We start from the raw sequence: 55,327 nt of genomic DNA on the forward strand, positions 1-55,327 counted from the left end.
GCGCGTGGGCCGACTCACCGGCACCGAGGTGGACTTCACCCGCCCGGACGTGCAGTTCCTCCTCGACATCGAGGCCGACACCGTCGAGGCGCAACTCAACTCCGCGTTCGTCTACGGGCGCTACCGGAAGCTCGCCCGCGACATCCCGCAGACCGAGTGGCCCTGCCGCGAGTGCGACGGCTCGGGCTATAAGGGCAAAGAGCCCTGCGACTACTGCGGCGGCTCCGGCTACCTCTACGAGGACAGCGTCGAGGGCTTCGTCGCCCCCGTCGTGACGGACGTGATGGACGGCGTCGACGCGAAGTTCCACGGCGCGGGCCGCGAGGACGTGGACGCGCTCATGCTCGGTACGGGCCGACCGTTCGTGGTCGAAATCATGGAGCCGCGTCGCCGCACCATCGACGTGGAACAGCTCGAAGGCGACATCAACGCGATGGCCGAGGGCGAAATCGAAGTCGAGGGGCTTCGACTCGCCACCTACGACATGGTCGAGCGCGTGAAGAAACTCGACGCGAGCAAGGAGTACCGCGCCGCCGTCGAGTTCGACGACGACGTGACCGACGAGGAACTGCGGGCCGCGCTGGACGAACTCACCGGCGCGACCATCGAGCAGTACACCCCCCACCGCGTCGACCACCGTCGCGCGAGCATCACCCGCACCCGACACGTCTACGACGCCACCGGCGACCTCGAAGACGCGCGCCACGCGACCGTCGAAGTCCACGGCGAGGGCGGCCTCTACATCAAGGAACTCGTCTCCGGCGACGAGGGCCGAACCAACCCGAGCCTCGCCGGCATCCTCGACACCGGCGCGGTCGTCACCGCGCTCGACGTCATCGCGGTCGAAGGCGAGGACGAACCGTTCGAGGACGACGAGTTCTTCAAGGGCTGAAGCGAGACGCCGGCGAGCGTCGACGGGCGTCGGCGCGGACCGCAACCTCTAATTTTCCACGCCAAGACCCGACCAGATATGCACATCGGCGTCGACGAGGCCGGAAAGGGACCCGTGTTGGGTCCGATGGTCGCCGCGGCGGTCCGGGGGGAGCCCGACGCCCTTCCGGACGGAATCGCCGACTCGAAGCGACTCGCTCCCGAGCGTCGCGAGGAACTCGCCGCGACACTCCGAGAGCGCGACGACATCGAAGTCGGCGTCGCGTTCGTCGAACCCGAGACCATCGACGACCCCGAGACGGACATGAACCGACTGACCGTCCGCGCGCAGGTCGACGCCGCCGCCGACGTCGCCGTCGACGACGACGAACTCGTCTGCGACGCGGGCGACGTGAGCGAGTCGCGGTTCGGCCGGCGCGTCCGCGAGGGGCTTGCCGAGGCGGGCGTCTCGGTCGAGGTCCGCGCCCAGCACCGCGCGGACGACGAACACGCCATCGTCGGCGCGGCGAGCATCGTGGCGAAAGTCGAACGGGACCGGCGGGTCGAGGCGCTCGCCGCGGCGTACGGCGAGGTGGGGAGCGGCTACCCGAGCGACGGGACGACCCGCGAGTTCCTGCGGGAGTACGTCCGCGAACACGGCATCCTGCCGGACTGCGCGCGGAAGTCGTGGTCGACCTGCGCCGACCTCATGGCCGCGCACGAACAGTCGTCGCTGGGGGATTTCTGAGGCGGCGGGGAACCGGCGTTCGAAACAGTGGAGAGTCGGTAGTTCGAAGGCGAATCTCGGAGACGATTACCGCATCTCGGCGAGCGCGACGTACCCGCCTTCCTGAGCGGAGAGCCACGTCGTCAGCAACTCGTCATCTGTGAGTCCTGCGGGGAAGATGGTGCACTCGTCAGGCGCGTCGTCGTAGGGGGCGACGATGGCGACAAGCTCGTCGTCCGCGGAGTCGGAGCGCCGCGGGGCGTCTGACCGGGTCGTCATCGCGTCCGTGTCGTCGTGTCGAAGTGGCGTATCGTCCATGAGTGGAGTGCGTGTACCGTGATTACCGACGGGCGGCGGTTGCTTGGTTGCCGCTTCGCTCAATATTTTATAGGCAGTATATATTATTCTGTCGGCAAGTACGTCCCGCTGGGGACGAATGAAACCGTCGCTGTCTGCCGATTCTGAAATGGAAAACGCTCTGGGAGTCGGGGTGCTATCAACTGCGAGAATCGAGCGAACGGGCCGGGGGGCGAGAGCACCGGTTCGTGAGACGCGAATTGGAGCGGCGAACGAAAAGAGAAAGCGCGTCGGCCGAACTGAGGTCGGCCTCAGCGGTCCTCGGTCAGGAGGAGTCGGAGGATGTCACCGTACGCCGGGCGGGTGACGAGCACGCCGACGATGACGCCGAGGATAGTGAAGATGGCGAAGCCCTGGAGGTCGCCGAGCGAGAGCACGGCGAGCGGGCTCATGGCGATGATGGTCGTCGCGGCGGCCGCGCCGATGACCCAGAAGGCCCGGCGGAACCGCGACTGGAAGACCTTCCGCGACGTCACGGAGCCTTCGGCCATCACCTCGTCGGCGATGATGATGAGGTCGTCCACCCCGGTCCCGATGACGGCGATGAAGCCGGCGATGACAGAGAGGTCGAGCGGGTAGCCGATGGCGGCGGCGAACCCGAGGAGGATGTACACCTCGGAGAGGCCGGTGACAATCATCGGCAGGGCGACCTGCGGTTTGCCGTAGCGGATGAAGACGACGCCGGCGACCGCGAGGACCGCGATGATACCCGTGATGAGCGAATCGAACTTGAAGCTCTCACCCTGACTCGGGGAGATGTACGAGGAGGTGCCGCTGTCCTCACCCGAGAGGTCGAGGCGGGCCGGGAGCGCGCCGGCGCGGAGGTTGATGGCGATGTCCTGTGCCTCGGAGGTGTTGCGCGTCTGGAGCTGGAAGCTCGGCGCGTCGGCCCACTCGCCCGCCCGCATGGTGTCTGCGAGCCCGCCGCTCATGCCGAAGGCGTTGACGACGTCGCCGTTGACGACGAGCAGGAGACAGCCCTCGGTCGTGTTCTCGCCGCCGTCTTCCATGTAGGTACACCGCGTCCCGCCGGGTTGGGCGAGGCCGGTGTCCTGAACCGCCGTCTGGAACTCCGACGCTGGCTCGTCGCGGACGGAGACGGGGACGAACGCCCCGCTCCCCGTCTGGGACTCCTGTGCGGTCCCGATGGAGGTGAAGTCGGCCTGCGTCAGGACGGCCTCGCGCGTCTCGTAGACCCGCGACCCGTTGTCCGTGCCGGTCGGGTGGTAGATGTCTATCTGGACCGTCCCGCGCTCACCGACGAGGTCGACGACGTCGGACTGGTCGCGGTTCGGGACCTCGACGAGGATGAAGTGCTCGCTCGTCGCCGTGGTCACCTGCTGGACCGTCCCGCCGGAGAGACCGGCCTCGTTAATCTTCGACTGGAGGACGCGGACCGTCTCCTCGCGGGTCGTCGCGGTGACGCCGTCTCTGACCTCGCCGTGGCCGTAGCCCGCGGCGTCGAGCGCGGCGCTCAGGTCGTCGGTCGTGACGTTCTCGATGGTCACTTCGACCGTGTTGGACTCCGCGCCCGTGCGGGCGATGACGTCCGCGGCGTCGGCGCCCGCTATCTGGGCGGCGACCTGCCGTTCGACGACGCGCTCGGAGTCGCCCTCGAACTCGACGTCTTCGGCGGTGACGCCGACGAGCGGCGCGCGGATACGCGTCCCGCCGTCGAGTTGGAGACCGAACTGGAGGTTCGTCGCGCTGTTGCCCTCACTTGCGGACTGGGCCCCCATCGTCGGCGAGAAGAGGGCGAACGTCGAAAGCAGGATGGCCACGACGAGGAAGATGACCCGCCAGTTGTCGCGGAGCGTGCTCATCGGGCCACCCCCTCGAACTTGTACCAGCGAAGGAGGGTCACGTTCAGCATGTAGGTGTTCATCAGGTCGGCGGTGAGGCCGAACACGAGGACCGTGCCGATGGCGGCGAGCAGTTGAATCCCGAACAGCGTCGCCGTGATGGTCATGACGATCATCGCCGCGATGGACGTGAGCGTCATGGTCACGCCGGTCCGCATGGCGCGCGCGGTCGACTCGTAGAAGTCACCGGAGCGCCGGAGGACGTGGTTGTTCAGGAGGATGTCCGAGTCCACCGAGTACCCGATGAGCATCAGGAGGGCCGCGACGGTCCCCAGCGACAGTTCGATGCCGAAGAGGTTCATCAGCGCCACCGGGATGACGATGTCGGAGAACGCCGAGAGGACGACCGCGATGGAGGGGACGAACGAGCGGAACATGGCGAACACGAGGACGCTCATGCCCGCGAAGGCGACCGCGAGGCCGCCGAGAGCGAGCAGTTGTGTCTCGCCGCCGAAGTTGGCCGACACGGCGTCGATAGACCTGACTTCGAAGCCGGCGTCTTCGGCCTGCGTCTGGAGTTCGCTCGACGTCGCGCTCCCCGACTGGAACGTCACGACGTACGTCCCGTCGGCCGCGACGGAGCGAATCGACTCGGGCTGGCTATCGAAGGCCGCGGTGACCTCGCTTTGCGGGGCATCCGTTGCGATGCGGAGTTCGGTACCGCCGGTGAAGTCGACGCCCGGATTCACCGGCGCACCAGTCGCGACGTACCACCCTCCGATGACCAGTAAGGCCACCGCGAGGACCGCGAGGGGGACGGCCGCGAGTTGGCGATTCGTGTACCGGGTGTAGTCTACCTCCGGTACCGTAAACTCAACCATGGGTTGCGGTCCTGAGCGGTGCGGAATAAGGTTTCTTATCCGCGGACGGTCTCGGTCGCCGAGCGGTCTGACGAGCGCCCGACGAACCCGCGACAGGCCCATAGTCGTTGGCCGACAATCGTGAACGATGACGACCGACCAGACGGCGACCCGCGTGGTCGTCTCCTTCCCCGACCAACTCAGCGCGTGGGGCCGCGACCAACTGACCGCCGACCGCTTCGTGAACTACCTGCGACGAGTCCACGAGGACGCCGAGCCGGGCGACGAATGGGAGGAGTTCCTCGACGTGGGCTGTTGCGGCGACTCGCTGACACTGACGCTCCGCGTGGAGGAACTCGAGCCGGCGGACGCGACCCGCATCGGCGAGGAGACGACAGTCGAGTTCGTCGAGCGCGAGGGGAGCGTCCACGGCGGGTGGTGCGTCCAGAGCGCGGACGGGCCCGTCTCCTCGACCGGGAAACAGCGGTAGGACGCGACACGAAAACGCGGATAAAAAGCGCCCTGTCAGGGCATGTAGCGGACAGCAACGACGCCCGGTTGCGAGCGGATTTCGACGCGGTTCACGTCGAGTCTGGCGGCCCGCGAGAGCAGTCCCTCGCGGTCCGAGAGGATGTCGTCGACGGCCTGTTCGGTCGTGTCGTCGGGGACCGACAGGACGTGAATCTCGCCGGTCCCGGCGCGTTCCTCGCGGACGAGTTCGCCGTCGGGGTTGTCGGCGGCGATATCGCGGGAGTTTGTCGTCGGCGACTCGGTGGAGCGCTCGACGGAGACGGTCCAGCGCGACTCGACTTCGACGAGTTGCCACGAGACGTTCATCGGCGGGTCGGGCGCGACGGTCCCGCGGACGGCTTCGTCCTCGGAGACGCCGGGGTTCGACGAGAGCGCGTGAACCTGCCCGGAGTGAACGTCCTTCAGGACGGCCGACTCCTCGTCGGCGGCGGTGACGAGAAAGGTTCCCGTTCGCTCGGACTCGGACTCAGTCTCAGTCTCGGACTCGGACTCGGTCATCACCCGCTGTAAGCAACCGGGCCTTTTCCCCGTTTCGGGCGCTCACGACGGCGTGTGCCACCGACACCCACGGCGACGGTGGGCTTTTCTCGCGGCGCGCCGACGCGACTGACGATGCCCGCGCTCTGGCGGTTGACCCGGACCGAGACGGCCCGCCGCGTCTACGACGCGCTCAAGGCCCGCGGCCTCACGGCGACGCAGATGGACGAGTACGTCGCGGACGCCGACGCGGCGGACGCCGGCCGCGACCCCCCGCCGGGAGTCGAGATTCGCGCGCTCGACCCCGCGGAGGCGAGGCGGTTCGAAGCTCGCGACGACGCGTTCGCCGAACTCCGGGACGACGAGACGGCGGTGTGCGCGTTCGACGGCGGGAGCGGTGAGAGGGACGGCGAGGGTAGTGAGAACGGTGAAGCCGCGGACGCCGACCCCGTCGGCTACCTGTTTCTCGGCGACCCCGGCCTGACGTACCACATCCACCCGCTGGAGGCCGACGTGACCCTCCCCGGCGGCTACGTCCGCCGGGTGTTCGTCGCGCCCGAGGCGCGGAACCGCGGCATCGCCACCGCGCTCGTCTCGCGGGCCGTCGCCGTCGCCGACGACCGGGGGGCCGAGACGGTTCACGCGCTCGTCGCCCGCGACAACCGGCCCTCGCAGTGGACCTTCGAGAGCGTCGGCTTCCGCGTCGCCCGCACCCGGGCGTACTACCGGGTCGGCCCGTGGCGACGCCGGCGCGTCAAACCGCGTTCATAGCGGTACAGAGCGCTCAGTTTCGTCCCGAGCGCTCCGTTCGGGAACAAAGGTATATAGATATTTGTTTTATATATACTATAGCGGTTAAATTTATACTCAATCAGCCGAGTGTGTCGGACAGACAGGCATGACGGACGAACTCAGGTCAGCACTTCGCGGGAGGCTGGACGCGGTCGACGCGCGGGCGAGCGAGGTCGTGCGCTCATCGACGGGGGAGAACATGATTTCGCGGCTCGGGACCGCGGACTGGTTGAGTCTGGGCGCGCTCTTCTGGGCGTGGGTCGGCGCGATACTGTTCGTGTCGGGCGAGCCGAACTGGGCCATCGTGGCCGTCCTCGCCGGCTTCGTCTTCGACAAGGCCGACGGCTACTACGCCCGCGAGACCGGGACCGCCTCGGCGTTCGGCCGACAGATAGACTCCTTCATCGACATCTTCGCGTACCTCGTGTCGGCGGCGCTTCTGTACCACGTCGCGCTCGCGCCCAACCCGGTCGTGAGCGCCGTCGTCGGCTTCGTCGTCCTCACCTTCGGCGGCCTGCGACTCATCCGCCACAACAGCGAGGGGTTCGGCGACGACTCGGGAACCTCGTACTACCACGGGACGACGGTCGTCCACACGCATCTCGTCGTGCTGGCGAACTACTTCCTCCTCCAGTTCGTCCCGCTGTGGAACGGCTGGGTCGCGGGCGCGACCATCGTGGCGGTCTGCCCGCTCATGACCTCCGACTACAAGGCGTACAAAACCGACGCGGGACACGTCCTCGTCGGCGTCGCCGGCGTCCTGACGGTCGTCGGCTGTCTCGCGCTCGAGTTCGGCGTGGTATGAGCGGTCGGACCCGGAGCTCGCGGGGGCCGCGAACGCTCGCGGTCGACCTCCACGTCCACACCGACGCCTCCTACGACTGCGAGATGTCGGTCGAAGCGGTGTTGGCCCGCGCGGCGGCGGTCGGCCTCGACGCGGTCGCCATCACCGACCACGACTCGGTCGGGTCGCTCTCGCGGGCGTTCGACATCGCCCACGAGTACGGCGTCCGGGTCGTCCCCGGCGTCGAGGTCTCGACGGCCGACGGCCATCTCCTCGCGCTCGGCGTCGACGACCCGCCGGCGACGGGGCAACCACTCTCGGAGACGGCGCGGGCGGTCCGCGAGTCGGGCGGGCTCGCGGTCGTGCCGCACCCGTTTCAGACGTTCCGTCACGGCGCGTCCCGACGGGCGATTCGGGACGTGGACGCCGTCGAGGTGTACAACGCGCACACGCTCACCGGGTTCAGAAACGGGCAGGCGCGGCGCTACGCCCGCCGGCGGGGACTTCCGGGCACGGGCGGGAGCGACGCGCACCGACCCGCGCTGGTCGGACAGGCGTCCACGGCCATCTCGGTCGGGGCTGACGGCGGCGTCACGACCGACGCCATCTTGGAGGGGATTCGAGCCGGGCGAACCGTCGCCCGGGGGACGCGAACGACCGCCCGCCAGTACCTGCGGAAGTACGCGCTGAACGCCCGGCTCAAGACCGCCTCGTTCCTGTGACCGGTCGGCTGTTCGACTCGACCGACGCGCGGAACGCGGCGCTCGTCAGGCTCGGCGTCGTCGCCGGGAGCGGCATCGTCTTCCTGCTCGCCCGGCGCTTCGGCCGGCCCGCGGTTGAGCGCCTCGTCGCCGACGACGCCCTCGCCGAGTTCGACGGCTTCGCCGACCGCCGGGGCGTCGCCGGGCTGTTCGTCCTGTTTCTCCTGCCGGCGTTCCCGGACGACGCGCTCTGTGCGCTCGCCGGGCTCTCGCCGCTTCGACTGCGGACGCTCGTCGTCCTCGTCGCCGTCGGTCGCCTGCCGACGTTCGCCCTCGCCGCGGCCGCCGGGCAGAACGCGGGCGCGGCGAACTACGAGGCGGTTGCGCTCCTCGTCGGCGTCGGCGTCGGCGCCTCGGCGGTCGTCTACCGCTACCGCGACGAGCTGGCGGCGCGAGTCGGGTGAGGCCGAGTCCGAAAAAACGAGTCGGGGGGTTACCGGAGCAGTCGGTGAAGCCCGTAGATGCCTACCCCGCACGCGACCGGCGGAACGAGGCCGTAGACCGCGGGCAGGTCGTAGAGCAGTTGAACGACCGGGACGAGCGCCAAGACGGTCGTTTGACCAACCGTGAACGGCTCGGCCGGCGTCTGTAACTCCGGCGGCACCGACGTGAGAAGTCCCACGTACACCGAGGCCATGAACACGAAGCCCGCGAGCGCGAGGCTCAGGTCGTACCGCGGTTTCGACCCGGTGCGGCGGTGCCGGCGGGCGACGAACAGTACCGGGGCGACGAGCGGCGCGACGACGAACAGCCCCACGAGGACGTAGAACGACCGCGAGAGGGTGAGCGACCCGCCGGGGACGCCGGCGGTCGCGCCGATGAGGACCACGAGTCCGAAGGCGACGAACAACGAGACGACACCCGTCGCCAGCGCACCGACGAGCACGTAACATTTGAACAGCCACGACTCGCTGTGCCGGAAGGCGTACGGGAACGCGCCGATGACGCCGCCGTAGTCGTCTGCCATCGGTCGCCCTTGGGAGCGGCCGCGATTAAAGCGACCGGTGTCGTTTTGACGCCGGGCGACGCGGCATCCTGTATGCAGGTAGACCTCGGGAACGTCCTCGACACGTCGTCGGCCCACGGCGTCTCGCGCGCGACGCTCGACCGACTCGACGACCGCGTCGCGGCCGCCCACGACCGCATCGAACGCGGCCGAGAGGCCGGCGAGCACGGCTACGAATCGCTGAACCTCCCCCACAGCACCGACCCCGTGGCGATTCGCGACGCGGTGAGTCGGTTCGGCGACCCCTCGGCGGTCGTCACCGTCGGCATCGGCGGGAGCGCCCTCGGCGCGGCCACCCTCACGGACGCGCTCGAAAGCGACGTGGACGCCTACTACCTCGACAACGTCGACCCGGAGGCCGTCGAGCGCCTCCTCGACTCGCTGGACCTCGCGTCGACCGTCGTCAACGTCGTCTCGCGGTCCGGCACGACCGCCGAGACGCTGGCGAACTTCCTCGTCGTCCGGGAGGCGATGGCCGACGCGGGCGTCGATTGGGCCGACCGAACCTTCGTCACGACCGGCGAGGAGGGCAACCTCCGCGACCTCGCCGACAAGCACGACCTCCCGTCGCTCCCCGTCCCGGACGGCGTCCCCGGCCGCTTTTCGGTGCTCTCGACGGTCGGCCTCGCCGCCGCGGCCCTCTGCGGTCACGACATCGAGGCGGTGCTGAAGGGCGCGGCCGCACAGGAGGCGCGCCTGTCGGACTCGCTTTTCGACTCGCCGGCGTACGCCTACGGCGCGGTCTCCTACGCGCTCGCCGAGCGCGGCATGCACCAGAACGCGATGATGCCCTACGCCGAGTCGCTCGAAACGTTCTCCGAGTGGTTCGCCCAGCTGTGGGCCGAGTCGCTCGGGAAGGACGGCCTCGGGCAGACGCCCCTGCGGGCGCTCGGCGCGACCGACCAGCACTCCCAGCTCCAGCTGTACCGCGCCGGCCCGCGCGACAAGCTCGTGACCCTCGTCCGCGCCACGGAGCGCGAGGACGTGGCCATTCCCGAGACGGACCTCGACGGCCTCGCGTACCTCGGCGGCTCGTCGCTCGGCGACCTGCTCGACGCCGAGTTCGAGGCGACCGAGGCGAGCCTCGCCGCGGCTGGCCGCCCGAGCGTCCGCATCGAACTCGACCGCGTCGACGAGTACGGTCTCGGCGAACTGCTCTACGCGATGGAGGCCGCCTGCGTCCTCTACGGCGAACTCGCCAGCGTGGACGCGTTCGTCCAGCCGGCGGTCGAGTGGGGCAAGCGCGCCGCCCGCGGCCTGCTCGGCGGCGGCGACTTCGAAGAGGCCGACGCGGTCGCCGACAAAGAGAGACTGGTCGTCGAGTAGACCCGGTCGCTCTGCGGGCGCGGGGTTTTTGCGACCCCCGCTAGCGACGACTACCGAACAGTCCACGGGGTGGGACTGAAAGGGGCCGCCGCGAGGGCGAACCCCGGGGCGGTGAGGACCGCAGGCCGGAGGCCGAGGACCGCGGCGGCCCGCGGGAGCCGTCGCGGCGGGGGCTTTCGAGGGGGTCCCACAGTCCGGTCCTCCGCCCGAAACAAACGACGCAGACTCACGTGACTCCACAGGCTCACGAGCATCGACCCGAATCGGTTATCCGACCCCGTTCCGAAGAGGAGGGCAATGGCACACGACACCGCCCGCGCGTCTGCGAGTCCCGCAGACCACCTCCAAGCGTACGGTGGCATCATCATCGTCGTCGCCCTCTCGCTCCTCGTCGGCGCGACGCTCGGCTCGGTCGCCGGCGGCCTCGCTCGCGGCGTGTTCCCGGATGACTCCGCGCTCGTCGGCGCGATACAGAGCGCCGGACAGTTCGTCGGCTTCGGCGTCGTCGGCGCGGGCTACCTCTCCCTGCGCGACGACTGGGAGCTGATTCGGTTCGAGCGGCCGACCGCGCGCGACGCCCTGTGGATTGCCGGCGGGTTCGTCGCCGTGATGGGGGTCTACCTCGGCGCGTCGGCGCTGATGTCCGCGCTCGGCATCCAGAGCGGCGACAGCGTCATCGCCCAGCAGGGCCGCGAGAACCCGGTGTACTTCCTGTATCTCACCGTCGTCACCATCGTCCTCGTCGGCCCGGCAGAAGAGCTCATCTTCCGTGGCGTCGCCTTCGGCGAACTCCGGCGACTGTGGGGGCCCGCCCCGGCGGTCGTCCTGTCGAGTCTGGTGTTCGCGTCGATTCACCTCTGGTCGTTCTCCGGCGAGGGGCTGTACGTCTCGCTGGGGATGGTGTTCGTCCTCGGGAGCGTCCTCGCGGTCGTCTACGAGCAAAGCGGGAACCTGCTCGTCGCCGCGCTGGTCCACGGGCTGTACAACGCGGTCCAGTTCCTCGTGAGCTACGCGCAGGCGACCGGCATGGTCTGAAAAAGAAACGACGAGTGGGTCGGTTCGACCGGCTTACGCCGGATTCTTCCGCGACAGCTCCATCCCGCAGATGGGACAGCGCTCTTTGTTCTCGTCGAACTCGCGGCCACAGCCCTGACATTGGAACGTCCAGCTTCGCTGTTCTGCGATGCCGTCTTGAGCGATGACTTCGACGCCGACGTTGAGCCGTTCGGCGACGTTCTGCATCGCGTAGTCGTCGGTGACGAGCGTCGCGTCGAGTTCGAAGGCGGCGGCGATGAGGCGCGTGTCCGTCTCCGAGAGCACGTCGCGGTCGCCGGTCTCGCCCGCGGCGCGGAGCACCTTGTCCACAGTTCCCTGTCCGGGAATGTGGACGTACATGCCCGCGCCTTCGAGGGCGTCGAAGCGGAAGGCGTGCTCGCCCGTGAGTTCTTCCTTGACGAGGGGAATCGAGGCCGTCTCGTCGTCGGTGTGGTACTCGTGGATGAACGCAGAAGCGTCGAGAATCCGCATTGGGAATCTATCCTGAGTCTACCGTTGGACGACGATGTAATCTTTGACCGCCTGCACGCGGTTCACCGGGACTCGGAACCGTCCGCGGTCGTCCCGGTCGAACGAGACGCGTCCGGGGGATATCTGCTCGTTCGGTTGGACGAGCAGGTCGTGAAGCTCGCCCGACTTCAGGTCCATCGTGATGTTGTACAGCATCCCGAGCTCCGTCCCGTCGGACCCCATAACGGCCTTTCCGGAGAGGTTCTCGGCGAGTATGTCGGCCATACACACCCCTTCCTCGTCGGTTCACATAAACGGCACGGGCACGTCTGACGGGCGGCCGACGGACGCCCGGGGTCGCCCGCGGGGCGCGAGAACAGTCGACACAGTGGCTCGCGGACTCGTGGGCGCGGGCGTGACGATGGACTTAACTTGAGTCACCGACTCGATTCCGGTAAGAGCTTTCTCCGGGGCGATTCTCCATGTCCGACACTGATTCGACGTCACAATCCGATACGCTTCGCACACCCATCGTGGCCGTCCTCGGCCACGTGGACCACGGGAAGACGAGTCTTCTCGACAAGATTCGCGGGTCCGCCGTCAGCGAGGGTGAGGCCGGTGCCATCACCCAGCACATCGGCGCGACCGCGGTCCCCTTAGACACCGTCTCGCAGATGGCCGGCAGTCTGGTCAAACCCGAGGACTTCGACCTCCCGGGGCTGTTGTTCATCGACACGCCGGGACACCACTCGTTCAGCACGCTCCGCTCGCGCGGCGGGGCGCTCGCCGACATCGCCATCCTCGTCGTCGACGTGAACGACAGCTTCCAGCCGCAGACCGAGGAGGCCATCGACATCCTCAAGCGGACGGGGACGCCGTTCATCGTAGCCGCGAACAAGATAGACACCACACCGGGCTGGAACCCCCAAGAGGGGGCCCCCATCCAGAAGACCTACGAGGAGCAGTCTCAGCGCGCTCGCTCGAAACTCGACGAGAAACTGTACGAGATTATCGGCGAGCTCTCCGACCGGGGCTTTTCCTCTGACTTCTACTGGCGCGTCCAGAACTTCCAGTCCAACATCGGCGTCGTCCCCGTCTCCGCGCTGACCGGCGAGGGCATCCCCGACCTGCTGGGCGTCCTGATGGGGCTGTCCCAGCGCTACATGAAAGACGAGATGGCCATCGACGTGGCCGGACCCGGCTCCGGGACGGTCCTCGAAGTCAAAGAGGAACGCGGCTTCGGCGCGACCGTCGACGTGGTCCTCTACGACGGGACGATTCGCGCGGGCGACACCGTCGTCGTCGGCGGCGCGAACGACCCCATCGTCACCGAGGTCCGCGCGCTCCTCCAGCCCCGCCCGAACGCGGAGATTCGCACCGAAAAGCGGTTCGACAAGGTCGAGGAAGTCCGCGCCGCCGCCGGCGTGAAAATCGCCGCGCCCGACCTCGAAGACGCGATGGCCGGCGCGCCGGTCCGCGTCGTCGGCGACCGCGACCTCGACGAGGTCGTCCGCGAGGTCGAAGCGGAACTCGCGGACATCGAGGTCACCACAGAAGAGGAGGGCGTCGTCGTCAAGGCCGACACGCTCGGCAGTCTCGAAGCCATGGCGAACGCCTTACAGGAGGCCGACGTGCCCATCCTCCGCGCCGAGGTCGGCGACGTCGCCCCGCGCGACGTGGCCGTCGCCTCGACCGCCCGCGAGCCCGAGCACAAGGTCATCCTCGGGTTCAACGTGGACGTGCTCTCGAACGCCGAGGCCGAACTCGAAAAGAACGACGTGAAACTGTTCGAAGACGACGTCATCTATCAGCTCGTCGAGGAGTACGAAGAGCACGTCGACGAGATGAAACGCGCCCAGCAGGAGACGATTCTCGACAAAATCGTCCGCCCGTGTCGGTTCCGCATCCTCCAAGACCACGTCTTCCGGCAGAACAACCCCGCCGTCGTCGGCGTCGAGGTCATGTCCGGGACCATCAAGAACAACATGAACGTCGTGAAGTGGGAAGACGGCGAGCCGAACCGCGTCGGCCAGCTCTCGGGCATCCAGGAGAACGGCGAGGACGTGTCGAGCGCCCGCGCCGGCTCGCGCGTCAGCGTCGCCATCGACGGCCCGACCGTCGGCCGCCAGATAGAGGAAGGCGACGAACTCTGGATAGAACTCCCCGAGAAGCACGCGAAGATTCTCGAACAGGAGCTCCGCGACGACATCCCCACCGACGAACTGGAGGCGCTGTCGGGCTATCTCGAAAAGCACCGCCGCCGCGACCCCTTCTGGGGGAAGTAGGCGACTCGCCGCGTCCTGATTGTCCCGTATTCTCACCGCGCTCGTGAGCCGCACAGCTGGCCCGTCGGGCGAGTCGGGCGCGTCCGCCGAGACCGACGCGCCACTCGGCGTGTCACTTCTCGCGTCAGCGACGACACCGGTCGAAGCCGCCGTCGCGGGAGCGTCTGAGTGAGGTCGCTCGCTCGCCTTGCGCTCAGGGGCGGTTCCACTCCCAGAACCAGTACGCCGCGCCGAACAGCATCAACCCCGCACCGAACGCCGAGGTCGCCGGTTCGGGGAAGACGAACAGCAGGAAGCCCACGATGATGAGCGTCGTCGGGCCGATCTCGTCCGCGTAGTCGAAAATCGAAGCCATACCTCCCTTTCGACCGCCTCCGTGAAGTGTATTGTTCTCGTTCTGAACCGCCGAGAGCGCGGCGCTGAAACGCAGGGCGAGGCGACGGAGCGACGAGGAGAAATCGGTCGGCAGGTCGCAACCGCGCGTCAGTCGCCACTCGGACCCGACGGCGACGGGGGTCGTTCGGGGTTACCGCGCGGCGGGGGTGAGGTCGTCGCCGACGGCGCTCATGACCTGAAACGCCGCGGTGGCGGCGAGTCCGCGGGCGACCTCGTTGCGGTCTTCGTCGGTGAGTCCGGCGTCGAGTTCGTCGGCGTCCGGCGAGAAGCCGGCGCTGACGGGGTGGCCGACCGGCGGGTGGACGGCCACGGTGGCGAGCGGCCCGGTCGAGCCGGTCGAGAGCTCCGACCCGACGGCGAAGCCCTCGGGGAGGTACGACTCCGTCCGCGAGACGATACCGGCGACCGCCCGCCGGAGCGCGTCCATCTGATCGACGGTCAGTTCTCGGTTGGCCGACGCCTGGCCGGCCCCAGTCACGCCGGGAGCGCCCGCATATGGGTTGTTCCCGTTCATCAGTCGTCTGCGATACGGGAAGGACGTGTAAAAAGCCGTCGTCGGTCCGCGGCGCGGCGGGCGAATCAAAACTGGGCGACGGCGCGGCGGCGGCGAGGGGACTCGGAGTGACGACCCGGTGACGCCGCCGTCAGGCCGGTCGCGGGAGCGAGACGGTGACGACGGTCCCGTGGGCCTTCGGCGTCGAGATATCGAGCGACCCACCGGAGGCGTCGACGATGGCGCGGACCAGCCAGAGGCCGACGCCGCTGGTGTGCGAAAGCGGCGTCTCCGCGCCCGAAAGCAGGGCCTCGCGCTCGGCGTCCGGGATGCCGGGACCGTTGTCGGCGACGGTCACGCCGACGACCTCGCCGAGTTGCCAGACGGCGACGTGAATCTTCGGCTCGTCGCAGTCGGCGTGGACGACGGCGTTGTCGAGCAGTTCGGTGATGCTTCGCGGGAGCGCCGGGTGCGCTCGCACGGTGAGCGTCTCCGGCGAGGTGACCGAAACCCGAACCGGCGAGTGCTCGATTTCGAGGTCCTCGACGGCGTCGGCGACCGCAGACGAGAGGTCGACGTCGACCTCGTTCCCCTCCGCGAGTTCGACGGTCCTGAGGAGCGCGACCTCGTCGCTCACTTCGACCAGCCGGTTCGCTCGCTCTCGAATCGCCTCGACAGGGTCGGTGTTCGCGTCCGGGTCGTCCCGCGACTCGACCAGTTCGGCGTAGCCGAGGATGGCGGTGCAGGCGTTCCTGATGTCGTGTCTGAGGATTCGATGCAGGACGCTCGTGTGGGCGAGCGTCGACTCCAGTTGCTCGGAGGTCCGGTCCAGTTCGGTCTGGCTTCGGTCGACGAGAACGTACACCAACAGCGCCGACAGGACGACGAACAGCCATCCCTTCGCCGTCTGGATGAGCTCGTGGCTCGGAAGCCCCTCCACGAGGCTGTCGCTCGTCGCGACCCAGAGGAAGCCGAAGGCGGCGTAGATGAGCGCCACTCGCCTCGGGGACAGGTCGAACGGCGCGTCACCACTCATGTCGGAGCAATGCTTACAAACGTTCATGAGTCCGTCGGTCAGCGCGTCCTCTCAGAAGACGGACTCGCTTTGCCCGTAGGCCGCGACCGTGACGGCGGTGGTGTAGCCGTCGCCCTCGTGGGTGCCGGTGGTGAGCGCGACCTCCTCGTCGTCGAAGGACCACTCGCGGAGGTCTCGGCCCGCGGCGAGCCCGTCGAGGACGGCCGCGCGGACACCGTCTTCGTCGGTGCCGGACGCCTCGTAGAACAGACCGGGCCCGGAGCCGGTCGCCCAGCCGAGACCGGCGACCACCGTCTCGCCGGGCGTCGAAGTCGTCTCGCGGGCCTGCACCACAGTCAGACGGTTGCCCGCCGGACCGAGGTCGGGTGCCACGTCGACCGTCTCGACGGTCGCGTCGGCGGGGACGACCGACGAGACGGCGACGAGGTTGTAGTTGTGGACGTTGGCGGCGGCGAGCGCGGCGTCGTACGACGCCATCTCCGTGGGGGCGGTGCCGACCCCGCGGACGACGCGAATCGTGTGCATGTCCGAACTCTCGCGGCGGCGGAAAAGGGGGTTACGAATAGCGGCGCTCGAAAGCCGGGGGTCGGCGACCGCCTCCGGCGGCGGTCCCCAGCCGCCGACCTCAGTACTGGTAGTCCGTGAAGCCCGAGATGGGGCCGGTGCCGGACTCTTCGACCTTCGAGAGCTTCTCGTGGGCGGCGTCGAAGTCCGCGCCCGTCACCTCGGTCCGGCCGTCGCGAATGGCGAACATGCCGGCCTCGGTGGTGAGCGACGCGATGTCCGCGCCGGAGTAGTCGTCGAGCTCCTCGGCGAGCGCGTCGAGGTCCACGTCGTCGGCGACGTTCATGTCGCGGGTGTGGATGTCGAGGATGCGGCGACGGCCCTCGACGGCGGGCTTGGGCACCTCGATGAGGCGGTCGAACCGGCCGGGGCGGAGGATGGCCTCGTCGAGCATGTCGAAGCGGTTGGTCGCCGCGATGATGCGGATGTCGCCGCGGTCGTCGAAGCCGTCCATCTCCGAGAGGAGTTGCATCATCGTGCGCTGGACCTCGGCGTCGCCGGAGGTCTTCGAGTCCGTGCGCTTCGAGGCGACGGCGTCTATCTCGTCGATGAAGATGACCACCGGTTCGCGCTCGGCGGCGAGCTTGAACAGGTCGCGGACCAGCCGCGCGCCCTCGCCGATGAACTTCTGGACGAGTTCGGAGCCGGCCATCTTGATGAACGAGGCGTTGGTCTCGTTGGCGACGGCCTTGGCGAGCATCGTCTTGCCGGTGCCCGGCGGGCCGTACAGGAGCACGCCCGACGGCGGGTCGATGCCGACTTCCGCGAACATCTCGGGGTTTTCGAGGGGCTGTTCGACCGCCTCGCGGACCTCGCGGACCTGCTCGTCGATGCCGCCGATGTCGTCGTAGGTGACCGTCGGCGACTCGACGACCTCCATCGCCTGCGCCCGCGCGTCCGTCTCGTCGTCGAGGACGGTCTGGACGGCGAACGAGTCGTTGATGGCGACGCGGTCGCCGGGCTCGATGTCGTCGATGTTCAGGTTCGGTGCGAACTCGGTCAGGACCTCTTGATTGTTGCCGTGCTGTTTGATGATGACGCCGTCGTCGGTCAACTCCTCGACCGTGGCGATGTAGTACGAGGCCGTCTTCAGGGCCTCGTTGCGCGCTTTCATCTGGTCGACTTCGTCGACCAACTCGGCGTGGCGGTCATCGGCGTTCTGGAGCCGCTGGTCGAGTTCGCGGTTGACGTCGACCATGCGTTCGAAGTGCTGGCGGAGTGCAGACAGCCGCTCTGCATCCGACATCTCGGGGTCCAGATCGAGATGAGGACGTTCCGGGAGAGATGGACTCCGTGACATCAGTGATTGGCCACACTTAGGCATGCGCGTAAATGTGCCTTTGGGTCAGAGAACCCGACTGCCGCGCTCGAAGCGGCTTTAGGTGACGGCGGTCCCGCGGCACCCGACCGCGGCGGCGAATCGGACGCCGACAGAGCGACGCCGCGACTCACGGGTGCGGGCTGTGCGCAGGGAACGCGCGAAGCGACGAAGACGAAGATGTGGAAGGAGGAAGTTGCGGAGGTTCAGTGTGTACAGGTCGCCCCTCGTTTCGGCCCGACGTGCCCTCCGCGAGAGCAGATACGACGCCCACCGACTTGAAAGGAATTCGTCATCGCCGAGAACGTCCCGTAAATCGGGATATCGGTATTCATCCGGTAGTATCGGATGGTCGGCCTGTCTCCGATAGCCGACCTGTCTCGGAGGGGAAGGAGCCGATTCAGAGGGCGTCAGCGAGTGCGCTCGCCCTGATAGCTCCCGTCGTAGGTCTCGTCGTGGGTCGCGTCCGCGAGGACGATTTGGGCGACCCGCGCGCCGCGTTCGAGTTCGACCGGGTGGTGGACCTGCAGGAGACCCTCGCCTTTCCCCTCGTAGCCGGCGTCCCAGACGGCCGTGTTCAGCATACAGGAGTTCCGCATGAGCGACGACCGCGGGTAGATGAAGCCGACGTGGTCCTCGGGGATGCGGACCGTCTCGGCGTACTGGAGGACGTAGCCGCCGGGATCGAGTCGGTACGTCTCGGTCTCCGGGTCGGCGAACTCGAGGGCGCGGCGCTCCCCGACGGTCTTCCCCTCGCGACCGAGGCGGCCCGGTTCGACCTGTTCGAGGACCGCGTCGAGCGTCAGGTCGACGCCGTTGGGTTGGACCTGTTCGACCGTGACCGGCGAGATGTGCTGTGCGACGAACGAGCCAGCGCGGTGCATATCCGAACCGCGTTCAGCGGGCGCAAAACTGTGCCGAACCTCGGTCCGCGGCGACTCGAAAGCAGTACCGCGGTCGAGACCGTGAGGGGGTTCGAACCACCCCCGATTTCGAGGCGGAAACGGGGGCAAATCACCCCGTGTTTGGGTCGGTGACGACCCCCGCGGTGACCAGTCACATGGGAGAACCAACAAGGAGTTTAATGGCCCTTAGACGCTAGAAATCCCGAGACGGCGCTATCGTTCACGTTCGAAGATAGGGAAGTACGCGGGATTTATATCCGAGGGCAATCGACGTTCGGGTGTTATGGGACAGACGCTCACGGAAAAGATTCTCTCGGACCACCTCGTCGAGGGTGACCTCACCCCCGGAGAGGAGATCGGAATCGAAATCGACCAAGTCCTGATGCAGGACACGACCGGGACGATGGTCTGGCTCCAGTTCGAGGCGCTCGACCTCGACGAGGCACAGACCGAACTCGCCGCCCAGTACTGCGACCACCAGACCTACCAGTTCGACTTCAAGAACACGGACGACCATCGCTTCCTCCGTTCCGCGGCCGGGACATATGGTGCCCACTTCTCCCGCCCCGGGAACGGTATCTGCCACAACGTCCACAAGGAGAACTTCGCCGCGCCCGGCAAGACGCTCCTCGGCTCGGACTCCCACACGCCGACCCCCGGCGGTCTCGGCCAGCTCGCCATCGGTGCCGGCGGTCTCGACATCGCCGTCGCCATGGGCGGCGGCGCGTACTACGTCGAGATGCCGGAGGTCGTGAACGTCCGCCTCGAAGGCGAACTCCCCGAGTGGTCCTCCGCGAAGGACGTCATCCTCGAGATGCTCCGCCGCGAGACCGTCAAGGGCGGCGTCGGCAAGGTGTTCGAGTACACCGGCCCCGGTGCTGAATCGCTCACCGTGCCCGAGCGAACCACCATCACCAACATGGGGACCGAACTCGGTGCCACCTCGTCGCTGTTCGAGACCGACGAGAAGACCAAAGACTACCTCGAACGTCAGGGTCGTGGCGACGAGTACGTCGAGCTGACGGCCGACGACGACGCCGAATACGCCGACGAAATCGTCATCGACCTCGGCGACCTCGAACCGCTCATCGCCTGCCCGTCGATGCCCGACAACGTGGTGCCGGTCCGCGAAGTCGCCGGCGAGAAGGTCGAGCAGGTCCTCGTCGGTTCCTGTACCAACGGCGGCTACGAGGACGTCCTCCCGGCCGCGAAGATGGTCAAGGACCAGGAAGTCGCAAAGCACCTCGAGATGATCGTCGCGCCCGGTTCGAAGCAGGCCGGCGAGATGCTCGCCCGCGAGGGCTGGACGGCCGAGATGATGGCGGCCGGCGTCAACGTCTCCGAGGCGACCTGTGGCCCATGTATCGGTATCGGCCACGTTCCCGCCTCCGACTCCGTCTCGCTGCGCACCTTCAACCGCAACTTCGAGGGCCGCTCGGGCATCGAAGACGACAACGTCTACCTCTGTTCGCCGCAGGTCGCCGCCGCCGCGGCGCTCAAGGGCGAAATCGTCGACCCGCGCGACTTCGCCGACGAAGTCGGTCTCGACGCCCCCGGCGTCGAACTCCCCGACAAGTACGACGGCTCGAAGACGGACCTCATCTACGCCGACGACGCCATCGACGACGAGCTCATCAAGGGCCCGAACATCGGCGAAGTTCCCCTGCAGGAGCCCCTCGGCTCGCACATCTCGGGTGAGACCCTCCTGAAGATGGAGGACAACATCACGACCGACCACATCATCCCGGCGACGTCCGACATCCTCAAGTTCCGCTCGAACATCGAGCGCCTCTCGGACTTCACGCTCTCGCGCGTCGACGAGACGTTCGCCCAGCGCGCCAAGGAAGCCGGCACCGGCGTCCTCGTCGCGGGCGAGAACTACGGGCAGGGCTCCTCCCGCGAACACGCCGCGATGTGTCCGATGTACCTCGGCATCGAGACCGTCCTCGCGCAGTCGTTCGCTCGCATCCACAAGGCGAACCTGTTCAACTTCGGTATCGTCCCCCTCGCCATCGACGAGGAGACCTACGAGAAGATCGAACAGGGCGACGACGTCGAAATCGTCGACGACGTCGCCGACGCCGTCAAATCCGGCCAGGAAGAGTTCACCATCCGCGTGAACGACGACTGGGAAGCGACGGCGGACCTGCACGCCTCCGAGCGCGAGCGTCGTATCCTCACCGCCGGCGGCAAGCTCCCCCTCACGAAACAGCAGGCCGAGGGCGGCGCCGCCCCCGCGGACGACTGAGCGCGACCGACACCGCCTTCTCACTTTTTCGCCCGGCGAGCGGCGGCTATCGGGCGGCCCGAGGGTCGCGCCGACCGCTCGCGTGAGCGTCCGCTCCGGGCCAACCGCCTCGATGCGTCCGTCCCGACCGCCGCCCGGGCCCGTGCCGTCGGGCTTTTGCGTGCCAACCACGTAGCGCCGGGCGTGACGGCGTTCGACGACGCGCTCGCCGACGATGTGGTCGTCCGGCGGGTCGACCGAGCGGACCTCCTCGACGTGCTCCGCATCGAGCGGACCTGTTTCTCCGAGCCGTGGCCGTACTCCGCGTTCGAGATGTTCGTCGACGAGCCGGCGTTCCTCGTCGCCGTCCGCGGGGGCGAGGTGCTCGGCTACGTCGTCGCCGACGTGATGCCGAACCACGGCAACGACATCGGGCACGTGAAGGACCTCGCGGTCCGTCCGGCGGCCCGAGGGAACGGCCTCGGCCGGCGGTTACTCGTCCAGTCGCTGACGGCGATGGCCATCGCGGGCGCGGCGGTCGTAAAACTCGAAGTCCGCGTCTCGAACGACCCCGCCATCGGGCTCTACCGGAGCCTCGGCTTCGACCCCGCCCGCCGGGTGCCGAGCTACTACGGCGACGACGAGGACGCCTACATCATGGTCCTCGACGTGGCCGAGTGGCAGAACGCCTGACAGGACCGCACGCGGCCGAACGAGTGCTTATCAGGGCGAGCCGCGTACACGGGTTGTGTTATCGTCCCCCACTGTGCTCTGTGTGAGTGACGACGAGTTCGCGACGGCCCTCGACTCGTCGCTGTCGTCGCTCGGCGGAGCGACGGCCATCCGCCACGTCCGCACCCCCGCCGCGGCGCGCGCGGAACTCGTCTCCGCCTCGGCCGCCGTCGCTTGTGTCGTTCTCACCGCGCCCACGGTGACCGGCGACGAGGAGGCGTTCGTCCGCGACGTCTACGCGCAGGGACTCGACGTTCCCGTCGTCGTCGCGGCCGCCGACCGCGAGGTCGCGGCGCGCGCGGTCGACGCCGGCGCGACGGACTACGTCGTCTGTGGCGACGACCCCGGGACGATGTCGTGGGTGGCCGCCCGCGTCGAGCGGGCGCTCGGCGAGTACACCCTCGCACGCGACCACAGAGACCGAATCGAGCAACAGCGCGTCGTCTCCGAGGTGGGCACTCGGGCGCTGACTGCCGTCGACCTCGACTCGACGCTCGACCACGCCGCACACCGGGTCCGTGACGTGCTCGGGGCGGACTCGGTCACGGTGTTCGAGGGCCTCGACGACGGCGCGTTTCGCGTCGCCGCCGCCGCGGGCTGGTCGGCGAGTCGAGGTCGCGGACCCACTGCGACCGAGGGGACGCAGGCGGCCGAGACGTACCGGACCGGGCGCTCGGCGCTCGTCGACGACGCCGACGCCGACGAGCGCTTCGAGCCCGCAGACGACGCGGGGGTGTCGGGGCCGAAAAGCGGGATGAGCGCGGCCATCGGCGGGGACGGAACTCGGTGGGGAGTCATCACCGCCCACGCCGTCGCACGCGGGCGGTTCTCCGACGACGACGTGCTGTTCTTGGAGAACATCGCGGCCGTCGTCGGCGCGGCGACCGAGCGTCACGAGCTCAAAAGCGCGCTCTCGGAGGTCTTAGAGCGGATGGACGAGGCGGTGATGGGCTTCGACGCGGACTGGCGCGTCACCTACGTCAACTCGACGGCCGAACACGGGCTCGAGATGTCCGCCGCGGCGGTGCTGGGGACGCGCATCTGGGACTCGGTCCCCGAGGCCGCCGTCTTCCGCGAGGGGTTCGAGCGCGCGATGGAGCGACAGGAGCCCGCGGCGTTCGAGACCTACTACGACCGCCTCGAAACGTGGTACGCGGTTCGGGCGTACCCCTCCGAGACGGGGCTTTCGGTCTACTTCACCGACATCACAGAGCAGTTGGAACGCGAGGCGGAAGTCGAGCAGTACGGGCGGATGGTCGAGGCCGTCGCCGACGCGGTGTACGCGCTGGACGACGAGGAGCGGTTCGCGGCGGTCAACCCGGCGTTCGAGCGGCTCACTGGCCTCGACCGCGACCGCGTCATCGGCTCGCCGACGAGCCTGCTCGCCGAGAACGCGACCGCGACCGACGGGAGCGACGAGGCGTTCGCGGCCGCGTCGCGGGGCATCGTCGAGCTCGACCTCCGAACGCCCGACGGCGAGGTGCTCCGGGTCGAGAACCACCGGACGCCGCTGGTCGTCGGCGGCGAGGAAATCGGCTCCGTCGGCGTCCTCCGCGACGTGACGAAGCGACACCGCTACGAGCGCCTGCTCGCGACCCTCCACGACCGGACCCGCGAGATGATGGGTGCGACCGACAGACAGGCGGTCCTCCGGGCGACCGTCGACGCCTGCGACGAGGTGCTCGGCGACGCCCGGACGGAGCTGTACGTCTTCGACGAGTCGGACACGAGCCTCGTCCGCGTGGGCGCGGCCGGGACCGGGCTCGGCGACAAGCCGTTCGAGGGCGGCCTCGACCGCGGCGGCGTCTGGGACGCGTTCGTCTCCGGCGACGTCCGCGTGGTCGAACTCTTGCCCGACGGGGGGGTCGTCGACGGCGTCGAGCGCGTCATCGCCGCGCCGCTCGGTCGCCACGGCGTGCTCGTCACCGGCCACCCCGGGACCGCCGCGCCGACCGAAGTCGACGTGGAGCTCGTGAATCTGCTGTCGGCGACCGTCGAGGAGTTGCTCGACCGAATCGACGCCGAGGCGGAGCTACGCGAGCGCGACCGCCGGCTCGAAGCCCAAAACGAGGCGCTCACGCGACTCGACCGAATCAACGCGACCATCCGGAACATCAACCGGTCGCTCATCCGCGCGCCGACCCGCGGCGAGGCGCTGTCGGCCGTCGCCGAACACCTCGTCGACGCCGACGGCGTGGCCGTCGTCTGGCACGCCGAGGCCAGCGACGTAGACGAGACGTACCGCCCGCCGAGCGACGCGGTCCACGGCGCGGACACCGCCTACGCCGACCGACTGGGGGAGGTGGCGACCGCGGAGCCGCTGTTTTCGCTCCTCGAAGCCGCCATCGAGAGCCGAGAGATACGGGTGATAGCGGACGTGCTCGACGACTCCGCGTGGGCAGACCACCGCGGCGACGCGCTCAGCTACGGGTTCCGCGCCATCGCGGTCATCCCTGCGGTCGCCGACGACCGGGTGGAAGCGCTGTTCGTCGTCCACGCGACCGGGTCGGACGTCGTCGACAACAACGACGGCTTGCTCACTGAACTGGGGGAGGCGGTCGGCTACGCGCTCGCGGCCACGGGGCGCGCCGACGCCATGCTGACAGAGCGCCGGGCGGACGTGCAGATACGGCTCGGCGGCGACCGACTGTCGCTGTCGCGACTCGCCCGGCGGGTCGGCGACGCGGTGAGTCTCGGCGGCGTTATCCCGCAGTCCGACGGCTCGGTCATCGCGTTCGTCGCCACCGACGCGGGGCCCGAGGACGTCGTCGCCGCGGGGCGGGACATCGCGACGCGCGTGCGCCACGTCTCGACCGACGACTCGGGGTCGCTGTTCGAACTCCGCCTCCCGCGGGAGTCGCTGTTCGAGACGCTGTACGCCTCGGAGGCGACCCTACGGGCGCTCGACGCGACGCCGACCGGGACCACCCTCACCGCCGAGGTCCCCGAGCGAATCCGGGTCCGGTCGTTCGTCGACGCGCTCGACGCGAACTACCCCGGGACGAGTCTGCTCGCGCGGCGGACCGCCGCCGGTGCCGAGTCACCGCAGACGTTCGCCGCCGAGATGCGGGAGGCGTGGACGAGTCGGCAACACGAGTCGGTTCGGGCGGCCCACCTCGCCGGCTTCTACGAGTGGCCGCGCCGCAGTACCGCCGAGACGCTCGCCGAGACGTTCGACATCAGCGCGCCGACCTACCAGTACCACCTGCGCGCGGCCGAGCGAAAGCTGGTCGAACGCGTCTTCGAGTGAGGGGGTACCACGTGCAGACCATCGATACCAACTGATGTTCAGTTGAGAATCTAGCCACCTAGTGGTGGCGCGCGCGCCACCACTAGGTGGATAGCAACGACCGATATATCCCCGAGCGTCGTCGGCACGGATGTCGGCGAGGCGCCGACGCGAACCGAACCATGGACGAAACTCGCGTGTTACCGGGCAACGATGTGGGATGGAACACGGGGACGACCGACGAGGTCGTCGCCCGACACGATTGGGGCGGAAGAGACACCCTCGCGGTGACCGTCGTCACCGCGACCGCCCAACTGAGAGGCGTGGACGCCATCGACCTCCCACCGCTGTCCGAGGCTATCGACCCCGACGCGCTGTGTCAACTGTTCGCTCCGCTGGCGCGGACACCGGCGACGGACGGCGGCACTCGCGGGTCGGGAGCGCCCTCGCGCGGTCGAATCAGGTTCCGGTACGCCGTCTGCGACGTGACCGTCTGGGCCGACGGAACGGTCATCGTCACGTCCGCCTGACGCATCGACACACGAACGAATCGGTATCACCACACCACCACCACACCACCACCACACCACCACAGGACGCGGTGCCCGAACGCGGCGCCGTGACGGCCGCTCGCCTGCGACCCACCAACTACCATCACCACGCGGGCGACGCGGGCACATTTCTTCGACGGCCGATGACGCCGACGCGACGCGAGAGTGCGACGGGTTTTGGTACACAGAGCCGCTACCGACGGGTATGGGATACGCCTGTCCGGTCTGCGACGCGCCGCAACGCGACGAGACGCACCTCGCGAACCACCTCGCGTTACAGGCCATCGTCCACGGCGACGACCACGAGACGTGGCTGGACGAACACGCCCCCGAGTGGGCCGACCTGAACGCCGACTCGCTCGGCCCGCTCGTCTCGGACCTCGCCGAGGAACGCGAGTTCGACGAGGTGTTCGAGGACACGGTCGACCGCACCGGCGGCCGCGGCCATAGTCACGCGCACGGACAGGAACACGACCACGACATTCCCGACCGAGAGCCGCAACCGTTCGGTGGCTCCGGCGGGTCGCAGTCGCTGTCGGGCGACGCGGCGCAGATTTTCGAGGAGGCGCGGTCGCTCACCCGCGAGATGGTCGCGGACGACGGCGAGGACGGCGACACCGAAGCCGCGTCGCGGGAGGGCGACGCCGACGGCGACACCAACGACCGCGACGAGGGCACCGAAGACGACACCGACAGGAAAGAGTCGTAAGTCCGGACCCCCAACCGACTGGCGATGGAAACCCACGGGACGATTGCGCCGGCGTCGCTCGACGAGGCCGAGGCCGCCTTCGACCGCGTCGGACCGACCGCACAGGTGGTCGTCCGCGAGACGGCCAAGGCGATGGAGTTCGACCGCGAGGAGTACAGCGAACGCGTGACGGGCGACGTAATCGAGACCGTCCGAAACGCGCTGTTCGCCGAGTCGCTTTCGGTCACGGTCGGCACCCGCGCCGAGTTCGACGACTGGCGCGCGGCCCACGAGGGCTACGAGGTCGTCGAACTCGGCAACCCCGACGTCGAGCGCGTCGCGTGGCACGCGGTCCCCTTCGCCGAGACGGTGCTGGCGACGACGTTCCAAAACGAGGAGGACGCCGCCGTCAGCACCCTCCGACGCAACGCCTTCGGCCGCGTCTACCGCGACGCGCTCCTCGGTGAGGAATCCGAGGGCGATGACGACGAGTCGGCCGGAGTCGACGACGATACCGCGACCGACGCCCCCGAGACCGACGGCGACGCGACCGGAGCGGACCGATGACCGACGACGGCCGCCGACACGAGCGCCTGCCCGACCCCGAGTGGCGCGTGCTGGCGTCCGAAACCGAGTACGACACCGGCTGGTTCACCGGAGGCTACGACCTCGTCGAACAGCCCAACGGGACCACGAAGCGCTACTACTGGGCCGAGTTGGCGACCGCGGTCGTCGTCGTCGCGGTCGCGGACGACCACGTCGTCTTCGTCGAGCAGTACCGGCCGAACATCCGCCAGACCCAACTCGAACTCCCCGCGGGCGTCGTCGAGAGGGGCGAGTCCTTCACCGACGCCGGGGTGCGCGAACTCCGCGAGGAGACCGGTTTCGCCGCCGACTCGGCGTCGGTCATCGGCGACGTGTGGTGTTCGACGGGCGTCCTCCGGCACCGCCGCGGCTTCGTCTTCGCCGAGGGCCTCACACCCGTCGAGCGCGACCTCGACGACAACGAGTTCCTCTCGGTCCGCGCCGTCCCCGTCGAGGAGGCCATCGAGCGGGCGACCGAACCGCCGACGAACGACGCGACCGTCGAGGGCGTGCTCCTCGCCCGCGACGAGGGCCTGCTGTAGGATGGTCGACGAACTCTCTCCCGAGGCGGTCGCGGAACTCCTCGACGGCGAGGACCCGCCGCTGGTCGTGGACGTGAGCACGGAGGCGGAGTTCGCGCTCGGGCACGTGCCGGGGAGCATCAACGTCCCGCTTTCGAACCTCGTCTCGCACCTCGACCGCGTCGCGGACGCGGAGCGCATCGTCACCGTCTGCCCGCGGGGCGAGGCGAGCGTGCAGGCCGTCCGCCTGCTTTCTGCCTACGAGGGGACCGAAGACGCCCGCATCGAGAGCATGGCCGGCGGGCTCGCGGCGTGGGACGGCCCGCTCGAAGAAGGCATCGACGAGGGCGAACGCGACGGCGAACGTCGCTGAGCGGCGGCGTCGCTGGACGGTGACGCGACTGGAGACGCGAACGGTCGGGCAATTGGCAGACTAACGGCTCGCGCGCGCTGACTCGCTCGGAGAAATCTCGACGGCGGGCTAACTCAGAGGTCGGTCACGCGATGTTGAACCCCTTTTCGCGGAGGAAGTCCTCCACGCGGCCGCGGTGGTTCCCTTGGAGTTCGATGGAATCGTCTTCGACGGTTCCACCGCAAGCGAACTTCGACTTCAGGTCCGACGACAGGCTGTCCATGTCGACGTCCTTCGGGTCGAATCCCTCGATGACTGTAACCTCTTTTCCGTAGCGGCGCTCGTCGATGCGGATGACTATCTCCTGAGACTCTTTCGCCACGTCCTCGCAGACGCAGAGCTCTTCAGGGAGCCCGCACGTCGAGCAGACTTCCGACATTACAGTGTGGGTCTACAAGATGGGGATATTAAACAGTATCGGGAGGCGGGGTCGCCGTCCCCGCCCTCAAGCGCCCGAGTCACCCGTGGAGGACGTTTCCGAGTCGTCGTCCGTCGTCACGTCGTCGGTCGTGTCGGTGCCGTCGGCGTCCATCGCGCGCTTGTCGTTGCCGGGCGGCGTCTCCGGGGCGTTGCCGCGGTCGGCGGCGTCCGAGGCGCGCTCGGACGCGTCGCCGGTCGCGTCAGTCTCGTCTCCGTCGGTCGCGTTTCCGTCGGTCGCGTCGTCAGTTGCGTTTCCGTCGGTCGCGTCGTCAGTTGCGTTTCCGTCGGTCACGTTGCCGTTTGGCGCGTTGCCGGCGTCGGCGCGAACGTCATCGGCGCGGTCGCTCGCCTCGGAACGCGAGTTGCCCGGGCCATCGCCCCGCCCCGCGTCGTCCGGTCGCCCGCCGTTATCGGTTTTCGACTCGTTTGCGGCGCGCTCGCGGCCGATACCCCTCCCGGGGTTCCCCGCGAGTTCGCCGGCGATTGCGGCCACTTCGGGACCGGTGAGTTCGCTCGCGTTCGTTCGAAGCCTGTCGAGTTCGGCCGTCTCGACGCCGCGCGCCGAGAGGTCCTCTGCGGGGACCGTCGAGGCGGCGTCAGCCGTCTGATTCACCATGCTCCGGGTGCGCTCGATGTCGGCGACCGTCTGGGCCAGTCGCGCGCGATACTGTCCCTCAGAGAGCGTCCCGTTGGCGCGCTGGGCTTCGAGGCGGTCCCTGCGCTGTTCGAGTTCGGTGAGGCGCTCGCGAACCGTGTCGACCTGCGTGGCAACGACCGCGGCCTTCGAGGCGTTCGAGTTCGCCTTGGCGAAGCGCGCCTCGAAGGTGCGGCGTTCGAGTTCACCGTCGGTCTCGGAGCCCTGCACGCCGATGACGGCGGACAGGCGCTGACCGGGGAGCGTCTCAGACGACGCGGCGCTGTCGGCCGCCGTGTCGTTGGTCGCGCTGTCGTTCACGGTCGTCTGTGCGACGGGCGCGGCGACCGAGTCATCGGTGGCCACGGCCGCCGTTCCCGTCGGTCCGGCCGGGGCGGCGAGAGCGAGCGGTGCGCCCACCGTCGCCAGCACCGCGGCGGCGACGACGGCGAGCACGGCGGTTCGTCGACTCATCACGCTCGTTTTGGGACTCCCTTCCGATATAAACGTGCGGTCGTACCCCCGAATCAACCCCAGTCAACGGCAGTTTGAGAGCCGCGTTCGGGGCGACGCTGTCTATCGATTAGGGACCGACGACTGACCGAAACGGTCGTAAGAAATTTATACACCTTCCGCGTCGCCGCCGTCCGCGTCCGCGCCCTCGTCGTCTTCCGGCAGTCGGAGGACGTTCTCGCGGCCGAGGCGGAAACCCTCGATGGTCCCCTCGTCGCGCATCCCGCGGACGACCTTGCTCGTCTTCGCGTCGGTCCAGTCGAGCGCGCCGGCGACCTCCTGTTGCTTGATGCGGCCCCCGCGGGACTCGATGAGCCGGAGGACGCGCTCTTCGTTGCTGAGGAGTTCCGGCGGCGGGGTCGGCTCGTCGCCGCCGTCACCCGCGTCGGGGGCGGCGTCGGACGCGCCCGCACCGACTCCGGCTCCGGCGCTCGCCGTGTCCGCGTCGGTGGCGGCGTCGGCCGCCGACTCCGAGTCGGCTTCGCCCCCGCTCGCGGCGGTCGCCTCGGGGGGCGCTCCAGCGTCCGTCCCGCCGGCCGCACCGGCCGCGTCTGCACCGCCGTCGCCGCCGCCGAGCGCGCCCCGCGAGCGGAGATAGAGCGCGCCACCGCCGACGAGGACGACGAGGACGACGAGTGCGAGCGCGGTCGTCGTCGGGAACGGGTCGTCGCCCGTCGCGGGCGTCTCGGAGTCGACCGGAGTCGGCGACGCCATCGCCGTCGTTCCGGGGCCGCCAGCGCCGCGTTCGAGGACGACGTTCGGTTCGCCCGAGACGAACTCGGTCTGAGAGCCGCGCCAGATGACCGCGTGCTCGCGCGTCTCGTCACCCGCGGGCTCGACGGTCGTCGCGCCGTAGTCGTCGGGCCACGAGAGGATGAGCCGGGAGCGACTGTCGAGGAAGAAGCCCTCGATGGCGTCGCCGACGACGAGGCGGTCGCCGTCGACCGCCGCGAAGTTGGACCACTCGAAGGAGTAGGAGACGACCCCGAAGCTGTCGGGGAGCGACCGCGTCTCCGCCGAGACCGAGACGTTCGTCGCGGCCATCTCCCGGCCGGTGGCGTTCTCCGCCGCCCCGACGGTCGAGGCGATGCGCTCCGCGAACGCAGAGGTGTAGTCGTCGGGGGTGGCCCGCACGTCGTCCCGGAGCGACTGGAAGGCCTCGGTGGTGTTCTCGTCGTCGAGCCGGGTCCAGTACTGAATCTCCCAGCTGGCGTCGCCGCTCTCGGAGACGTCGACGACGATTCGCGTGCTGTCCGGTTCGACGCCCTGCTGGACGAGCGGTTCGACGCCCGGACCGCTCGCGGGGGCCTCCTGTGCGACCGCGGTCGGCGCGACCACGGCGAGCACGCAGAGGGCGGCACAGAGGACTGCGAAGACAGCGTCTCGTGTCGCCATTGCCCGTTCGTGCGAGCGCACGCAGAAAAAGTGACGCGGTTCTTCGCGCCGCTCAGTCCGTCCAGCGTCTGACGAGCGGCAGACGGGCGCGGACGACGGCGTTCGCCGCGGCCACGGCCTCGTCGGCGTCGGCCCGGGTGACGCCGTCGCCGTACTTCGCGCGCTCGTAGAGTCGCCCGACCTGTCGGGTTCGCTCGTCGACGCCGACGCGGGAGAGCGAGTCGAGGTAGGCTCTGACCGTCTCGCCGGGGCGACGCGGCCGGTACGCGCGTTCGAGGGCGAGTTCGAGGCGGTCGTACGCCCGGAACACGTCGTCCGCCGGCGAGTCGGTGCGTCGCTGATACGCCGCGGTCGCAAAGCGGAGGTGCGCCGGGAGCCGCGTTCGCCTGACGCCGGCCACGACGCCGAGGAGGCCGACGAGACCGACGAAAATCGTCTCCCGCGACGGCATCTCGGGGACGAGGCCGCCGCCCTCGTCGTCTTCGGCCGCGCCGTCGCCCGCCGGTGTGACGCCGAGGCGCTCGTCGATGTTGGGGCCCGGCGCGTTGCTGTCGACGGGCGTCGCGTTCGTCTCGTTCTCGGTCGGCGTTTCGGTGTCGTTCGCGGTCGTCGGGGGCTGTTCTGTCTCGGGGGACTCGACGTTCGTCTCGTTGGTGTCGACGCCCGTCTGGCCCTCGTTGCGGGCGTCGGCGAGGGTGGTCGACTCCGCGTCCTCTCGGGGGGCGGCGGGCGTCGGGTCGAAGCGCACCCAGCCGGTGTCCTCGAAGTAGACCTCGACCCACGCGTGGGAGTCGAGGCCGCGGACGACGTAGCGGTCGTCGCCGACGCGCTCGCCGGTCGTGTAGCCGGTGACGAACCGCGCCGGGACGCCCTCCGAGCGGAGGAGCACCACCATCGTCGAGGCGTAGTAGGTGCAGTAGCCGGCGTCCATCTCGAAGAGGAACGACTCGGCGATGTCGCCGTCGGGGCGGGACACCCGGAGCGAGTACTCCTTGTTGGCTTCCAGCCACTCCTCAACCGCGACGGCCTTGTCGTAGGGCGTCTCCGCGTCGCCCGTTATCTCGGCGGCTCGGTCGCGGACGCGGTCGGACGTGCTGTCGGGGAGCGCGAGATACCGCTCGCGAATCTCGTCGGGGTAGTCGGTGCCGGTCCGCCGGAGCGACGCCGCGGTGTACTGCGGGACGACGCTCGTGACGGTGTAGGTCTCGCCGATTTCGACCGCCCGGTCGGGGCGGAGATTCCCCTGCTGGGTGACGAGCGTCTCGTTTTCGATGTCGCCGGAGACGGCGACGGGCCGCCACGCCGCGGGCATCGAATCGAGCGGCGTCGCCGGCGTGACGGTCTGGCGGACCAGCCGCGAGGGGCCATCGGGACCGGCCAACCGGCCGCCCTCGTAGTCGCGGGTGTCGCCGGTCCTGACCCAGCCGTCGCCGGTGTAGCGGTCGAACGTCGCCGTCTGCCAGTAGTCCGGTGACGTGCTCTGGACCTCGAAGCGGACCCGCGGCGAGAGGCTGATGCTCCCGACGACGGAGATGCGGTCGTTCGCGCTCACGAGGCTGGCCTCGACGGTCGGCTGTTCGGCCACGCCGCCGTCGGCGATGACCGGCGACCCGCCCGCACCGGGGAGGACTGTGACGGTGGCCGACAGCACGACCATCGCCGCGAGGACGACCGTCAGCACGTCGAGTTGGCCGCCGGCGCTCCCGAAGCGGTCGATGCCGTCGAAGCCGACCGCGGCCATGCCCGCGCCGACGCCGAGGAGCGTGAGCGTCCCCGTGGCGTCGGTGGTGAGGACGAACAGACCGAGCCCGCTCCCGGCGACCGCGACGGCCGGCGCGATTCGCCCGCGGACCGCGAGGTACCACGCGAGGAACACCGGGCCGGGCGTCACCGCGAGCGCCCACACGTCGGCCGACAGGAGCCGGAGCGCCGAGAGCCCGGTGAGGAGCGCGAACGTGTCGGCCAGCAGGCGCTCCGGCGAGAGCAACGCGATCTGGCTCTCGGGGAGCGCGAGGAAGTACGCCGCGAAGCCGCCGCCAGCGATGAGGACCGCGAGGCCGAACGCGTATCTGGGCCGGAGCGTCCACCCCACGACGGTGGCGAGGCCGAGCGTCCCCGCGGCGAGGAGGACGAACTGGTCGCGACGGCCCACGACGTTCGTGATGTCGTAGACGACCGCGAGGAACGCGCCGATGAGGACCAGCGAGGCCGCCGCCGCGAGGAGGCCCGCGGGGACGCCGAAGACGGTGTTCGTCGAGCCGGCTGAAGCAGACGACGACTCGCCGGCGACCGTCACGCCGACACCCCCGAGTCGGCACCGCGGCCCCCGGTGGGACTCGCCGGGTTCGGGGTCGAGCCACCCACCGCGTCGCCGTCGGCGCGCAGACGGTCGAACGTGGTCTCGCGGCCGCCGAGCGCGACGCGCGTCTCCCCGGCGTCGCCGTTGACGACGATTTCGGCAGTCTCGTCGGGGACCGACCCCGAGCGGAGCCGCGAGAGGTGGCCGAGGACGCGCCGTCGGTCGCCGGGCGTCGCCTCGACGACCCCCGCGGACGAGGTGAGGTGGACCGGAACACCAGCGTCGAGGAGCGCACAGCAGAGCGTCGCGGCCGCCTCGGCCGCGTCGTCCTCGTGGCCGTCGGTCGCGCCGACCGAGACGCGCACCGCGTCGGCCGTGACCCGGTCGTCGTAGGCCTTCACCACGAGGTCGCCGGATTTGGCGGTCGACTTCCAGTGGATGTCGCGGAGCGGGTCGCCGGGGACGTACTCGCGGAGGCGGTCGAACTCGGCGCGCTCGTCGGTGCGGCCCGCGTCCGCGAGCGCCGAGAGGTCGCGGCGGGCGGCCGCGCCGAGCGACCGGACCCGCGGGAAGACGACCACCTCGGTCGTCCCGCCGGCGGTGAACGACTTCGAGAACAGGCCGAGAATGTCGCGGGCGACGACGGTCGCCGGGCCGAGCGTCGCCGGCCCGCGTGCGCGGTAGGTCACCTCGTAGTCGACGCGGCCGTCGCCGACGACCGAATCGACCGCCGCGTCGCCGTCGAGGCCGGGTGAGAGCGCGTCGGTCGTGGTCGCCGGAAACGACCTGTCGGCGTCGATATCGAGCGAGACGGTGCGCGTCTCGCCGGGGAAACCGTCGTCGGGCGCGACGCGTTCGACGCGGGGCGGCGAGGCGCGCCAGACCTGCACCGCGCCGACGACGAGGCCGACGGCGACCGGGACGACGACGGCGTTGAGCGCCCGCGGGCCGTAGGCGACGGCGTTGGCGACGCCGACGACCACGACCGCGACGGCGACCCGGCCGCGGAGCGTGAGCCGCATCGGTATCACTCGACTGGGACGGTGTCGAGCGCCCGCTCGACCACGTCGCGGCCGGAGCGCTCGTCGGTCGTCCGGACTCGGTGGACCCAGACGCTCCGCACCTCGCGCTGGACGTCGTCGGGGACGACGTAGTCGCGGGCGTCGAGGGCGGCGCGGGCCTGCGCGGCGCGGACGAGCGCGATGGAGCCACGGGGGCTCACGCCGAGGTCGGCGCGCGCTCTGGTGTCGGCGGCGAGCCGAGAGACGTAACGGCGGACCGGCTCGCTCACCGTCACGTCGAGGATGCGCTCGCGGGCGTCGCGCACGTCGCCGGCCGACGCAACCGGTTCGAGCGACTCGATGGGGTGGTGGCCCGAGACGCGGCCGAGCAGTTCCGTCTCCTCGGACTCGTTCGGGTAGCCGAGGTGAATCTTCTTCATGAACCGGTCGAGTTCGGCCAGCGGGAGGTCGTACGTTCGGTCGGGTTCCACGTCGTTCTGCGTCGCGATGACGGTGAAGGGGTCGGGGACGCGGCGGGTGACGCCGTCGACCGTGACCTGTAGCTCCTCCATGACTTCGAGGAGCGCGGCCTGCGTCTTCGGCGGCGCGCGGTTTATCTCGTCCCCGAGGACGACGTTCCCGAAGACCGGTCCCTCGCGGAACTCGAACTCGCTGGTCTGTTGGTTGAACACGTTCACCCCCGTCACGTCCGACGGGAGGAGGTCGGGCGTGAACTGGATGCGCTCGAACGACCCCTCTATCGAGGTGGCGATGGCGCGGGCGAGCATCGTCTTGCCGACGCCCGGCACGTCCTCCAACAAGAGGTGCCCGCGGGCGAACAGCGCCACGATGATGTCTTCGATGGCGTCGTGGTGGCCGACGATGACCCGTTCGACGTTCTCGGAGATTCGTGTCGCGAGGTCCGACACCGCCTCGACCGAGGGCGCGGGGTCGAAGTCGGCGTCTGCATGTGCATCAGTCATTGATATCCCGGATGCCCCGCCGACTGTCTGCACCGCCGACGGGTCTCTGCGTGTTAGTATTGCCTCGGTCTACCTAACCTTGCTGGGTGTCCACACTGGTCTCACTGGGTATCGACACTCCTCAGCCGCGGCCGGTGGTTCGGACGGACGGCGGCGACCGGGCCGTTCCCGGGCGTTTTTATCGCTCGGCGACCCGGGTGTGAGTATGAACGCGGACGCCCAGCGGGAGGCGGTGTACGGCGCGCCGCCGGAGATGCTGGCAGTGCGGGACGACCTGACGCCGATGCTCTCGCAGTACGCCGACCTCTGCGAGGAACACGACGACGCCGTCGTGCTGTTTCAGGTCGGCGACTTCTACGAGGCGTTCTGCGGCGCGGCGGAGGCCGTCGCCCGCACCTGCGAGGTGGCGCTGACCCAGCGCGAGGACTCCACCGGGACGTGGCCGATGGCGGGCATCCCCATCGACAACGCCGCGGGCTACCTCGACCGCCTGCTCGACGCCGGCTACCGGGTCGCCCTTGCGGAGCAGGTCGAGGACGCCGAGGAGGCGTCCGGCCTCGTCGACCGCGCGGTCACCCAGCTCATCACGCCCGGTACCGTCGTCGACGAGGAACTGCTCGACGCCGGGCGAGCGACCTATCTCGGCGCGGTCGCTCGGGGCGGGGGCGAGGGAGAGAACGGAAGCGACACTCAGAGCGACAGCTACGGCCTCGCCGTCGTGGACGTGTCGACCGGCGAGTGCCTCGTCACCGGAGCCGACCGCGCGCTGGCGCTCGAAGAACTGGAGCGCCTCGCCCCCGCCGAACTCGTCGTCGGCCCCGACTGCGACCTCCCGGACCTCTCGTTCGACCCGATGGAGACGCCCTTCGAACCGGCGGCGTTCGACGCCGACTCGGCCCGCGAGACGCTGTCGGCCTACGCGCCCCGACCGGACGCCGTGGTCGAATCGGAGGCCGAACTCCGGGCGGTCGGCGCGGCGCTCGCCTACGCCGAGTACGCCCAGGGCGACGCGAAACTTGAGTACGTCACCCGCATCACGCGGTTCGACCCCCGCGAGTTCCTCCAGCTCGACGCGACGGCCATCCGGAGTCTCGAACTGTTCGAGTCGCGGAGCGCCCGCGCCGGAAGCACGCTGTTTTCGGTCCTCGACGAGACGGCCTGCGCGCTCGGCCGCCGCCGACTGGAGGCGTGGCTCCGCCGCCCGCTCGTCGACCGCGACGAAATCGAGGCCCGATTGGACGCCGTGGCGGCCCTCTGCGACGACGCGCTCGCCCGCACCGACCTCCGAGAACACCTCTCGTCGGTGTACGACCTCGAACGACTGGTCGCCCGCGTCTCCCGCGAGCGCGCCGACGCCCGCGACCTGCGCTCGCTGAAGACGACGCTCGACCGGGTCCCTGAGGTCCGCGAGGCGCTCGCCGGAACCGATTCCGACCTGCTCTCGGACCTGCGCGACTCGCTGGACGAACTCGAGGACGTTCGCGACCTCGTCGGCGACGCCGTCGTCTCCGACCCGCCCCAAGAGATTACCGAGGGGGGCGTCATCGCCGAGGGTTTCGACGCCGAGTTGGACGACATCCGCGGGACCGCCGAGGCGGGCCGCGAGTGGGTGTCGAACCTCGAAGCCCGCGAGCAGGAGCGCACCGGCATCGACTCGCTGGAGGTCGGCTACACTCAGGTCCACGGCTACTACATCGAGGTGACGAACCCGAACCTCGACCGCGTCCCCGACGACTACCAGCGCCGCCAGACGCTGAAGAACTCGGAGCGGTTCTACACGCCCGAACTGAAGGAGCGCGAGGACGAGATTCTCCGCGCCTCGGACCGCGCCGACGCCCTCGAATACGACCTGTTCTGCGAGGTCCGCGCCGACGTCGCGACCGAGTCGGCCCGGATTCAGGCCGTCGCCGACGCCCTCGCCGACCTCGACGTGCTCCGAACCCTCGCGGACGTGGCGATGGCGAACGACTACGCCCGCCCCGAGTTCCACGCGGGCGGCGAGACCGGTGGCATCCGCATCGACGCCGGCAGGCACCCCGTCGTCGAGCGCGCACAGGACGAGTTCGTCCCGAACCCCGCCGCTCTCCCGCGGGGGAGCGTCGCGCTCGTCACCGGCCCCAACATGTCCGGGAAATCGACGTACATGCGGCAGGTGGCGCTCGTCTGCGTCCTCGCGCAGGTCGGGGGCTTCGTCCCCGCGAAGTCGGCGCAGTTGCCGGTGCTCGACCGCGTGTTCACCCGCATCGGCGCGTCCGACGACATCGCGGGCGGCCAGTCGACGTTCATGCGCGAGATGAGCGAACTGACCGAAATCCTCCACAACGCAACCGGCGACTCGCTCGTCCTCCTCGACGAGGTCGGCCGCGGCACCTCAACCGCCGACGGCCTCGCCATCGCCCGCGCGGCCACCGAGTTCCTCCACGACGAGGTCGGCGCGACGACGCTGTTTGCGACCCACTACCACGACCTCACCGACGCGGCCGAGGACCGCGAGGGCGTGTTCAACCTCCACTTCACCGCCGCGCGGCGCGACGGCGAGGTCACGTTTCTCCACAGCGTCGCCGACGGCCCCTCGTCGTCGTCCTACGGGGTCGAAGTGGCGCAGTTGGCCGGCGTGCCCGCGAGCGTGGTCGAGCGGGCGCGGGACCTCGTGGACGACGCCGACGCCGGAACCCCGAACGACTCCGACGCAGACGGCGTCGCCGCCGCCACGAACGGCGAGGTCGACGAAACCGCCGAAGACGGCACGCTCGCGGCCTACGTCGACGGGCTTGAGAACGGCCACGGCGAGAGCGAACACCAGAAGCAGGGGAGCGCGGCAACTGCGACGACCGCAACGACCGCGACGGCCGAACTGGCCCCCGAACTCGAAGCCGTCGCCGAGGCGCTCCGCGAGGCCGACCTCGCGGACACCACGCCGCTGGAGGCGCTGAACCTCCTATCGGAGCTCAAAGGAAAACTCGAATGATTCGCCGACTCGACCCGGAGACGCGCTCGAAAATCGCCGCCGGCGAGGTCGTCGCCCGCCCCGCGAGCGTCGTGGTCGAACTGGTGGAAAACGCCCTCGACGCCGATGCTGAGACCGTCGAAATCGAGGTCGATGGCGACGGCACCGGGCGAATCCGCGTCGCCGACGACGGCCGCGGGATGGCGGAGTCGGACGCCGCGCTCGCGGTCGAGCGACACGCGACGAGCAAGCTCTCGGCGGCCGACGACCTCGATACGGTCGAGACGCTCGGCTTCCGGGGCGAGGCGCTCCCGAGCATCGCCGCGGCCGCCGCCCGCCTCGAACTGACGACGAACGACGGCGGCCCGCGGGGGACCCGGGTCGCGGTCGACGGTGATGGGCAGACCACGGACGGCGAGCGCGACAAGACCGTCTCGCCCGCGGGTCGGGCGCGCGGGACGACCGTCGAGGTGACCGACCTGTTTGCCGACCGCCCGGCGCGGAAGAAGTCGCTCGCGTCGCCGAAAGCCGAGTTCGCCCGCGTCTCGGCGGTCGTCACGCGCTACGCGCTCACGCGGCCGGACGTGCGGTTCGTCCTGCGACACGACGGCCGCGAAACGCTCGCGACTCCCGGCACCGACCGCTTCTCGGACGCGCTCTTGGCGGTGTACGGCCGCGACGCCGCGAGCCACGCCTCGACGTTCGACGCGGCGCGGGAGGTCTCCGCGGCCGGCGAGACGGCCACGGTCGAAGTCGACGGCGCGCTCTGCCACCCCGAGGTGACGCGCTCCCGGCGCGACCACGTCCACGTCTCGGTCAACGGCCGCGCCCTCGCCGAACCGCGACTCCGCCGGGCGGTCGCCGACGGCTACGGGACGCTCTTGCCCGACGGGCGCGAACCGGTCGGCGTCGTCCGACTCCGCCTGCCGCCCGCGTGGGTCGACCACAACGTCCACCCCGCGAAGGACGAGGTGGGCTTCAGAGACGCCGACGCGGTCGCCGAGGCGGTCGAGGCGAGCGTCCGCGACGCGCTGTCGACCGCCGACCTCCGGCGGAGCGGCGAGGTGGCGATGGACCTCGATAGCTCGCTCGCGCCCGTCGAGGCCGCCTCGGTGTTCGACGACCTCCGCGTCATCGGTCGGTTCCGCGGCCTGTACCTGCTTTGCGAGGCCGGCGACGAACTCCTCGTCGTCGACCAGCACGCGGCCCACGAGCGCATCAACTACGAGCGACTCCGCGAGGCGGTCGAGTCGGCGGGCATCGACTCGGTCGCCGTCGACCCGCCGGCGACCGTCTCGCTGTCACCGACCGACGCGGCGCTCCTCGACGCGAACCGCGACCTCGTCGAGGAACTTGGATTCCGCGTCGCCGAGTTCGGCGACGCGGACGGGGCCGGGGGCGGGACCGGAACGTACCGCGTCGCGGCCGTGCCCGCGCCGCTCGGCCGGCCGTTCGCCCCGGGCGCGCTCGCGGACGTGGTGACCGACGTCGCTTCGGGTGACCGCGCCGACCCGCGGGACGCGCTACTGAAAGACCTCGCGTGTCATCCGTCGATACGAGCCGGCGACGACCTCGGGGACGACGAGGCCGCGCGACTGGTCGACCGACTCGGGGCGTGCGAGACGCCCTACACCTGCCCGCACGGTCGACCCACGGTGCTCTCTATCGACGAAGAGACGTTCGTCCGCGGGTTCGGCCGGCGAACTGGCCGGCTCGGATAGGGGCTCGGCGAGAGCAACGTTGCCGAGCCACCCCGACGCAGTCGTGCGAAGTGGCGCGGTAGCTCGTGCGTGAATTGGTACCGAATAGTTACTGAGGTGGCTCGGCCGGCCGCTACCAGTCCTTGCAGTCGAGACAGACGTACTCGTCGCCGTCGAGCCACCGCTTTCGGACCGCCTCGCCGCACCGCGGGCACGCCGCGGTCTCTGGCGTCCATCGGTAGGTGGCGAGCGTGCTCACATCGCGGTCGTCCGAGTCGTCGGAATCGGTGGCGTCGGGAGACTCGGCGGCGCTGGTCGGGGTGTCGGGAGACTCGGCGGCGTCGCCGGCGGCGAAGTCGTCGAGCGAGCGGTTCGGCATGACTCAGCGTCCGTGGGCGCGGTCCTTATCGGTGCCGACCGAGCGGCGCGGCGGACGGCCGCCGCGAACCGCGGGGCGGCGAGGGGCTCGGCGGTCGGGTCGAGCGCCGTGCGAAACCCACACAATCAATACCCCCGAATCCCGAGAGTCGCGCATGGCAACACTCACGGACTTCGTCATCGCGCTCCTCACGAGCGTCCTCGAACTGGTGGTGACCTTCGCCGACGTGGCGCTGAGCGACCCGCTTTCGACGGTGAGTCTCCTCTTTGGCAACGTCTTCCTCCTCCTCGCCGTCGGCGCGTTCGCCTACGTCGTCCTCGGCGCGCTCGGCGCTGAACTCGGCATCATCGGCGTCGGCTCGTCGACCGGTAAGCCGCCGCGGCGAGAGTAATCGCTTCTTCGAGGTCGGGGCCCACCGGCGACCCGACCACGACGCCGTCAGCGTGTTCGAGCACCGCGGCCATCCGGTCGGCCACGTCGTCGGGCGTGCCGGCCATCGAGAAGGCGTCTATCATCGCCGGCGTGACGAGGCCGAACGCCTCGGAGAACGCGCCGGCCGAAATCTTCTCGCCGATGTCGCTCGCGCGGTCGGCGTCGATACCGTGTCTGTCGAGGACCGGCGGGGCCGCCCCCGCGGCGATGAAGGCCACCGGCGGGCGGGCGGCCTCGCGGGCCGCCGCCGCGTCTTCCGAGACGGAGACGCTGGCGTAGGCGGCGAGGGCGAACTCGCCGCGCGAGTCGGGGCGGTCCGCGACGCCGATATCGACCTGTTCTCTGGCCCACGCGAGGTCGTCGGGGTGCGAGCCGTTGAACAGCAGGCCGTCCGCGTGCTTGCCGGCCATGCGACACATGTGCGGGCCCTCGCCGCCGACGTACACCGGCACCTCGCCGGGCACGTCGAAGTTGAGGCCGGCGTCGGTCGCCTCGAACGTGCCGTCGTGGCTGACGCGTTCGCCGTCCCAGAGCCGCTGTGCGACCTTGAACGCCTCCAGCACGGAGCGGAGGCCGCGCTCGTCTTCGAGGCCGAGGTTGCGGAGCGTCGACGGGTCGCCCGGGCCGATTCCGAGGAGGCCGCGACCGCCCGAGGCCTCGGCGACGGTCGCCACCTTGCCGGCGAGCGTCACGGGGTGGAGTTCGTAGGGGTTGGCGACGCCGGGGCCGAGGCGGATGTCGTCGGTCTCGGCCGCGAGTCGCGCGAGGACCGCGAAGGGGTCGCGGTTGTTGTAGTGACACGAGACGAACAGGGAGTCGTACCCCTCGCGTTCCGCCTGCGTGCCCAGTTCGACGAGGTCGTCGACGGGGTGTTCCGGGGTGAGTTCGAGTCCGAGCATGGTGTGAGCGTGAGATTGTGAGATGGGTCGTCAGGGGTCGTAGCGCCACTCGCGGAGCGCCTGTCGCACGAAGTCGCCGTCGATATCGCGGAAGTGGGCGTCGCTCTCGCCGTGGTCGCCCCACTCGAAGCCGCGGACGACGACGACGGGCGTGCCGCCGTCGCCCTCGCCCTGCACGAGGTTGGCGGCCGCGGCGAGTTCGTCCACGACGCTCTCGACGGTGACGCCGAGTTCGCGGCCGTCGCGGTCGGCCTCGCCGCGCCAGTCGCGGGAGGCGTTCAGCCCCGCCCAGCCGATGGCGACGCCCCGCTGGCCGTGTCGGAACGGGCGGCCGCAGGTGTCGGTGACGACGACCCGGTCGGCCTCGACGCCGGTGCGGATGCGCTCTGCCGACTCGCTCGGGCGCGTCGGGAGCAACAGCAGGTCGTGGTCGGGGACGTTCGAGCGGTCGATGCCGGCGTTGACGCCGACGTGGCCGAACCGCGTCTCGGTCAGGAGGAACGGCTCCGACATGACGAGGTCGACGCTCTCTTCGAGGACCGCCTGCGCGAACCGCGGGTCCTTCTCGTCGCCGGTCAGTTCGGCGAGGCGGGCGGCGAGTTCGCGAGCCCGCGGGCCGGCCGGGAAGTCGTCGAGGTCGGCGAACCGCCCTTCGGCCTTCGAGACGACCGTGGAGGCGACACAGACCACGTCGTCGGGCCGGAGGTCGACGCGCTCAGAGACGAGGGCGGCGAGGTCGTCGCCCTCGCGGACCTCGGGCACGTCGGGGACGGGAAACAGCTCCATACCGAGTCGGAGGGAGAGGGCGGTGAAAAACGACGGGATGCTGGCGAACCGGGCCGGTATCGCAGGCGGGCGGGGCGAGTCGGTTCGGAGGAAGGACGCGACACGGCGAGCGCACCGAACTCAGTCGCCGCGGACGACTTCGACCGACAGCGAGCCGTCGACGACCGTGCCGACCATCATCGTCGCGTCGTCGCCGGGGTTCGCCGCCGTCGCGGTGCCCGGATTGAGGACGCGGACGCCGTCGACGACCTCGTCGACCACCTCGTGGATGTGGCCCGCGACGCCGACCGCGCCGTCGCCCGCGGCGTCCCTGACCGCGTCGGCGACGCGGGACTCGTAGCCCGTTCTCGTACCCGTGCCGTGGGTGACGACGAACGTGAGCCCGTCGACCTCCGCGATATCGACGAACGGGAGGTCGATGGACGGCGGGTCGATGTTCCCGCGGACACCGACGAACCGCGCCGAGAGGTCGCGGAGGCGGTCGAGCGTGGCCGGCGAGTCGAAGTCGCCCGCGTGAATCACGAGGTCGGCCTCGCGGACCCTGGCTTCGACCCACGGGGGAATCCCGTCGGCCCGCCCCGGAACGTGCGTGTCGCTCAGGATAGCGAGTCGCATACCGATACCACGCGACCGGCCTGAATAGTCGTTTTGTCAGTGGCGGACGTAAGTCAAGATATGCCACACGTCGTCACCGTCTTCCTCCGACACGGCGGCCGCGTCCTCCTCGCCCGCCGGAGCGACGCCGTCGGAACGTATCAGGACCGCTGGGCCGGCGTCTCCGGCTACGTCGAGGGCGACCCCGCCGACGCCGAGCGCGACGCCCGGCGCGAACTCGCCGAGGAGGTCGGCGTCCGCGAGGCCGACGCCGAACTCGTCCGCGCGGGAGCACCCCTCTCGGTCGCCGACGAGGGCCGCGAGTGGACCGTCCACCCGTTCCTGTTCGACGCGGGGAGCCGCGACGTCGACACCAACGAGGAACTCACCGCGGTCGAGTGGGCCCACCCGACCGAGATTCGGGAGCGCGAGGCGGTCCCCGGACTGTGGGCGGCCTACCGCCGGGTCGCGCCCGCGGTCGAGACCATCTCCGATGACGAGACCCACGGGTCCGCGTGGATTTCGCTCCGGGCGCTGGAGGTCCTGCGCGACGCCGCCGCCGAAGCCGACTCGCGGGACGCGCTCGCGTCGGTCGCCCGCCGACTCCGCGACGCCCGCCCGAGCATGGCCGCCGTCGAGAACCGCATCAACCGCGTCATGTCGGAATCGAACTCCGACCCGAAATCGGTTCGTCGCCGCGCCGAGGCGACTATCGACGACGCGGCGGAAGCCGACGACGCGGCGGCCGCCCGCGCCGCCGAACTCGTCCGCGAACGCGGCTACGACCGACTCGCCACGCTCTCACGGTCGGGGACCGTCCTCGCGGCGCTCGAAGCCGCCGAGGCCGCCGAAGCCGCCGTCCTCGTCGCCGAGTCCCGGCCGGGCGGCGAGGGGGTCGGGGTCGCAGAGCGACTCGCACGAAGTGGACGCGACGCGACGCTGACCACCGACGCGGCGCTCCCCGGACTCGTCGCGGCCGGCGGGGCTGACGCCGTGTTCCTCGGGGCCGACTCCGTGCTCGCGTCCGGCGGCGTCGCTAACAAGGTCGGAAGCCTCCCCGTCGCGCTCGCGGCCACCCGCGCCGACGTGTCCGTCTTCGCCGTCTGCGCCCGCGACAAGGTCCGCGGCGACGACCGCTTCGTGGGCGAGGACGCCGGCGCGCTGTACGACGGCGAGGCCGCCATCGCGACCGAGAACCCGCTTTTCGAGGTCGTTCCCGCGGACCTGCTCTCGGGCGTCGTCACCGAGGACGGCGTGTTGGGCGCAGAGGAAATCGGTGCGCTCGCGGCCGAACACGCCGCGCTGGCGGCGTGGGACGACTGAGTCGGGAGCGCGGGATTTCGGGGAGCCGTCGCGACCACCGCCCGGCGGGCGAAAAGGGTGGATTCTTGAGCGTCCGACCCGGACTCCGACTCGGTGGCGATGACGAAGGTTACCCCCACTCAGCCCCTTGTGATGATAGATTTCATCCGAGCCACCAACTACTGACGGCCCGTCGGTCGCTCCGAACTACTTCCTCCCGGAGCGTCGCGTGCACGCTTCTGTCGGACTGGGCCACCCGCTGTGAGCGAACGGGCTCTCGCCGAGCGACGGAAACCGGACACCCACGCCGAAGGCGCAACTTCCTTCGTGAGTCGCCGCAACCCCTCGGCCATGCACATCGAACGCATCGCGGTCGACGAGTCGGTCGGTCGGACGATGCCGCCGGGGCTGTTCGCCGAGGCGCTGTCGGGCCACGGAGTGCCCGTCGAGCGCGTCGGCGACGACGAGGAGTTCGGGCCGGGCGACGCGGTCGCCACGTTCGGCCACCGAGACGCCTTCGTCGACGCCGACTGGGTCCACTGCGTCCGCGCCGGCTACGACGAGTTCCCCGTCGCCGACTACGAGGACGCCGGCACGGCGCTCACGAACAGCACCGGCGTCCACGGGACGACGGTCGGCGAGACGGTCGTCGGCTATATGCTGACGCTCGCCCGCCGCCTCCACGCCTACCGCGACGCCCAGCGCGACCGCGAGTGGGACCTCCCGCGCTACAAGGAGCCGTTCACCCTCGACGGCGAGCGCGTCTGCGTCGTCGGCCTCGGCACGCTCGGTCGGGGCGTCGTCGACCGCGCGGCCGCCCTCGGCATGGAGGTCGTCGGCGTCCGGCGCTCCGGCGACCCGGCCGAGAACGTCTCGACGGTGTTCACGCCCGACCGACTGCACGAGGCCGTCGCCGACGCCCGGTTCGTCGTGCTGGCGATGCCGCTGACCGAGGAGACGGCAGGCATGGTCGCCGCGCCGGCGTTCGAGGCGATGCGCGAGGACGCCTACCTCGTGAACGTCGCGCGCGGCCCCGTCGTCGACGAGGCCGACCTCGTGGCGGCGCTCGACGCCGGCGACATCGCGGGCGCGGCGCTTGACGTGTTCGCCGAGGAACCGCTCCCCGCGGAGTCGCCGCTGTGGGGCTTCGACGAGGTGCTCGTCACGCCACACGCGAGCGCCGCGACGGGGAGGTACCACGAGGACATCGCGGCGCTCGTGGGAGAGAACGTCGAGAAGATAGCCGCCGGCGAACCGCTCACGAACCGCGTGGCGTGAGGGCGAGACGGTCCGAACAGGGGGCGGCGCGTCGGCGCGTCGACGCCTCGCTCAGAGGAACTTGAACAGGTCGTCGCGGCCCTGCTCGTGGAGGTGCGACCGCAGGGCGTCTTCGAGGTGAGAGATGTCGCCGCGCTTGGCCGTGATGGGCGCGATGACGTTCCGCCACTGCTTCCACGGCGGGAACAGCCCGAGGCGGTCACAGAGGTCGTTCAGGCGCTCATCGCGGTCGTCGACCTTGTCCATCTTGTTGACCGCGACCACGGTCGGGATGTCGAGTTCGTCGAGGAAGAAGAACATCTCCACGTCGTGGGGAATGGAGTCGTCGGTGGTGTGGCGGTCGATGATGTCGATGACGCTTTTCCCGTCGACGACGAGGACCGCCGCGAGGATGTCGTCGGCGTGCTCCTCGATGTACTGGACGACGTCGGTCTTGATGGCCTCGCGGGTGTCTCGGTCGACGCCGGACATGAAGCCGAACCCGGGGAGGTCGGTGAACATGAAGTGCTCCGCGTTCCAGTCGAAGTGGTTGGGTTTGCGGGTGACGCCGGGCTTCTTCCCCGTCGTGAACTTGCTGTGACCCGTCAGCTCTCGCATCAGCGTCGACTTCCCCACGTTCGACCGCCCGACGAGGACGATTTCGTCGCGGTCCGGTCGGTCTTCGAACATACCGGTGATTCGCCACCGCGACGGATAAGGTGGGCGGAACGAACCCGCCGCTGGCGGCGTCGACGTGGAAAAAAGCACGTCTCCGGACGAGTCGCCCCCACGACGACCCGCCGACGACGCGTGAATGAAGCGGCCGCGTCAGTCACAGCCGCCGGCCGACAACTCGCTCGCGTCCTCGTCGAGAAATCGCAACAGCGGCTCGATTTCGTCGAATCGAGGGCCGCGCGTGACGGAACCGCGACGACGGTTCCACTCGACGAAGCCCGCGTCGGCGAGTTTCGGCAGATGGACGTGGAACAGTTCCACCGTCAGTCGGTCGCGGTCGCGGCCGCCACCAACGGCGGCGTCCCGCGTTGCCGCGTCGAGGCGCGCGCGTCGCCGTCGGCGCAGGCTCATCAGCAACTGTCGCCGATGGACGTTCCCGAGCGCGTCGAACGCCTCGTCGAGGCGGGGAGACCCCGCGGCTACCATCCGCGCAACCCCCGTCGGCCCCCAACGGGCGTCGCGCGACGGGCGCGAGACGCCGAGGCAAGGCGTCTCCCGCGAGTCGCCGAACGGTCCCGCTCCGGGCACCCGGTGAGCACCACCCGATACCGGTACCGTCGAGAGCGCGACCAGTCAATCACACGTCCGTACGCCTCTGTGCCGTCGCGGCGCGTCTGAACGGCGTACGGCTGTCGATGTCTGTGTGTGTTCACAACTACGTCCCCCGAGAGTGCATAGCTAGCAAGTCGACATTCTCTTTCTGCTTTCACAGTCCGGTCATTGAAATAGCGCGTCCGGAAACCGACGTTACATATCGTGAACCGAACTGGTCACGAGCGGGTTCTCTCGGTCGGAATGCGAGCGAGGGAAAGTGATTTCCGGCGTCTGAGCGCCGCTTTCGGTGGCTCATGGGAATCGACTGACACGGGAGTTCAATACGGCGGCCGCTGAAGGACAGCCAGTAATGGCCGTAATCGTCGAGTTGACAATCGACTCGGAGAGCTTCGACCTCGGGAGGGTCACCGCCGTGTCGAGCGGCGTCCACATCGAACTAGAGCGCGTCGTCCCGACCGGCGGCGAGGTCATGCCGTTCTTCTGGGCGCACGGCACCGACTTCGAAGCGTTCGAGCGCGCCGTCCGACACAACCGTCTCGTCGACGACCTGACGGCGGTCGCCCGCATCGAAGACCGGGTGCTGTACAAAGTCAACTGGGGCGGGGCCACGTCGAGTCTGACTCGGATACTCACCGACAGCGAGGCGGCGATTCTCGAAGCCCACGGCAACGACCCGTGGCTGTTCCGCCTCCGGTTCAGCGACCACACCGGGTTGACCGAGTTCCACAACCGCTGTCAGGACGAGGACATCGAGTTCCACGTCGAACGCATCTACACTCTCGCGGAAGGCGAGCCGGGCGTCTACAACTTCGACATCACCGACGAACAACAGGAGGCGCTCGTCACCGCCGTCTCCGAGGGCTACTTCGAGGTCCCCCGTCAGACCACGCTCAACGAGGTGGCCGACCGACTCGGAATCAGCCCGCAGGCCGCCTCCGAGCGCGTCCGCCGCGGGGCCGACACCGTCCTGCGGAGGGTGCTGTTGTCGCAGTCGGCGGCCGACTTCTCGTAGCGGGTGACTGCCCGCGCGACGGCGGCCGTCGCTCGCGGCCCGAACGGGGGAGCTATTGGGCCGGCGGGAGTACGCGACGGCGACGCGATGGACAAAGCGACGCTCCGAACGACGGTGTGGGACGACCTCGAATCGTCGGGCGCGGCCCGGTTCCCCTTCCTGCCGCACGGCCGCATCCCGAACTTCGCCGACGCGACGGCGGCCGCCGAACGGCTCGCGGCGACGCCCGAGTGGGCCGCCGCCGACGCGGTGAAGGCCAACCCGGACGCGCCGCAACTCCCCGTCAGGCGGCGGGCGCTCCGCGAGGGGAAGGTCGTCTACATGGCCGTCCCGCGGCTCCGCGACGAGGAGTGTTTCTACGAACTCGACCCCGCGCGCATCGACGACGACCACCTCGACAGCGCGCCGACCGTCTCGCACGTCGAGACCTACGCCGACAAGGTCGGTCCCGACGCCCTACCGCCAATCGACCTCGTCGTCTCGGGGTCGGTCGCCGTCTCGGAGACGGGCGCTCGCGTCGGAAAGGGCGAGGGGTTCAGCGACCTCGAATACGCGGTGTTGCGGGGGCTGGGAGCCGTCTCCGCGGAGACGACCGTGGCGACGACGGTCCACGAGCGACAGGTCCGCGACGACCTGCCCGAGCCGGACGCCCACGACGTGCCGATGGACCTCGTCGTCACCCCCGAACGGCTGGTCCGAACCGAGACCCCGTATCCGCGACCCACGGGCATCGACTGGGGCGCGCTCCCCGACGAGCGGCTCGACGAGATGCCCGTCCTCCGGCAGTTACGCGACGAGTCGGGCGAGTAGCCGAGCCCCTGCTTATTTCACCGCCCGGGTCGACGTGAAGGCGTGCGACTCGTACAGGTGTTGGTGCCGACCGGCAAGCGCGAGGCCGTCCTGCGGACGCTCGACGAGGAGGGCGTCGACTACGCCGTCTCCGAGGAGACCTCGGGGCGCGACTTCGTCGCCGTCGTCACCTTCCCGGTCCCAAAGGAGGCCGTCGAACCGGTGTTGGCGCGGCTCCGCGAGGCGGGCGTCGAGCGCGACGCCTACACCGTCGTCGTCGCCGCCGAGACGGTCGCTTCGAAGCGGTTCGACCAGCTCCGCGAGCAGTACGAAGAAGACGAGGAGAACGGCGACCGCATCGCCCGCGAGGAACTGGCCTCGAAGGCCGCCGAACTCGCGCCGTCGGTTTCGACCTACGTGCTCATGACGGTCATCTCGGCGCTCGTCGCCACCGCGGGCCTGCTTCTCGACTCGCCGGCCGTGGTCGTCGGCTCGATGGTCATCGCCCCGCTCGTCGGCCCCGCGATGTCCGCGAGCGTCGGCACCGTCGTCGACGACGACGAGATGTTCGCCCGCGGGGTTCGCCTGCAGGCGCTCGGCGGCCTCCTCGCGGTCGGCGCGGCCGCCGTCTTCGCGTTCCTGCTCAGGGGGACCGGGGCGGTCCCGCTTTCGGCCGCGGAGGTGCTGTCGATTCCCGAGGTCGACGAGCGCCTCGCGCCCGACGTGCTGTCGCTCGTCATCGCGCTCGGCGCGGGGGCGGCCGGCGCGATTTCGCTCTCCTCGGGGGTCTCGACCGCGCTCGTCGGCGTCATGATAGCCGCCGCGTTGGTCCCGCCGACCGCTGTCGTCGGCATCGGCATCGCGTGGGGCGCGCCCGAGGCCGTCGTCGGCTCGGCCATCCTCGTCCTCGTCAACATCCTCTCTGTCAACTTCGTCGCCATCGGCGTCCTCTGGCAACAGGGCTACCGACCCGAGCGCTGGATTCGTCGCGACGAGGCCCGCCGGGCCACCTTCTTCCGCATCGCCGTCATCGGGGTCGGACTGCTCGTGCTCTCGTCGTTCCTCGGCGCGGTCACCTACACGACCTACCGGAACGCCGACTTCCAAGGCGACGCGCGCGACGCCGTCGAAGACGTGCTCTCGGACACCGACGCCCGACTGCTGTCGATGGAACTGCAGTACGACAGCGGCCCGCTCCGAGAGCCGGACCGCGTCGTCGTGACCGTCGGCTACGACCCGGCATCGGACCCGCCGGTGGTCGAACGCGAACTCACGAGGCGGGTGAACGCCGTCGCCCCCGAACCGCTGTCGCCGTGGGCCGCCGGCGAAATCAACGTCGAAGTGCGCTACGTCGCCGTCGTGGAGTAGGTAACCGGCATTCCGCCCCCGCTTCGAAGGCTACAGTCGCTCTTTGTCTCTAGCGCGGCTTGAATAGCTGAGCCGACGTTCTCGTGGTATGCAACGACGCACGATTGCTCCGATACTCCTCGTCGGCCTCGTCCTCCTCGCGGGCTGTCTCTCGGCACCCCTGCAGGCGACGACCGACGGGGGCACAGACGAGACGAGCGCGACGAACGCGACGACCATCTCCGCGACCGGCACCGGCGAAGTGACCGCCGACGCAGACCTCGCCGTCGTCTCTATCGCCGTGACGACCACCGCTGACTCGGCGGACGACGCCCGCGGCACCGTCGCCGACGACGTGGCCGCCGTCCGCGCGGCCCTCACCGACGCCGGCGTCGCCGATGACGCCATCCAGACGACCGGCTTCAACATCTACCCCGAGTACGACTACAGCGGTCAGGAGCGCGACCTCCTCGGCTACCGCGCCACCCACACCCTCCGCGTCGAGGTCGCCCCCGACCGCGCCGGCGAGGTCATCGACCTCGCGGTCGGTGCCGGTGCCAGCGAAATCCGCGGCGTCGCCTTCACGCTCTCCGACGAGCGGCGGGCCGAACTCCGCGAAGAGGCCCTGACCCGCGCCGTCGACTCGGCGAGGGCCGACGCCGACGCGGTCGCCAGCGCCTCGGGCCTGACCGTCGCGGGCGTCCACACCGCCACCGTCGGCGGGAGCGCCTCGCCCGGCCCGTACCCGGTCGCCTACGCCGAGGACGCCGCTCGTGCCTCCGGGTCGACCGAGCTCTCGCCCGGCCCCGTGACCGTCTCCGCGACCGTCCAGATGGTGTACGAAGCCGAGTAAGCACCCGCGCCCCGCTGACCGAACTCGCGGTTCGACCCACCCCGAGTCCGCCTTCTCCGACACTCACCGCGTAGCCTCGGCTCTCTGGGCTTGCGGCGCGGCGAAAACGACGGACCCCGAAAATCCGCGTCGATTCGATTACTCGTTGCGGGACGGCGGGATGTCGGGTTCGAACCCGATGGCCTCGACCGCGGCATCGAGGACGGCCTCGACGTTCTCGCCCGTCTCGACGCTCATGTAGAGGTCGGCCTCCATGTCGGTCGAGCGGTCGCTCTTGTTACAGACGGTGAGCACCGGGATGTCGCGCTCTTCGAAGCGCGCTTTCACGGCGTCGCGGAGTTCGAGCTGTGACTCGATGGGGTAGCCGCACGCCCCGCTGGCGTCGGCGACGAAGATGACGGCGTCCGCGAGGTGTTCGAGCGCGCTCACGGCCTGCTGTTCGATGTCGTTGCGCTCGTCTTCCGGGCGGTCGAGCAGTCCCGGCGTGTCGATAATCTGATAGCGGATGCGGTCGCGGTCGAAGTGCCCGATTTGGACGCCCTTCGTCGTGAAGGGGTAGCGGGCGATCTCGTTCGACGCGCGGGTCACGTCGTTGACGAACGAGGACTTGCCGACGTTCGGGTAGCCGGCGACGACGATTGCCGGCTCGTCCGGGCGGATGTCGGGGAGGTCCTTCAGGTCGTCGCGCGCCTCGCCGATGCGGAGCAGGTCGTCTTCGACCTCCTCGACGACGCTCGCCATGCGGGCGAACGCCTGCTTTCGGTGCTTGCGCGCGAGGTCGGCGTCCGTCTTGCGGAGCTTCGGCTGGTACTCGCGGGCGATGTTGTCGACCTGCCGGGAGGCCCACATCACTTCCGAGAGGCTCTTTCGAACCTCGTCGACGTCGACGATGGCGTCTGCAAGCTCGTAGTAGAAGGGGTCGACCGTTTCGAAGTCGGGCCACTCGACGACGACGTTTTCGAGGTTGTCCGAGAGGATGTTCGACGCCGTCTGAAGCATCGACTGCTGAGCCTCCAACTTGTTCTGCTTCGCTCGCCCCGTGCGCGCGGCCCGCGAGAAGGCCTTGTCGATGAGTTCGTCCGACCGGGGCGTGGTCGGGAGAGACTCGAAAATCATTGCAGTCCGCTACATGGCCGAGCCGTAAAAGCGCGTCCGTTTGGGGCTCGGCGCTTCGAGCGAGGGATTCGCCGTGCAGGTCTCCCGCACGGTTCGACCGGAAGCGAAGGGGTCGCGGGCGGCCGACGCGGCGGCGGGAGGGACGACACCGCGGCGGCCGGAGAGACGACACCGCGGCGGCGTGAGGGGCGGCCGACGGCGGACGGCCAACGCCCCGCGACCGCCACGAAGTTCTTACCCGCCCGCGGCCTCCCTCGACCCATGACTGACTGGAAGGCGGTCGCCATCGGCTTCGTCGTCATCGTCGTCGTCGGCACGGGCGGACTCGCGCTCCCCGTCGTCGGCCAAATCGGGGCGGGCCTACTCGGCGGCTTCGCGGCGGGCTACCTCGCGGGCGGCACGCTCGGCAACGGCGCGTGGAACGGCCTCGTCGCGGGCTCTATCTCGGGCATCGTCGTGACGCTCCTCGCGGCGCTCCTCGGGAGCCTCGTGGGACTGGCCGGCGGACCGCTGGGCGGACTCCTCGGCGGCGTCGGCGTCCTCGTCGCGGGCGTCGTGCTGACGCTCGTCTTCGCTATCGACAGCGCCGTCGCCGGAGCGGTCGGCGCGTGGGTAAAAGGCTAAGGCTGAGACTGAGACTGAGGGGCGTCGGAACGGGCTACTCGCCGCGTTCGAGGTACTCCCGCTGAATCTCGACGACCTCGGTCGAGTCCGCGCACTCCGCGTACCGGCGGAGCGGCTCCTCGTTGAGTTCGAGGAACGTGTGCCCCCAGTTGAACTTCGAGAGCACGTCTTCGGCCCGCGGTTTCTCGCCGAAGATGACGAGCGCGGCGGCTATCGCCTCGACGGTCGTCAGTTGCATCGGGCGGCCGAAGTTCACGGGGTTGGCGGCGACGAGATACGGGAGCGCGCGGTGCTCGCCGGGGAGCGAGAACATGGCCTCGCCGGCCGACTCCCACGAGCAGTCGAGCGCGACGAGCGCGCCGGTGTCCGCGTCGGCGGGCGACAGCGCCCTGTCGGCGTGAGGGTTGAGCACGACGCCGTAGGGGGTCTCGCGGTCGGAGCCGTGGAGGACGGCCATGTCGAAGCGTTCGAGCTTCTTCGCCGTGCACTTCTTCGGGTCGTCGTCGCCCTCGTATCGAACGTGCAGGTCCACATCCGGGGTACGCGACTGGCCGAGAAAAGCGTCCCGAACGCGGTGTCGGCGCGCGCGGCGCGTTCGACAGACGAGCCGAACCGGCGTCGGATTCTTCCCGTCGGCCGACGAAGAAAGCGCGTGCATCCCGACGCGACGTATCTGGCCCGGCAGTACTACACGGCGCTCGACCACCACGGATACGACATGCTTCGGAACCTCCTCGAACCGGGATTCGTCCAACACCGCGGCGACATGACGCTCTCGGGGCGCGAGGAGTTCGTCACGTTCATGCGGGACGACCGGCCGCGGAAGGACACGCGACACGTCATCGAGCGCTACATCCAGTCGAAGTCCGACGACGAAATCGTCGTCCGCGGCCACCTCGAAGACCGCGACGGCGACGAGCTGTTCGTCTTCCTCGACCGGTTTCGGGCGCGCGACGGGAAGCTCTCGGAGCTGAAGACGTTCGTCAAGTCGTCGACGGCGAACTGACGGGAGGAGACGCGGGAGACAGGGAGCGTGAGACGCGACAAGCGCGGTGGCGGCGGCGTCGGTCGCTCAGTCCTTCTTGCCGGCACCGACCGCGGCCTCGCCGACGGGCTCGTGGCCCTCGATGACCTCGCGGCCGCCCATGTAGGGCTGGAGCGGTTCGGGCACGTCGACCGTGCCGTCCTCGTTTTGGTAGTATTCGAGGAGCGCGACCATGACGCGGCCGACGGCCGTGCCCGACGCGTTGAGCGTGTGGAGGTACTCCGCCGACTCGTGGCGCTCGGGGCGGTAGCGGAGGCCGGCGCGGCGCGCCTGGAAGTCTTCGAAGTTCGAGGCCGACGACACTTCCAGCCAGCGGCCGCCGAGGTCGTCGGGGCTGTCCTCGGACTCCGTGCCGGGGGCCCACACTTCGAGGTCGTAAGTCTTCGCCGACGCGAAGGTGAGGTCGCCGGTGCAAAGCGAGAGGACGCGGTACGGCAGGCCGAGGCGGTCGAGCACTTCGGCGGCCTCGTCGACGAGCGCGTCGAGCCGGTCGTACGACTCGTCGGGCTCGACGAAGTTGACGAGTTCCACCTTGTTGAACTGGTGGACGCGGACGATGCCGCGGGTCTCGGTGCCGTGTTCGCCCGCCTCGCGCCGGAAGTTCGGCGTGTACGCCTGATGCTTCAGCGGGAGGTCGTCCTTCAGGAGAATCTCGTCGCGGTACATGTTCGTGACCGGGACCTCCGCGGTGGGACAGAGCCACAGGTCGTCGTCCTCGTAGTCCTCGGTCTCCGAGCCGCCGATTCGGTAGGCGTCCTCGGCGAACTTCGGGAGCTGGCCGGTGCCCTCCATCGAGGTGGTCTTGACCGGAATCGGCGGGAACAGGTCGACGTACTCCTGTTCGCGGTGGACGTCGAGCATGAACTGCACGAGCGCGTGTTCGAGCATCGCGCCCTCGCCTTTCAGGAAGTAGAAGCCCGAGCCGGTGGTCTTGGCCGCGCGGCCCTCGTCGATGATGTCGAGTTCCTCGCCGAGGTCGTAGTGCGGCGTCACCTCGTCGGGAAGCTCGCGGCGGTCGTCGAAGCCGACGCGGCGGACCTCCTCGTTGTCGGCCTCGTCGGCCCCGACGGGGACCGACTCGTGGGGGAGGTTCGGAAGCTCCATGAGCGCCTCGTCGAGTTCCGCTTCGAGCTCGTCGGCGCGGGCTTCGAGCTCCCGTAACTCCGTCTTGAGTTCGCCCGAGCGGTCGATGGCCGCCTGTGCCTCCTCGTCTTTGCCCTCCTGTTTCAGCTGGCCGATCTGCTGGCTGACCTCGTTGCGCTCGTGGCGGAGGGTGTCGCCCTCGGCCTTCAGCGAGCGCCACTCGTCGTACACGTCGAGGACGCGGTCGATGTCCACGCCCTCCATGTTACGGGCGGCGAGCGCGTCGCGAACTCGCTCCGGCTCGTCGCGGAGCAGTTGCCTGTCAATCATTGGGCTGTGGTTTCCGGGCGGGCGGGAAAATCGTATCGCATCGCCGAGGGTCGGGGGCGGGAACGCGGTGGGAACGCGGCGAAAAAGCGACGGGCGAATGCGACGAATCAGCGGCGAGCGAACGCGGCGAAACGGCGTCGAAAGGACGCGACCGAACCGCGGTGAGAGCGGCCGCCGCGGTCGGGAGCCGACGGACTGACTACCAGAGGAACGCCGGCCAGACGAACTGGAAGAGGAACCAGATGAGGACCGTCAGCACGCCGGTCATCACGACGTTGAGGACGGTCCCGGCCCGCATCATGTGCGACTGCTTGATGTGGCCGCTCCCGAAGACGATGGCGTTCGGGGGCGTCGCAACCGGCAGGGCGAACGCGAACGAGGCCGCGATGGCCCCGCTGACCGCGAGGAACACCGCCGCGGAGACCTCGGTGAGGCCGAGCGTCGTCGCGAAGATGCTCCCGATGCCGATGAGCACGGGGACGATGATGGTCGCCGTCGCGGTGTTCGAGGTCATCTCCGTGAGGAAGATGACGAGAAGCACGATAGCGCCGACGAC

57 protein-coding genes and 1 pseudogene (2 of these 58 only partly in view) are annotated in these 55,327 nt (G+C 69.6%); 29 read left to right on the forward strand and 29 right to left on the reverse strand.

Features of this window, described 5'->3' with window-relative positions:
- Positions 1-892, forward strand: partial view of a tRNA pseudouridine(54/55) synthase Pus10 gene (locus tag ACFQI8_RS15845; RefSeq protein WP_390246464.1) — the 3' portion only. 392 nt of this gene lie to the left of the window's left edge; the window shows 892 of its 1,284 coding nt (coding positions 393-1,284); the start codon falls outside the window, past its left edge; its stop codon occupies positions 890-892.
- Positions 893-970: 78 nt separating this feature from the next.
- Entirely contained in the window at positions 971-1,618 is a 648-nt protein-coding gene (rnhB, locus tag ACFQI8_RS15850; RefSeq protein ID WP_390246466.1) for a ribonuclease HII, read from the forward strand.
- 66 nt (positions 1,619-1,684) lie between these two features.
- Here rnhB and ACFQI8_RS15855 read toward each other — a convergent pair whose 3' ends face one another.
- From ACFQI8_RS15855 to secF, 3 genes are all read right to left on the reverse strand, one after another.
- Positions 1,685-1,915 carry a DUF7511 domain-containing protein gene (locus ACFQI8_RS15855; RefSeq protein ID WP_390246468.1) on the reverse strand — a complete coding sequence of 77 codons (231 nt, stop codon included), beginning with the start codon at positions 1,913-1,915 and terminating at the stop codon, positions 1,685-1,687.
- A gap of 290 nt (positions 1,916-2,205) precedes the next feature.
- Complete coding sequence (gene secD, locus ACFQI8_RS15860) at positions 2,206-3,777, reverse strand: preprotein translocase subunit SecD (RefSeq protein ID WP_390246470.1); 1,572 nt, start codon at positions 3,775-3,777, stop codon at positions 2,206-2,208.
- Positions 3,774-4,637 carry a protein translocase subunit SecF gene (secF, locus tag ACFQI8_RS15865; RefSeq protein WP_007276089.1) on the reverse strand — a complete coding sequence of 288 codons (864 nt, stop codon included), beginning with the start codon at positions 4,635-4,637 and terminating at the stop codon, positions 3,774-3,776. The genes secD and secF overlap by 4 nt, the downstream gene beginning before the upstream one ends.
- 127 nt (positions 4,638-4,764) lie before the next feature.
- Here secF and ACFQI8_RS15870 point away from each other — a divergent pair, with 127 nt between their 5' ends.
- Positions 4,765-5,106: a hypothetical protein gene (locus ACFQI8_RS15870; protein WP_390246473.1), complete on the forward strand. Its 342-nt coding sequence runs from the start codon at positions 4,765-4,767 to the stop codon at positions 5,104-5,106.
- 35 nt (positions 5,107-5,141) lie between these two features.
- Here the strand turns inward: ACFQI8_RS15870 and ACFQI8_RS15875 are convergent, their stop codons facing one another.
- On the reverse strand, positions 5,142-5,645 hold the full coding sequence (locus ACFQI8_RS15875) for a DUF5812 family protein (protein ID WP_390246474.1): 504 nt from the start codon (positions 5,643-5,645) through the stop codon (positions 5,142-5,144).
- 114 nt (positions 5,646-5,759) lie between these two features.
- Here ACFQI8_RS15875 and ACFQI8_RS15880 point away from each other — a divergent pair, with 114 nt between their 5' ends.
- From ACFQI8_RS15880 to ACFQI8_RS15895, 4 genes and pseudogenes are all read left to right on the forward strand, one after another.
- A complete protein-coding gene (locus ACFQI8_RS15880) occupies positions 5,760-6,395 on the forward strand; it encodes a GNAT family N-acetyltransferase (protein WP_390246669.1) in 636 nt (211 codons plus the stop codon).
- 127 nt (positions 6,396-6,522) lie between these two features.
- A complete protein-coding gene (locus ACFQI8_RS15885; RefSeq protein ID WP_390246476.1) occupies positions 6,523-7,221 on the forward strand; it encodes a CDP-alcohol phosphatidyltransferase family protein in 699 nt (232 codons plus the stop codon).
- Complete coding sequence (locus ACFQI8_RS15890) at positions 7,218-7,922, forward strand: CehA/McbA family metallohydrolase (protein ID WP_390246478.1); 705 nt, start codon at positions 7,218-7,220, stop codon at positions 7,920-7,922. Before ACFQI8_RS15885 ends, ACFQI8_RS15890 begins: the two co-directional genes overlap by 4 nt.
- Positions 7,910-8,365, forward strand: a pseudogene (locus tag ACFQI8_RS15895) (TVP38/TMEM64 family protein); the annotation flags it as partial. The gene ACFQI8_RS15890 and the pseudogene ACFQI8_RS15895, both read left to right, overlap by 13 nt.
- 29 nt (positions 8,366-8,394) lie before the next feature.
- On the opposite strand, the gene ACFQI8_RS15900 reads toward ACFQI8_RS15895, so the two are convergent.
- Positions 8,395-8,928 carry a hypothetical protein gene (locus ACFQI8_RS15900; protein WP_390246480.1) on the reverse strand — a complete coding sequence of 178 codons (534 nt, stop codon included), beginning with the start codon at positions 8,926-8,928 and terminating at the stop codon, positions 8,395-8,397.
- A gap of 72 nt (positions 8,929-9,000) precedes the next feature.
- Here ACFQI8_RS15900 and ACFQI8_RS15905 point away from each other — a divergent pair, with 72 nt between their 5' ends.
- On the forward strand, positions 9,001-10,293 hold the full coding sequence (locus ACFQI8_RS15905; RefSeq protein WP_390246481.1) for a glucose-6-phosphate isomerase: 1,293 nt from the start codon (positions 9,001-9,003) through the stop codon (positions 10,291-10,293).
- Positions 10,294-10,590: 297 nt separating this feature from the next.
- On the forward strand, positions 10,591-11,328 hold the full coding sequence (locus ACFQI8_RS15910; RefSeq protein ID WP_390246483.1) for a CPBP family intramembrane glutamic endopeptidase: 738 nt from the start codon (positions 10,591-10,593) through the stop codon (positions 11,326-11,328).
- Between the two features lie 33 nt (positions 11,329-11,361).
- Here the strand turns inward: ACFQI8_RS15910 and ACFQI8_RS15915 are convergent, their stop codons facing one another.
- Positions 11,362-11,820 carry an NOB1 family endonuclease gene (locus ACFQI8_RS15915; RefSeq protein ID WP_390246485.1) on the reverse strand — a complete coding sequence of 153 codons (459 nt, stop codon included), beginning with the start codon at positions 11,818-11,820 and terminating at the stop codon, positions 11,362-11,364.
- A gap of 18 nt (positions 11,821-11,838) precedes the next feature.
- Positions 11,839-12,084 (reverse strand): PRC-barrel domain-containing protein, encoded by a 246-nt coding sequence (locus ACFQI8_RS15920; protein ID WP_089776856.1) that lies wholly within the window; start codon positions 12,082-12,084, stop codon positions 11,839-11,841.
- Between the two features lie 197 nt (positions 12,085-12,281).
- Here ACFQI8_RS15920 and infB point away from each other — a divergent pair, with 197 nt between their 5' ends.
- A complete protein-coding gene (gene infB, locus ACFQI8_RS15925) occupies positions 12,282-14,084 on the forward strand; it encodes a translation initiation factor IF-2 (RefSeq protein WP_390246488.1) in 1,803 nt (600 codons plus the stop codon).
- Between the two features lie 193 nt (positions 14,085-14,277).
- Here the strand turns inward: infB and ACFQI8_RS15930 are convergent, their stop codons facing one another.
- From ACFQI8_RS15930 to ACFQI8_RS15955, 6 genes are all read right to left on the reverse strand, one after another.
- Positions 14,278-14,439 carry a hypothetical protein gene (locus ACFQI8_RS15930; RefSeq protein WP_172795730.1) on the reverse strand — a complete coding sequence of 54 codons (162 nt, stop codon included), beginning with the start codon at positions 14,437-14,439 and terminating at the stop codon, positions 14,278-14,280.
- A 171-nt stretch (positions 14,440-14,610) separates the two neighbouring features.
- Positions 14,611-14,994 carry a DUF5811 family protein gene (locus ACFQI8_RS15935; RefSeq protein WP_390246490.1) on the reverse strand — a complete coding sequence of 128 codons (384 nt, stop codon included), beginning with the start codon at positions 14,992-14,994 and terminating at the stop codon, positions 14,611-14,613.
- A 130-nt stretch (positions 14,995-15,124) separates the two neighbouring features.
- Entirely contained in the window at positions 15,125-15,970 is an 846-nt protein-coding gene (locus ACFQI8_RS15940) for a sensor histidine kinase (protein WP_390246671.1), read from the reverse strand.
- Between the two features lie 90 nt (positions 15,971-16,060).
- Positions 16,061-16,534 (reverse strand): pyruvoyl-dependent arginine decarboxylase, encoded by a 474-nt coding sequence (locus ACFQI8_RS15945; protein ID WP_390246492.1) that lies wholly within the window; start codon positions 16,532-16,534, stop codon positions 16,061-16,063.
- A 100-nt stretch (positions 16,535-16,634) separates the two neighbouring features.
- Positions 16,635-17,873, reverse strand: coding sequence for a proteasome-activating nucleotidase Pan2 (pan2, locus tag ACFQI8_RS15950; RefSeq protein ID WP_390246494.1), 1,239 nt, complete (start codon positions 17,871-17,873; stop codon positions 16,635-16,637).
- 428 nt (positions 17,874-18,301) lie between these two features.
- Positions 18,302-18,775 (reverse strand): deoxyuridine 5'-triphosphate nucleotidohydrolase, encoded by a 474-nt coding sequence (locus ACFQI8_RS15955; RefSeq protein ID WP_390246496.1) that lies wholly within the window; start codon positions 18,773-18,775, stop codon positions 18,302-18,304.
- A 304-nt stretch (positions 18,776-19,079) separates the two neighbouring features.
- On the opposite strand from ACFQI8_RS15955, the gene ACFQI8_RS15960 reads away from it, so the two are divergent.
- The 8 genes from ACFQI8_RS15960 to ACFQI8_RS15995 all read left to right on the forward strand — a co-directional run bounded on the left by ACFQI8_RS15960 (position 19,080) and on the right by ACFQI8_RS15995 (position 27,702).
- Entirely contained in the window at positions 19,080-21,044 is a 1,965-nt protein-coding gene (locus tag ACFQI8_RS15960) for an aconitate hydratase (protein ID WP_390246498.1), read from the forward strand.
- 183 nt (positions 21,045-21,227) lie between these two features.
- Complete coding sequence (gene rimI / locus ACFQI8_RS15965; protein WP_390246500.1) at positions 21,228-21,716, forward strand: ribosomal protein S18-alanine N-acetyltransferase; 489 nt, start codon at positions 21,228-21,230, stop codon at positions 21,714-21,716.
- A gap of 73 nt (positions 21,717-21,789) precedes the next feature.
- A complete protein-coding gene (locus ACFQI8_RS15970; RefSeq protein ID WP_390246673.1) occupies positions 21,790-25,005 on the forward strand; it encodes a bacterio-opsin activator domain-containing protein in 3,216 nt (1,071 codons plus the stop codon).
- 161 nt (positions 25,006-25,166) lie between these two features.
- Positions 25,167-25,514 (forward strand): HalOD1 output domain-containing protein, encoded by a 348-nt coding sequence (locus tag ACFQI8_RS15975; protein ID WP_390246502.1) that lies wholly within the window; start codon positions 25,167-25,169, stop codon positions 25,512-25,514.
- A gap of 226 nt (positions 25,515-25,740) precedes the next feature.
- Positions 25,741-26,244, forward strand: a complete 504-nt coding sequence (locus ACFQI8_RS15980; RefSeq protein ID WP_390246504.1) for a DUF5810 domain-containing protein — start codon at positions 25,741-25,743, stop codon at positions 26,242-26,244.
- Positions 26,245-26,268: 24 nt separating this feature from the next.
- Positions 26,269-26,790: a DUF5809 family protein gene (locus ACFQI8_RS15985; protein ID WP_390246506.1), complete on the forward strand. Its 522-nt coding sequence runs from the start codon at positions 26,269-26,271 to the stop codon at positions 26,788-26,790.
- A complete protein-coding gene (locus ACFQI8_RS15990) occupies positions 26,787-27,350 on the forward strand; it encodes an NUDIX hydrolase (RefSeq protein WP_390246508.1) in 564 nt (187 codons plus the stop codon). The genes ACFQI8_RS15985 and ACFQI8_RS15990 overlap by 4 nt, the downstream gene beginning before the upstream one ends.
- Before the next feature lies 1 nt (position 27,351).
- Complete coding sequence (locus ACFQI8_RS15995; RefSeq protein WP_390246510.1) at positions 27,352-27,702, forward strand: rhodanese-like domain-containing protein; 351 nt, start codon at positions 27,352-27,354, stop codon at positions 27,700-27,702.
- 124 nt (positions 27,703-27,826) lie between these two features.
- Here ACFQI8_RS15995 and yciH read toward each other — a convergent pair whose 3' ends face one another.
- From yciH to ACFQI8_RS16025, 6 genes are all read right to left on the reverse strand, one after another.
- Positions 27,827-28,120 (reverse strand): stress response translation initiation inhibitor YciH, encoded by a 294-nt coding sequence (yciH, locus tag ACFQI8_RS16000; RefSeq protein WP_390246512.1) that lies wholly within the window; start codon positions 28,118-28,120, stop codon positions 27,827-27,829.
- 66 nt (positions 28,121-28,186) lie between these two features.
- Positions 28,187-29,269, reverse strand: coding sequence for a DUF7096 domain-containing protein (locus tag ACFQI8_RS16005; protein WP_390246514.1), 1,083 nt, complete (start codon positions 29,267-29,269; stop codon positions 28,187-28,189).
- Between the two features lie 147 nt (positions 29,270-29,416).
- On the reverse strand, positions 29,417-30,703 hold the full coding sequence (locus tag ACFQI8_RS16010; protein WP_390246516.1) for a helix-turn-helix transcriptional regulator: 1,287 nt from the start codon (positions 30,701-30,703) through the stop codon (positions 29,417-29,419).
- 52 nt (positions 30,704-30,755) lie between these two features.
- The gene (locus ACFQI8_RS16015) at positions 30,756-32,999 is read right to left on the reverse strand and encodes a transglutaminase TgpA family protein (protein WP_390246518.1); all 2,244 of its coding nucleotides are present in this window, start codon (positions 32,997-32,999) and stop codon (positions 30,756-30,758) included.
- Entirely contained in the window at positions 32,996-34,024 is a 1,029-nt protein-coding gene (locus tag ACFQI8_RS16020; protein WP_390246520.1) for a DUF58 domain-containing protein, read from the reverse strand. The genes ACFQI8_RS16015 and ACFQI8_RS16020 overlap by 4 nt, the downstream gene beginning before the upstream one ends.
- A 5-nt stretch (positions 34,025-34,029) precedes the next feature.
- Entirely contained in the window at positions 34,030-34,986 is a 957-nt protein-coding gene (locus tag ACFQI8_RS16025; protein WP_390246522.1) for an AAA family ATPase, read from the reverse strand.
- 205 nt (positions 34,987-35,191) lie between these two features.
- Between ACFQI8_RS16025 and mutS the strand changes: the two genes are divergently transcribed.
- Together mutS and mutL are read left to right on the forward strand one after the other, a co-directional pair.
- A complete protein-coding gene (mutS, locus tag ACFQI8_RS16030; RefSeq protein WP_390246524.1) occupies positions 35,192-37,954 on the forward strand; it encodes a DNA mismatch repair protein MutS in 2,763 nt (920 codons plus the stop codon).
- Positions 37,951-39,654: a DNA mismatch repair endonuclease MutL gene (gene mutL / locus ACFQI8_RS16035; RefSeq protein ID WP_390246526.1), complete on the forward strand. Its 1,704-nt coding sequence runs from the start codon at positions 37,951-37,953 to the stop codon at positions 39,652-39,654. The genes mutS and mutL overlap by 4 nt, the downstream gene beginning before the upstream one ends.
- Before the next feature lie 112 nt (positions 39,655-39,766).
- Here the strand turns inward: mutL and ACFQI8_RS16040 are convergent, their stop codons facing one another.
- The gene (locus ACFQI8_RS16040; protein ID WP_390246528.1) at positions 39,767-40,012 is read right to left on the reverse strand and encodes a DUF7573 domain-containing protein; all 246 of its coding nucleotides are present in this window, start codon (positions 40,010-40,012) and stop codon (positions 39,767-39,769) included.
- A gap of 154 nt (positions 40,013-40,166) precedes the next feature.
- Between ACFQI8_RS16040 and ACFQI8_RS16045 the strand changes: the two genes are divergently transcribed.
- Positions 40,167-40,403 carry a hypothetical protein gene (locus ACFQI8_RS16045; RefSeq protein ID WP_390246530.1) on the forward strand — a complete coding sequence of 79 codons (237 nt, stop codon included), beginning with the start codon at positions 40,167-40,169 and terminating at the stop codon, positions 40,401-40,403.
- On the opposite strand, the gene ACFQI8_RS16050 is transcribed toward ACFQI8_RS16045, so the two are convergent.
- From ACFQI8_RS16050 to ACFQI8_RS16060, 3 genes are all read right to left on the reverse strand, one after another.
- The gene (locus tag ACFQI8_RS16050; protein WP_390246532.1) at positions 40,357-41,343 is read right to left on the reverse strand and encodes a 5,10-methylenetetrahydromethanopterin reductase; all 987 of its coding nucleotides are present in this window, start codon (positions 41,341-41,343) and stop codon (positions 40,357-40,359) included. The two genes, ACFQI8_RS16045 and ACFQI8_RS16050, sit on opposite strands and share 47 nt — an antisense overlap.
- 30 nt (positions 41,344-41,373) lie before the next feature.
- Complete coding sequence (locus ACFQI8_RS16055) at positions 41,374-42,129, reverse strand: coenzyme F420-0:L-glutamate ligase (RefSeq protein ID WP_390246534.1); 756 nt, start codon at positions 42,127-42,129, stop codon at positions 41,374-41,376.
- A gap of 120 nt (positions 42,130-42,249) precedes the next feature.
- On the reverse strand, positions 42,250-42,744 hold the full coding sequence (locus tag ACFQI8_RS16060) for a metallophosphoesterase family protein (RefSeq protein WP_390246536.1): 495 nt from the start codon (positions 42,742-42,744) through the stop codon (positions 42,250-42,252).
- A gap of 60 nt (positions 42,745-42,804) precedes the next feature.
- Between ACFQI8_RS16060 and ACFQI8_RS16065 the strand changes: the two genes are divergently transcribed.
- Both ACFQI8_RS16065 and ddh read left to right on the forward strand, forming a co-directional pair.
- Positions 42,805-44,046 (forward strand): eIF2B alpha/beta/delta subunit family protein, encoded by a 1,242-nt coding sequence (locus ACFQI8_RS16065; RefSeq protein ID WP_390246538.1) that lies wholly within the window; start codon positions 42,805-42,807, stop codon positions 44,044-44,046.
- 330 nt (positions 44,047-44,376) lie between these two features.
- Positions 44,377-45,303, forward strand: a complete 927-nt coding sequence (ddh, locus tag ACFQI8_RS16070) for a D-2-hydroxyacid dehydrogenase (protein WP_390246675.1) — start codon at positions 44,377-44,379, stop codon at positions 45,301-45,303.
- A 51-nt stretch (positions 45,304-45,354) separates the two neighbouring features.
- Here the strand turns inward: ddh and engB are convergent, their stop codons facing one another.
- Positions 45,355-45,972 carry a GTP-binding protein EngB gene (gene engB / locus ACFQI8_RS16075; protein ID WP_390246540.1) on the reverse strand — a complete coding sequence of 206 codons (618 nt, stop codon included), beginning with the start codon at positions 45,970-45,972 and terminating at the stop codon, positions 45,355-45,357.
- Between the two features lie 138 nt (positions 45,973-46,110).
- On the reverse strand, positions 46,111-46,545 hold the full coding sequence (locus ACFQI8_RS16080) for a DUF7344 domain-containing protein (protein WP_390246542.1): 435 nt from the start codon (positions 46,543-46,545) through the stop codon (positions 46,111-46,113).
- Positions 46,546-46,921: 376 nt separating this feature from the next.
- Here ACFQI8_RS16080 and ACFQI8_RS16085 point away from each other — a divergent pair, with 376 nt between their 5' ends.
- The 4 genes from ACFQI8_RS16085 (at position 46,922) to ACFQI8_RS16100 (ending at position 50,573) form a co-directional block, all read left to right on the forward strand.
- Complete coding sequence (locus ACFQI8_RS16085; RefSeq protein WP_390246544.1) at positions 46,922-47,584, forward strand: helix-turn-helix domain-containing protein; 663 nt, start codon at positions 46,922-46,924, stop codon at positions 47,582-47,584.
- 87 nt (positions 47,585-47,671) lie between these two features.
- Positions 47,672-48,394 (forward strand): 5-formyltetrahydrofolate cyclo-ligase, encoded by a 723-nt coding sequence (locus ACFQI8_RS16090; protein ID WP_390246546.1) that lies wholly within the window; start codon positions 47,672-47,674, stop codon positions 48,392-48,394.
- Positions 48,395-48,436: 42 nt separating this feature from the next.
- Complete coding sequence (locus ACFQI8_RS16095) at positions 48,437-49,741, forward strand: TIGR00341 family protein (RefSeq protein WP_390246548.1); 1,305 nt, start codon at positions 48,437-48,439, stop codon at positions 49,739-49,741.
- An 88-nt stretch (positions 49,742-49,829) separates the two neighbouring features.
- Positions 49,830-50,573: an SIMPL domain-containing protein gene (locus ACFQI8_RS16100; protein WP_390246550.1), complete on the forward strand. Its 744-nt coding sequence runs from the start codon at positions 49,830-49,832 to the stop codon at positions 50,571-50,573.
- 138 nt (positions 50,574-50,711) lie between these two features.
- On the opposite strand, the gene ACFQI8_RS16105 is transcribed toward ACFQI8_RS16100, so the two are convergent.
- The gene (locus ACFQI8_RS16105; protein ID WP_390246552.1) at positions 50,712-51,689 is read right to left on the reverse strand and encodes an NOG1 family protein; all 978 of its coding nucleotides are present in this window, start codon (positions 51,687-51,689) and stop codon (positions 50,712-50,714) included.
- A gap of 261 nt (positions 51,690-51,950) precedes the next feature.
- On the opposite strand from ACFQI8_RS16105, the gene ACFQI8_RS16110 reads away from it, so the two are divergent.
- The gene (locus tag ACFQI8_RS16110) at positions 51,951-52,313 is read left to right on the forward strand and encodes a DUF5518 domain-containing protein (protein WP_390246554.1); all 363 of its coding nucleotides are present in this window, start codon (positions 51,951-51,953) and stop codon (positions 52,311-52,313) included.
- Between the two features lie 34 nt (positions 52,314-52,347).
- On the opposite strand, the gene ACFQI8_RS16115 is transcribed toward ACFQI8_RS16110, so the two are convergent.
- Complete coding sequence (locus ACFQI8_RS16115) at positions 52,348-52,845, reverse strand: DUF367 family protein (RefSeq protein ID WP_390246556.1); 498 nt, start codon at positions 52,843-52,845, stop codon at positions 52,348-52,350.
- A 120-nt stretch (positions 52,846-52,965) separates the two neighbouring features.
- Between ACFQI8_RS16115 and ACFQI8_RS16120 the strand changes: the two genes are divergently transcribed.
- Complete coding sequence (locus ACFQI8_RS16120) at positions 52,966-53,319, forward strand: nuclear transport factor 2 family protein (protein ID WP_390246558.1); 354 nt, start codon at positions 52,966-52,968, stop codon at positions 53,317-53,319.
- A 66-nt stretch (positions 53,320-53,385) separates the two neighbouring features.
- Here ACFQI8_RS16120 and serS read toward each other — a convergent pair whose 3' ends face one another.
- On the reverse strand, positions 53,386-54,771 hold the full coding sequence (gene serS, locus ACFQI8_RS16125) for a serine--tRNA ligase (RefSeq protein ID WP_390246560.1): 1,386 nt from the start codon (positions 54,769-54,771) through the stop codon (positions 53,386-53,388).
- Between the two features lie 199 nt (positions 54,772-54,970).
- A protein-coding gene (locus tag ACFQI8_RS16130) for an SLC13 family permease (RefSeq protein ID WP_390246562.1) crosses the window boundary here: on the reverse strand, positions 54,971-55,327 show its end. Its footprint extends 1,212 nt past the window's final position; only the last 357 of its 1,569 coding nucleotides appear in the window; its start codon lies beyond the right edge, outside the window; the stop codon is at positions 54,971-54,973.

This window comes from Haloferax chudinovii (assembly GCF_042663345.1).
GTDB classification, from domain to species: Archaea; Halobacteriota; Halobacteria; order Halobacteriales; family Haloferacaceae; genus Haloferax; species Haloferax chudinovii.

Coding starts and splice junctions, on each gene's coding strand:
- ACFQI8_RS16010 (WP_390246516.1), bottom strand. CDS start 30,703: ATGGCGACACGAGACGCTGTCTTCGCAGTCCTCTGTGCCGCCCTCTGC.
- secF (WP_007276089.1), bottom strand. CDS start 4,637: ATGGTTGAGTTTACGGTACCGGAGGTAGACTACACCCGGTACACGAAT.
- ACFQI8_RS16090 (WP_390246546.1), top strand. CDS start 47,672: ATGGACAAAGCGACGCTCCGAACGACGGTGTGGGACGACCTCGAATCG.
- rnhB (WP_390246466.1), top strand. CDS start 971: ATGCACATCGGCGTCGACGAGGCCGGAAAGGGACCCGTGTTGGGTCCG.
- ACFQI8_RS15985 (WP_390246506.1), top strand. CDS start 26,269: ATGGAAACCCACGGGACGATTGCGCCGGCGTCGCTCGACGAGGCCGAG.
- ACFQI8_RS16085 (WP_390246544.1), top strand. CDS start 46,922: ATGGCCGTAATCGTCGAGTTGACAATCGACTCGGAGAGCTTCGACCTC.
- ACFQI8_RS16020 (WP_390246520.1), bottom strand. CDS start 34,024: ATGCGGCTCACGCTCCGCGGCCGGGTCGCCGTCGCGGTCGTGGTCGTC.
- ACFQI8_RS15900 (WP_390246480.1), bottom strand. CDS start 8,928: ATGGCAGACGACTACGGCGGCGTCATCGGCGCGTTCCCGTACGCCTTC.
- ACFQI8_RS16040 (WP_390246528.1), bottom strand. CDS start 40,012: ATGCCGAACCGCTCGCTCGACGACTTCGCCGCCGGCGACGCCGCCGAG.
- mutS (WP_390246524.1), top strand. CDS start 35,192: ATGAACGCGGACGCCCAGCGGGAGGCGGTGTACGGCGCGCCGCCGGAG.
- ACFQI8_RS16005 (WP_390246514.1), bottom strand. CDS start 29,269: ATGAGTCGACGAACCGCCGTGCTCGCCGTCGTCGCCGCCGCGGTGCTG.
- infB (WP_390246488.1), top strand. CDS start 12,282: ATGTCCGACACTGATTCGACGTCACAATCCGATACGCTTCGCACACCC.
- ACFQI8_RS16060 (WP_390246536.1), bottom strand. CDS start 42,744: ATGCGACTCGCTATCCTGAGCGACACGCACGTTCCGGGGCGGGCCGAC.
- ACFQI8_RS16050 (WP_390246532.1), bottom strand. CDS start 41,343: ATGCTCGGACTCGAACTCACCCCGGAACACCCCGTCGACGACCTCGTC.
- ACFQI8_RS15885 (WP_390246476.1), top strand. CDS start 6,523: ATGACGGACGAACTCAGGTCAGCACTTCGCGGGAGGCTGGACGCGGTC.
- ACFQI8_RS16105 (WP_390246552.1), bottom strand. CDS start 51,689: ATGATTTTCGAGTCTCTCCCGACCACGCCCCGGTCGGACGAACTCATC.
- ACFQI8_RS15990 (WP_390246508.1), top strand. CDS start 26,787: ATGACCGACGACGGCCGCCGACACGAGCGCCTGCCCGACCCCGAGTGG.
- ACFQI8_RS16025 (WP_390246522.1), bottom strand. CDS start 34,986: ATGACTGATGCACATGCAGACGCCGACTTCGACCCCGCGCCCTCGGTC.
- secD (WP_390246470.1), bottom strand. CDS start 3,777: ATGAGCACGCTCCGCGACAACTGGCGGGTCATCTTCCTCGTCGTGGCC.
- ACFQI8_RS15980 (WP_390246504.1), top strand. CDS start 25,741: ATGGGATACGCCTGTCCGGTCTGCGACGCGCCGCAACGCGACGAGACG.
- ACFQI8_RS16045 (WP_390246530.1), top strand. CDS start 40,167: ATGGCAACACTCACGGACTTCGTCATCGCGCTCCTCACGAGCGTCCTC.
- ACFQI8_RS16065 (WP_390246538.1), top strand. CDS start 42,805: ATGCCACACGTCGTCACCGTCTTCCTCCGACACGGCGGCCGCGTCCTC.
- ACFQI8_RS15945 (WP_390246492.1), bottom strand. CDS start 16,534: ATGCACACGATTCGCGTCGTCCGCGGGGTCGGCACCGCCCCCACGGAG.
- ACFQI8_RS16110 (WP_390246554.1), top strand. CDS start 51,951: ATGACTGACTGGAAGGCGGTCGCCATCGGCTTCGTCGTCATCGTCGTC.
- ACFQI8_RS15930 (WP_172795730.1), bottom strand. CDS start 14,439: ATGGCTTCGATTTTCGACTACGCGGACGAGATCGGCCCGACGACGCTC.
- engB (WP_390246540.1), bottom strand. CDS start 45,972: ATGTTCGAAGACCGACCGGACCGCGACGAAATCGTCCTCGTCGGGCGG.
- ACFQI8_RS15890 (WP_390246478.1), top strand. CDS start 7,218: ATGAGCGGTCGGACCCGGAGCTCGCGGGGGCCGCGAACGCTCGCGGTC.
- ACFQI8_RS15905 (WP_390246481.1), top strand. CDS start 9,001: ATGCAGGTAGACCTCGGGAACGTCCTCGACACGTCGTCGGCCCACGGC.
- serS (WP_390246560.1), bottom strand. CDS start 54,771: ATGATTGACAGGCAACTGCTCCGCGACGAGCCGGAGCGAGTTCGCGAC.
- ACFQI8_RS15875 (WP_390246474.1), bottom strand. CDS start 5,645: ATGACCGAGTCCGAGTCCGAGACTGAGACTGAGTCCGAGTCCGAGCGA.
- ACFQI8_RS15855 (WP_390246468.1), bottom strand. CDS start 1,915: ATGGACGATACGCCACTTCGACACGACGACACGGACGCGATGACGACC.
- ACFQI8_RS15870 (WP_390246473.1), top strand. CDS start 4,765: ATGACGACCGACCAGACGGCGACCCGCGTGGTCGTCTCCTTCCCCGAC.
- ACFQI8_RS15960 (WP_390246498.1), top strand. CDS start 19,080: ATGGGACAGACGCTCACGGAAAAGATTCTCTCGGACCACCTCGTCGAG.
- ACFQI8_RS15915 (WP_390246485.1), bottom strand. CDS start 11,820: ATGCGGATTCTCGACGCTTCTGCGTTCATCCACGAGTACCACACCGAC.
- ACFQI8_RS15880 (WP_390246669.1), top strand. CDS start 5,760: ATGCCCGCGCTCTGGCGGTTGACCCGGACCGAGACGGCCCGCCGCGTC.
- ACFQI8_RS15935 (WP_390246490.1), bottom strand. CDS start 14,994: ATGAACGGGAACAACCCATATGCGGGCGCTCCCGGCGTGACTGGGGCC.
- ACFQI8_RS15995 (WP_390246510.1), top strand. CDS start 27,352: ATGGTCGACGAACTCTCTCCCGAGGCGGTCGCGGAACTCCTCGACGGC.
- ddh (WP_390246675.1), top strand. CDS start 44,377: ATGCACATCGAACGCATCGCGGTCGACGAGTCGGTCGGTCGGACGATG.
- mutL (WP_390246526.1), top strand. CDS start 37,951: ATGATTCGCCGACTCGACCCGGAGACGCGCTCGAAAATCGCCGCCGGC.
- ACFQI8_RS15955 (WP_390246496.1), bottom strand. CDS start 18,775: ATGCACCGCGCTGGCTCGTTCGTCGCACAGCACATCTCGCCGGTCACG.
- ACFQI8_RS16100 (WP_390246550.1), top strand. CDS start 49,830: ATGCAACGACGCACGATTGCTCCGATACTCCTCGTCGGCCTCGTCCTC.
- ACFQI8_RS15910 (WP_390246483.1), top strand. CDS start 10,591: ATGGCACACGACACCGCCCGCGCGTCTGCGAGTCCCGCAGACCACCTC.
- pan2 (WP_390246494.1), bottom strand. CDS start 17,873: ATGTCACGGAGTCCATCTCTCCCGGAACGTCCTCATCTCGATCTGGAC.
- ACFQI8_RS15975 (WP_390246502.1), top strand. CDS start 25,167: ATGGACGAAACTCGCGTGTTACCGGGCAACGATGTGGGATGGAACACG.
- ACFQI8_RS15920 (WP_089776856.1), bottom strand. CDS start 12,084: ATGGCCGACATACTCGCCGAGAACCTCTCCGGAAAGGCCGTTATGGGG.
- ACFQI8_RS16055 (WP_390246534.1), bottom strand. CDS start 42,129: ATGGAGCTGTTTCCCGTCCCCGACGTGCCCGAGGTCCGCGAGGGCGAC.
- yciH (WP_390246512.1), bottom strand. CDS start 28,120: ATGTCGGAAGTCTGCTCGACGTGCGGGCTCCCTGAAGAGCTCTGCGTC.